At 59.6% G+C, this 56,851-nt stretch carries 54 protein-coding genes (1 of these 54 running past the window's edge); 20 read left to right on the top strand and 34 right to left on the bottom strand.

Going from position 1 to position 56,851, the window contains the following annotated elements; genetic code table 11:
* From lptB to AACW30_RS04735, 6 genes are all read left to right on the top strand, one after another.
* Positions 1-214: the final stretch of an LPS export ABC transporter ATP-binding protein gene (gene lptB, locus AACW30_RS04760; RefSeq protein WP_016974288.1), read on the top strand. 512 nt of this gene lie to the left of the window's left edge; 214 of the gene's 726 nt are visible here — the last part of the coding sequence; the start codon falls outside the window, past its left edge; the stop codon is at positions 212-214.
* A 184-nt stretch (positions 215-398) separates the two neighbouring features.
* Positions 399-1,892: an RNA polymerase factor sigma-54 gene (locus AACW30_RS04755; RefSeq protein ID WP_106578679.1), complete on the top strand. Its 1,494-nt coding sequence runs from the start codon at positions 399-401 to the stop codon at positions 1,890-1,892.
* A 75-nt stretch (positions 1,893-1,967) separates the two neighbouring features.
* The gene (gene hpf / locus AACW30_RS04750; protein WP_106578678.1) at positions 1,968-2,273 is read left to right on the top strand and encodes a ribosome hibernation-promoting factor, HPF/YfiA family; all 306 of its coding nucleotides are present in this window, start codon (positions 1,968-1,970) and stop codon (positions 2,271-2,273) included.
* Between the two features lie 9 nt (positions 2,274-2,282).
* Positions 2,283-2,747, top strand: a complete 465-nt coding sequence (gene ptsN / locus AACW30_RS04745; RefSeq protein ID WP_058419319.1) for a PTS IIA-like nitrogen regulatory protein PtsN — start codon at positions 2,283-2,285, stop codon at positions 2,745-2,747.
* 2 nt (positions 2,748-2,749) lie between these two features.
* The gene (gene rapZ / locus AACW30_RS04740) at positions 2,750-3,607 is read left to right on the top strand and encodes an RNase adapter RapZ (RefSeq protein ID WP_106578677.1); all 858 of its coding nucleotides are present in this window, start codon (positions 2,750-2,752) and stop codon (positions 3,605-3,607) included.
* 16 nt (positions 3,608-3,623) lie between these two features.
* Positions 3,624-3,896, top strand: a complete 273-nt coding sequence (locus AACW30_RS04735; protein ID WP_106578676.1) for an HPr family phosphocarrier protein — start codon at positions 3,624-3,626, stop codon at positions 3,894-3,896.
* A 97-nt stretch (positions 3,897-3,993) separates the two neighbouring features.
* On the opposite strand, the gene AACW30_RS04730 is transcribed toward AACW30_RS04735, so the two are convergent.
* The 6 genes from AACW30_RS04730 to pmbA all read right to left on the bottom strand — a co-directional run bounded on the left by AACW30_RS04730 (position 3,994) and on the right by pmbA (position 9,261).
* Positions 3,994-4,887, bottom strand: coding sequence for a ZIP family metal transporter (locus AACW30_RS04730; protein WP_200624375.1), 894 nt, complete (start codon positions 4,885-4,887; stop codon positions 3,994-3,996).
* Between the two features lie 32 nt (positions 4,888-4,919).
* Entirely contained in the window at positions 4,920-5,531 is a 612-nt protein-coding gene (locus tag AACW30_RS04725) for a superoxide dismutase (RefSeq protein ID WP_106578674.1), read from the bottom strand.
* A 1-nt stretch (position 5,532) separates the two neighbouring features.
* Positions 5,533-5,976, bottom strand: a complete 444-nt coding sequence (locus AACW30_RS04720) for a hypothetical protein (RefSeq protein WP_124416444.1) — start codon at positions 5,974-5,976, stop codon at positions 5,533-5,535.
* A 27-nt stretch (positions 5,977-6,003) separates the two neighbouring features.
* Positions 6,004-7,380: a class II fumarate hydratase gene (locus AACW30_RS04715; protein WP_200624374.1), complete on the bottom strand. Its 1,377-nt coding sequence runs from the start codon at positions 7,378-7,380 to the stop codon at positions 6,004-6,006.
* Positions 7,373-7,768, bottom strand: a complete 396-nt coding sequence (locus AACW30_RS04710; RefSeq protein ID WP_119736607.1) for a FagA protein — start codon at positions 7,766-7,768, stop codon at positions 7,373-7,375. The genes AACW30_RS04715 and AACW30_RS04710 overlap by 8 nt, the downstream gene beginning before the upstream one ends.
* Positions 7,769-7,914: 146 nt before the next feature.
* A complete protein-coding gene (gene pmbA / locus AACW30_RS04705; protein WP_200624373.1) occupies positions 7,915-9,261 on the bottom strand; it encodes a metalloprotease PmbA in 1,347 nt (448 codons plus the stop codon).
* A gap of 108 nt (positions 9,262-9,369) precedes the next feature.
* On the opposite strand from pmbA, the gene yjgA reads away from it, so the two are divergent.
* Entirely contained in the window at positions 9,370-9,891 is a 522-nt protein-coding gene (gene yjgA, locus AACW30_RS04700) for a ribosome biogenesis factor YjgA (RefSeq protein WP_083360139.1), read from the top strand.
* A 45-nt stretch (positions 9,892-9,936) separates the two neighbouring features.
* On the opposite strand, the gene tldD is transcribed toward yjgA, so the two are convergent.
* The 8 genes from tldD to mreB form a co-directional block, all read right to left on the bottom strand.
* On the bottom strand, positions 9,937-11,379 hold the full coding sequence (gene tldD, locus AACW30_RS04695; RefSeq protein WP_145165191.1) for a metalloprotease TldD: 1,443 nt from the start codon (positions 11,377-11,379) through the stop codon (positions 9,937-9,939).
* A 16-nt stretch (positions 11,380-11,395) separates the two neighbouring features.
* On the bottom strand, positions 11,396-12,244 hold the full coding sequence (locus AACW30_RS04690) for a carbon-nitrogen hydrolase family protein (protein ID WP_200624372.1): 849 nt from the start codon (positions 12,242-12,244) through the stop codon (positions 11,396-11,398).
* 48 nt (positions 12,245-12,292) lie between these two features.
* Positions 12,293-16,108, bottom strand: a complete 3,816-nt coding sequence (locus tag AACW30_RS04685; protein WP_200624371.1) for a YhdP family protein — start codon at positions 16,106-16,108, stop codon at positions 12,293-12,295.
* A 76-nt stretch (positions 16,109-16,184) separates the two neighbouring features.
* Positions 16,185-17,642, bottom strand: coding sequence for a ribonuclease G (gene rng, locus AACW30_RS04680; RefSeq protein ID WP_010213134.1), 1,458 nt, complete (start codon positions 17,640-17,642; stop codon positions 16,185-16,187).
* Between the two features lie 70 nt (positions 17,643-17,712).
* On the bottom strand, positions 17,713-18,309 hold the full coding sequence (locus AACW30_RS04675; RefSeq protein WP_200624370.1) for a Maf family protein: 597 nt from the start codon (positions 18,307-18,309) through the stop codon (positions 17,713-17,715).
* A 51-nt stretch (positions 18,310-18,360) separates the two neighbouring features.
* Positions 18,361-18,849 (bottom strand): rod shape-determining protein MreD, encoded by a 489-nt coding sequence (gene mreD, locus AACW30_RS04670; protein ID WP_128588513.1) that lies wholly within the window; start codon positions 18,847-18,849, stop codon positions 18,361-18,363.
* Positions 18,849-19,982, bottom strand: a complete 1,134-nt coding sequence (mreC, locus tag AACW30_RS04665; RefSeq protein WP_200624398.1) for a rod shape-determining protein MreC — start codon at positions 19,980-19,982, stop codon at positions 18,849-18,851. Before mreC ends, mreD begins: the two co-directional genes overlap by 1 nt.
* A 139-nt stretch (positions 19,983-20,121) precedes the next feature.
* A complete protein-coding gene (gene mreB / locus AACW30_RS04660) occupies positions 20,122-21,159 on the bottom strand; it encodes a rod shape-determining protein MreB (RefSeq protein ID WP_002555108.1) in 1,038 nt (345 codons plus the stop codon).
* 210 nt (positions 21,160-21,369) lie between these two features.
* On the opposite strand from mreB, the gene gatC reads away from it, so the two are divergent.
* The 6 genes from gatC to AACW30_RS04630 all read left to right on the top strand — a co-directional run bounded on the left by gatC (position 21,370) and on the right by AACW30_RS04630 (position 26,597).
* Positions 21,370-21,657, top strand: coding sequence for an Asp-tRNA(Asn)/Glu-tRNA(Gln) amidotransferase subunit GatC (gene gatC, locus AACW30_RS04655; RefSeq protein ID WP_003171764.1), 288 nt, complete (start codon positions 21,370-21,372; stop codon positions 21,655-21,657).
* Positions 21,658-21,673: 16 nt separating this feature from the next.
* Positions 21,674-23,125, top strand: a complete 1,452-nt coding sequence (gatA, locus tag AACW30_RS04650) for an Asp-tRNA(Asn)/Glu-tRNA(Gln) amidotransferase subunit GatA (protein ID WP_124416437.1) — start codon at positions 21,674-21,676, stop codon at positions 23,123-23,125.
* Positions 23,126-23,135: 10 nt separating this feature from the next.
* Entirely contained in the window at positions 23,136-24,581 is a 1,446-nt protein-coding gene (gene gatB, locus AACW30_RS04645; protein ID WP_124416436.1) for an Asp-tRNA(Asn)/Glu-tRNA(Gln) amidotransferase subunit GatB, read from the top strand.
* A gap of 159 nt (positions 24,582-24,740) precedes the next feature.
* The gene (locus AACW30_RS04640; RefSeq protein ID WP_106578662.1) at positions 24,741-25,112 is read left to right on the top strand and encodes a septal ring lytic transglycosylase RlpA family protein; all 372 of its coding nucleotides are present in this window, start codon (positions 24,741-24,743) and stop codon (positions 25,110-25,112) included.
* Between the two features lie 58 nt (positions 25,113-25,170).
* Positions 25,171-26,217 (top strand): calcium/sodium antiporter, encoded by a 1,047-nt coding sequence (locus AACW30_RS04635; RefSeq protein WP_200624397.1) that lies wholly within the window; start codon positions 25,171-25,173, stop codon positions 26,215-26,217.
* Positions 26,214-26,597, top strand: coding sequence for a carboxymuconolactone decarboxylase family protein (locus AACW30_RS04630; protein WP_169368228.1), 384 nt, complete (start codon positions 26,214-26,216; stop codon positions 26,595-26,597). The genes AACW30_RS04635 and AACW30_RS04630 overlap by 4 nt, the downstream gene beginning before the upstream one ends.
* 109 nt (positions 26,598-26,706) lie before the next feature.
* Here the strand turns inward: AACW30_RS04630 and AACW30_RS04625 are convergent, their stop codons facing one another.
* The 5 genes from AACW30_RS04625 to kdgD form a co-directional block, all read right to left on the bottom strand.
* Positions 26,707-27,648, bottom strand: coding sequence for an AEC family transporter (locus AACW30_RS04625; protein ID WP_179606343.1), 942 nt, complete (start codon positions 27,646-27,648; stop codon positions 26,707-26,709).
* Between the two features lie 228 nt (positions 27,649-27,876).
* Positions 27,877-29,430 carry a galactarate dehydratase gene (garD, locus tag AACW30_RS04620; protein ID WP_200624369.1) on the bottom strand — a complete coding sequence of 518 codons (1,554 nt, stop codon included), beginning with the start codon at positions 29,428-29,430 and terminating at the stop codon, positions 27,877-27,879.
* Positions 29,431-29,441: 11 nt separating this feature from the next.
* Entirely contained in the window at positions 29,442-30,809 is a 1,368-nt protein-coding gene (locus AACW30_RS04615) for an MFS transporter (RefSeq protein WP_119736586.1), read from the bottom strand.
* Between the two features lie 186 nt (positions 30,810-30,995).
* Positions 30,996-32,441: an aldehyde dehydrogenase family protein gene (locus AACW30_RS04610; protein WP_200624368.1), complete on the bottom strand. Its 1,446-nt coding sequence runs from the start codon at positions 32,439-32,441 to the stop codon at positions 30,996-30,998.
* Between the two features lie 54 nt (positions 32,442-32,495).
* Positions 32,496-33,407, bottom strand: a complete 912-nt coding sequence (gene kdgD / locus AACW30_RS04605; RefSeq protein WP_064450699.1) for a 5-dehydro-4-deoxyglucarate dehydratase — start codon at positions 33,405-33,407, stop codon at positions 32,496-32,498.
* A gap of 233 nt (positions 33,408-33,640) precedes the next feature.
* Here kdgD and AACW30_RS04600 point away from each other — a divergent pair, with 233 nt between their 5' ends.
* The gene (locus AACW30_RS04600) at positions 33,641-34,798 is read left to right on the top strand and encodes a phospholipase (protein ID WP_200624367.1); all 1,158 of its coding nucleotides are present in this window, start codon (positions 33,641-33,643) and stop codon (positions 34,796-34,798) included.
* A 163-nt stretch (positions 34,799-34,961) separates the two neighbouring features.
* Here the strand turns inward: AACW30_RS04600 and AACW30_RS04595 are convergent, their stop codons facing one another.
* The 8 genes from AACW30_RS04595 to rplM form a co-directional block, all read right to left on the bottom strand.
* Positions 34,962-35,711: a FadR/GntR family transcriptional regulator gene (locus tag AACW30_RS04595; RefSeq protein ID WP_106578653.1), complete on the bottom strand. Its 750-nt coding sequence runs from the start codon at positions 35,709-35,711 to the stop codon at positions 34,962-34,964.
* A 158-nt stretch (positions 35,712-35,869) separates the two neighbouring features.
* Entirely contained in the window at positions 35,870-36,289 is a 420-nt protein-coding gene (locus tag AACW30_RS04590) for a ClpXP protease specificity-enhancing factor (protein ID WP_106578652.1), read from the bottom strand.
* Positions 36,290-36,306: 17 nt separating this feature from the next.
* Entirely contained in the window at positions 36,307-36,924 is a 618-nt protein-coding gene (locus tag AACW30_RS04585) for a glutathione S-transferase N-terminal domain-containing protein (RefSeq protein WP_106578651.1), read from the bottom strand.
* Positions 36,925-37,073: 149 nt separating this feature from the next.
* Complete coding sequence (locus AACW30_RS04580; RefSeq protein ID WP_106578650.1) at positions 37,074-37,853, bottom strand: cytochrome c1; 780 nt, start codon at positions 37,851-37,853, stop codon at positions 37,074-37,076.
* A complete protein-coding gene (locus AACW30_RS04575) occupies positions 37,853-39,064 on the bottom strand; it encodes a cytochrome b (protein WP_106578649.1) in 1,212 nt (403 codons plus the stop codon). Before AACW30_RS04575 ends, AACW30_RS04580 begins: the two co-directional genes overlap by 1 nt.
* Positions 39,064-39,660, bottom strand: a complete 597-nt coding sequence (gene petA, locus AACW30_RS04570; RefSeq protein ID WP_003216040.1) for a ubiquinol-cytochrome c reductase iron-sulfur subunit — start codon at positions 39,658-39,660, stop codon at positions 39,064-39,066. The genes AACW30_RS04575 and petA overlap by 1 nt, the downstream gene beginning before the upstream one ends.
* A gap of 265 nt (positions 39,661-39,925) precedes the next feature.
* A complete protein-coding gene (gene rpsI, locus AACW30_RS04565) occupies positions 39,926-40,318 on the bottom strand; it encodes a 30S ribosomal protein S9 (RefSeq protein WP_003171743.1) in 393 nt (130 codons plus the stop codon).
* A 14-nt stretch (positions 40,319-40,332) separates the two neighbouring features.
* On the bottom strand, positions 40,333-40,761 hold the full coding sequence (gene rplM / locus AACW30_RS04560; RefSeq protein WP_003171742.1) for a 50S ribosomal protein L13: 429 nt from the start codon (positions 40,759-40,761) through the stop codon (positions 40,333-40,335).
* 248 nt (positions 40,762-41,009) lie between these two features.
* Here rplM and AACW30_RS04555 point away from each other — a divergent pair, with 248 nt between their 5' ends.
* Positions 41,010-42,050, top strand: a complete 1,041-nt coding sequence (locus AACW30_RS04555) for an NADP(H)-dependent aldo-keto reductase (protein WP_200624366.1) — start codon at positions 41,010-41,012, stop codon at positions 42,048-42,050.
* Positions 42,051-42,213: 163 nt separating this feature from the next.
* On the opposite strand, the gene AACW30_RS04550 is transcribed toward AACW30_RS04555, so the two are convergent.
* Positions 42,214-43,350 (bottom strand): acyl-CoA dehydrogenase family protein, encoded by a 1,137-nt coding sequence (locus AACW30_RS04550; RefSeq protein ID WP_200624365.1) that lies wholly within the window; start codon positions 43,348-43,350, stop codon positions 42,214-42,216.
* Between the two features lie 244 nt (positions 43,351-43,594).
* On the opposite strand from AACW30_RS04550, the gene AACW30_RS04545 reads away from it, so the two are divergent.
* Positions 43,595-44,491: a GlxA family transcriptional regulator gene (locus tag AACW30_RS04545; protein WP_177410109.1), complete on the top strand. Its 897-nt coding sequence runs from the start codon at positions 43,595-43,597 to the stop codon at positions 44,489-44,491.
* A gap of 130 nt (positions 44,492-44,621) precedes the next feature.
* Here AACW30_RS04545 and zapE read toward each other — a convergent pair whose 3' ends face one another.
* The 3 genes from zapE to AACW30_RS04530 all read right to left on the bottom strand — a co-directional run bounded on the left by zapE (position 44,622) and on the right by AACW30_RS04530 (position 47,805).
* A complete protein-coding gene (zapE, locus tag AACW30_RS04540) occupies positions 44,622-45,716 on the bottom strand; it encodes a cell division protein ZapE (RefSeq protein ID WP_106578645.1) in 1,095 nt (364 codons plus the stop codon).
* Positions 45,717-45,795: 79 nt separating this feature from the next.
* The gene (locus tag AACW30_RS04535) at positions 45,796-47,151 is read right to left on the bottom strand and encodes a tryptophan--tRNA ligase (RefSeq protein ID WP_124416428.1); all 1,356 of its coding nucleotides are present in this window, start codon (positions 47,149-47,151) and stop codon (positions 45,796-45,798) included.
* A 24-nt stretch (positions 47,152-47,175) separates the two neighbouring features.
* Positions 47,176-47,805 (bottom strand): alpha/beta hydrolase, encoded by a 630-nt coding sequence (locus AACW30_RS04530; RefSeq protein WP_106578643.1) that lies wholly within the window; start codon positions 47,803-47,805, stop codon positions 47,176-47,178.
* Between the two features lie 147 nt (positions 47,806-47,952).
* Between AACW30_RS04530 and AACW30_RS04525 the strand changes: the two genes are divergently transcribed.
* Positions 47,953-48,390 (top strand): YhcB family protein, encoded by a 438-nt coding sequence (locus AACW30_RS04525; RefSeq protein ID WP_106578642.1) that lies wholly within the window; start codon positions 47,953-47,955, stop codon positions 48,388-48,390.
* Between the two features lie 191 nt (positions 48,391-48,581).
* On the opposite strand, the gene AACW30_RS04520 is transcribed toward AACW30_RS04525, so the two are convergent.
* The 3 genes from AACW30_RS04520 to AACW30_RS04510 all read right to left on the bottom strand — a co-directional run bounded on the left by AACW30_RS04520 (position 48,582) and on the right by AACW30_RS04510 (position 52,221).
* Complete coding sequence (locus tag AACW30_RS04520) at positions 48,582-50,306, bottom strand: ABC transporter ATP-binding protein/permease (RefSeq protein ID WP_200624364.1); 1,725 nt, start codon at positions 50,304-50,306, stop codon at positions 48,582-48,584.
* 99 nt (positions 50,307-50,405) lie between these two features.
* Positions 50,406-50,966 (bottom strand): response regulator transcription factor, encoded by a 561-nt coding sequence (locus tag AACW30_RS04515; RefSeq protein WP_003171731.1) that lies wholly within the window; start codon positions 50,964-50,966, stop codon positions 50,406-50,408.
* Entirely contained in the window at positions 50,959-52,221 is a 1,263-nt protein-coding gene (locus tag AACW30_RS04510) for an ATP-binding protein (protein ID WP_106578640.1), read from the bottom strand. Before AACW30_RS04510 ends, AACW30_RS04515 begins: the two co-directional genes overlap by 8 nt.
* A gap of 218 nt (positions 52,222-52,439) precedes the next feature.
* Here AACW30_RS04510 and AACW30_RS04505 point away from each other — a divergent pair, with 218 nt between their 5' ends.
* The 3 genes from AACW30_RS04505 (at position 52,440) to AACW30_RS04495 (ending at position 56,738) form a co-directional block, all read left to right on the top strand.
* Positions 52,440-53,159 carry an SIMPL domain-containing protein gene (locus AACW30_RS04505; protein WP_200624363.1) on the top strand — a complete coding sequence of 240 codons (720 nt, stop codon included), beginning with the start codon at positions 52,440-52,442 and terminating at the stop codon, positions 53,157-53,159.
* A gap of 90 nt (positions 53,160-53,249) precedes the next feature.
* Complete coding sequence (locus AACW30_RS04500; protein ID WP_200624362.1) at positions 53,250-54,851, top strand: ABC transporter substrate-binding protein; 1,602 nt, start codon at positions 53,250-53,252, stop codon at positions 54,849-54,851.
* 258 nt (positions 54,852-55,109) lie between these two features.
* A complete protein-coding gene (locus AACW30_RS04495; protein ID WP_106578637.1) occupies positions 55,110-56,738 on the top strand; it encodes an ABC transporter substrate-binding protein in 1,629 nt (542 codons plus the stop codon).
* Positions 56,739-56,851: the final 113 nt, after the last annotated feature.

Genomic DNA, 56,851 nt, shown 5'->3' with positions numbered 1-56,851 from the left:
CTCGGTCGGCGACATCAAACAGATCATCCATCACCTCAAAGCCAAGGGCATCGGCGTGTTGATCACTGACCACAACGTCCGTGAAACCCTCGATATCTGTGAGACGGCTTATATCGTCAACGATGGCCAACTGATCGCCGAAGGCGATTCCGCCACCATCCTGGCTAACGAACTGGTCAAGGAAGTGTACCTGGGCCACGAGTTCCGCCTGTAAGCATCGTGGTGTCACGGCTGTTCGCCAAGGCGCGCGGGAGTCAATAAAAACCTCGTTTTTTTATTGTTACCGCGCTCTAGGCAAAGCCCCCGACATCAGGCATATAATTTGCTTATGTTTGGCGCTCACGCGCCCTGTCGTGGATGGCGCATTGCGCCGGCGAATAAGGTGTTAAGCCCCTGCCATGAAACCATCGCTAGTCCTGAGAATGGGCCAGCAGCTGACGATGACACCGCAGCTGCAACAGGCCATCCGCCTGCTCCAATTGTCGACCCTGGACCTGCAACAGGAAATCCAGGAGGCCCTGGAGTCCAATCCGATGCTCGAACGCCAGGAAGAAGGCGACGACTTCGATAATGCAGACCCGCTGGCCGACAACATCGAGCAAAAACCCAACTCCGACGTGCAGGAACCCTCCTACCAGGAAACCGCCCCAACGGTGGATAACCTTGAGGAAGGCGAATGGAACGAACGCATTCCCAACGACCTCCCCGTGGATACCGCGTGGGAAGACGTTTACCAGACCAGCGCCAGCAGCCTGCCCAGCAATGACGATGACGAATGGGATTTCACCACCCGCACGTCCGCTGGCGAAAGCCTGCAAAGCCATTTGTTGTGGCAACTTAACCTCGCGCCGATGTCCGACACCGATCGCCTGATCGCTGTCACCCTGATCGACTGCATTAATAACCAGGGCTACCTGGACGAAACCCTTGATGAAATTCTCGAGGCCTTCGACCCGGAACTGGACATCGAGCTGGACGAAATCGAAGCCGTCCTTCACCGCATTCAACAGTTTGAGCCCGCCGGCATTGGCGCCCGCACCCTCAGCGAGTGCCTGCTGCTGCAATTGCGTCAACTGCCCGCCAAGACACCTTGGCTCGCCGAGGCCCAGCGCCTGGTCACCGACTACATCGACCTGCTGGGCAGCCGCGACTACAGCCAGTTGATGCGCCGCATGAAGCTCAAGGAAGACGACCTGCGCCAGGTCATCGAGCTGGTACAGAGCCTCAATCCGCGCCCCGGCTCGCAAATCGAGTCCAGCGAAGCCGAATACGTCGTTCCCGACGTGATCGTGCGCAAGGACAACGAACGCTGGCTGGTGGAGCTTAACCAGGAATCGGTGCCACGTTTGCGCGTCAACCCACAATACGCAGGCTTTGTGCGCCGCGCCGACACCAGTGCCGACAACACCTTCATGCGCAACCAGTTGCAGGAAGCGCGCTGGTTCATCAAGAGCCTGCAAAGCCGCAACGAAACCCTGATGAAAGTGGCCACCCAGATCGTCGAGCACCAGCGCGGCTTCCTGGAATATGGCGACGAGGCAATGAAACCGTTGGTGCTGCATGACATCGCCGAGGCGGTAGGCATGCACGAATCAACGATTTCCCGGGTGACCACGCAGAAGTTCATGCATACCCCACGGGGTATTTATGAGTTGAAATACTTTTTCTCCAGCCATGTCAGTACCTCCGAAGGCGGCGAATGCTCGTCCACGGCGATCCGCGCGATCATCAAAAAACTGGTTGCTGCGGAAAATCAGAAAAAGCCGTTGAGTGACAGCAAGATCGCTGGTTTACTGGAGGCACAAGGCATTCAGGTCGCCCGTCGAACCGTCGCCAAGTACCGCGAGTCCCTCGGGATCGCGCCTTCCAGCGAGCGTAAGCGTTTGATGTGACGGGCGGGCCATAGCGTTCCAGTGGCGGGTATTCCTACCCGCCGCTTTATGCACTGGCAACGAAGGAGAAGCTGTATGCAAGTCAACATCAGTGGACACCAACTAGAAGTTACCAAGCCCCTGCGTGAGTACACCGAGAGCAAGCTGAACAAGCTTGCGGGGCATTTTGACAAGATCACCAACGTGCAGGTCATCATGGAGGTCGACAAGCTCAAGCAAAAAATCGAGGCCACCCTGCACGTACCGAATGCGAAGCTAGTCGCCAATGCGGAGCATGAAGACATGTACGCAGCGATTGACTCGCTCTACGACAAGCTGGACCGCCAACTCATAAAGCATAAGGAAAAGTATCTGCACCTGATGCAAGGTACAGGTCGTTAACTCTCCCCCATGATCCAACTTGAAACCATCCTGACCCCCGGCCGTTCACTCGTGAACGCGCCGGGCGGCAGCAAGAAGAAAGCCCTCGAACACATCGCTAACCTGATCAGCCGTGAAGTGCCTGAGCTGGATGAGCAAGTTGTGTTCAAGGCTCTGATTGACCGTGAAAAGCTGGGTTCGACCGGTTTTGGTAACGGCATCGCCATTCCTCACTGCCGCCTTGAAGGCTGTACTTCGCCCGTAAGTGCACTTTTACACCTGCAAGAAAAAATCGATTTTGATGCCATCGACGGCGCCCCGGTTGACCTGCTGTTCGTGCTGCTGGTCCCGCAGGCCGCCACCGATGCACACCTGGAGCTGCTCCGGCAGATCGCCAGCATGCTCGACCGCAAGGAAGTACGCGACAAACTGCGCAGTGCCAGCAGCAACGAGGCGCTCTATCAGGTTGTCCTGGATGAACAAAACAGGCAGTAATCATGCGTTTGATCATCGTCAGCGGCCGCTCCGGCTCGGGTAAAAGCACCGCACTCAATGTCCTTGAAGACAACGGCTTCTATTGCATCGACAACCTGCCCGCCGGCCTGCTGCCGGAATTGGCCGAGCGTGCGCTGATTCATACTGAGTTGGCGCAGCCGTTGGTTGCCGTTTCAATTGATGCCCGTAATCTGCCCAGCCACCTCTCGCGCTTTCCTGAATTGCTCGAAGAAGTGCGGGCCAAGCACATCAATTGCGACGTGCTGTACCTGGATGCCGACGAAGAGACGCTGCTCAAGCGCTTCTCTGAAACCCGTCGACGCCATCCTCTGAGCAGCCCTCACCGCTCGCTGGCCGAGGCCATTGAGGACGAGACCACGCTGCTGGGACCGATCATCGACCTCGCCGATCTCAAGATCAACACCACCGGCCTGAACTTGTATCAGCTGCGCGACGCCATCAAGCTACGCCTGCTGAATCAACCAGAGCCTGGCACGGCATTTCTCGTCGAGTCGTTTGGCTTCAAACGAGGCATGCCGGTCGATGCCGACCTGGTGTTCGACGTTCGCTGCCTGCCCAACCCTTACTGGAAGCCGGAGCTGCGTGATCAGTCCGGGCTGGATCAGCCGGTGGCCGAGTACCTGGCTGCGCAACCGGATGTCGAAGAGATGTTCCAGGACATTTCCAGCTACCTGCTTAAATGGTTGCCACGTTTTGCCGCGAGTAATCGTGCCTATGTCACTATCGCCATCGGCTGCACCGGCGGCCATCATCGTTCTGTCTACCTGACTGAACGCCTGGGCCAGGTGCTGCAACAAACCCTCAAGAACGTCCAGGTTCGCCACCGCGACCTTAGCTGAAAGGAACACCTGCGCGATGCCCGCTTTGGAAATCGAAATCATCAACAAGCTGGGCCTGCACGCTCGCGCTTCCGCCAAATTCGTCGGTGTGGCCGGGCAGTTCCCCTGTCAGATCCGGGCTGGGCGCACGCCCGAATCCATGGTCGACGGCAAGAGCATCATGGCCATGATGATGCTGGCTGCCGGCAAGGGCACCAGGATTCACTTAAAGACTGAGGGTGAGCAAGAACAGGAAGCGATGGACGCTCTGGTAAAGCTGATCAATAACTTCTTTGACGAAGGCGAATAACCGCGTCTAGGCACTCGGCTTGTTGGCAGGACGCCCTCAAGCCTTACCTTCACCGGGCGACCGTCACCAAGCCTGGCCTGTGATAGTGGGCTGAGGTTTATCCCAGAGCAGTATCCATCACCATCATCAAACAGAACCCGATGCACAGCCCCAGGCTGGCAAGCTTTTCGTGACCATTGCGGCGCGATTCGGGAATCACTTCGTGCGTCACCACGAGCAACATCGCCCCAGCTGCCAGCGCGAGCCCCAGCGGCAACAAAATTTCCGCCAGGCTCACCAGCCAGGCGCAGAGCACCGCAAAGACCGGTTCGACCAACCCTGACGCAGCGCCGATCAGGAACGCTTTGGTCCGCGACATCCCTGCCCCGGCCAAGACCAGTGCAATCACTAGACCTTCCGGAACATCCTGCAGGGCGATGCCCATGGCCAGGCTGTCGGCATCCGGCATGCCGCCACCCGCGGAAACACCTACGGCCATGCCCTCCGGAATGTTGTGGGCAATGATGGCAAACACGAACAACCAAATGCGCGGTGGAATCACCGGCCTGTCCGGCGTGCCCACCAGCATTTCCGGGCTGGCGCCGGAGACCTTGCGGTCAACCAGGTACAACCCGAACGCACCGAGCATGATGCCGAAGCTGATCAAACCACTGGCTCCCCAAGGCGATAAACCAAGACCTTCAGCGGCCGCAATACCCGGCACGATCAGCGAAAAGGCCGTCGCCGCCAACATCACACCGGCGCCAAATCCCAGCAAGGTATCGCTGAGCGCCACCGGCATCCGACGAATCACCAGCACCGGGACTGCGCCCAGTGCCGTGCCAAGCGCGCAGATTGCCCCGCCCTGCAAGGCACGCAGGATGCGCGGTTCCAGATCCAGCCAGGCCAGCCCGTGGGCCACCAGCAATGCAGTACCTGCCAATAGCAGCAGCGAACCAAACGCATAGCGAAACATTCGTCCGCTGCTGATCGCCAGTGTTTCAGTGCCCATAGTCGGCCTTAGATCTTGTTATTGGATGAATATCAGGCCAAGGCGGCCTGGTAGCGTGCGGCGACTTCCGGCCAGTTGATGACGCTGTAGAAGGCGTTGATGTATTCCGGGCGGCGGTTCTGGTAGAGCAAGTAGTAGGCGTGCTCCCAGACGTCCAGGCCGAGGATCGGCGTGTTGCCGTTCATCAGTGGGCTGTCCTGGTTGCCGCTGCTCTCGACCACCAGAGTCTTTTGTGGCGTGACGCTCAACCAGGCCCAGCCGCTGCCGAATCGGGTCAAGGCCGCCTTGGTGAACGCTTCCTTGAAACTGTCGAAGCCGCCCAGTTGGGTCTCGATCGCTGTGCCTAGTGCGCCCTCGGGTTTGCCGCCGCCTTTGGGCGACATCACCGCCCAGAACAACGAATGGTTAGCGTGACCGCCACCTTGGTTGATCACCGCGGCGCGAAGTTTTTCCGGCAGTTGCTGGACGCTCGAGACCAGCTTTTCAACCGGCCAGCCCGCAAACTCGGTGCCCTCGACCGCTGCATTCAGGTTGTTGATGTAGGTCTGGTGATGCTTGGTGTAGTGGATTTCCATGGTCTGCGCATCGATATGCGGCTCCAGGGCATCATAGGCGTAGGGCAAAGCAGGCAAGGTGTAGGACATATCAATGTGCTCCGTAGTAGGGACTGTTGCGGGTCGACGCTTGCGGTTGAGCCGCAGTGCCACCCAGCAAGCGATGGGTCCGCGGGTATTCGCCGTGATCACTGATGAAGTTCAACAGTTCGACGTAGGTCTTGCTGCTCTGGCGCAGCGCCGCCTCGCGCAATTGCGGGCTCAGGCGCGAGTCCTGCATGGTCTGCAACAGGCGTTGGTGGATAGCGCACAGGTATTCCGCGCTCTCCTCGGGCTGGTTCAGGCGCAGGTGCAAGTCCGCCAGGTTGTGGTGGGAGATGACGCAAGCCGCCACTGCTTCGTCGGCATCCGCCCAGCGCTCGAATAACACTTGAGCCAAGGCCAGGGCTTGCAAATAAGCCTCGCGAGCGTCAACCAATTCGCCCTGCATAAAGCAGCGATTGGCTCGTTCGATCGTGCGTTTCCAGTGCTCCATGGTGAGCCTCCAAAGCAGAGTCGGTGATTACACGCCGCCGGCCGTGAGCTTTTCAGGATCCAGCAGGATCTCGAGTTGGCTACGTGACAAGTCGGTGTGCTCAAGGGCGACATCCATTACCGGGCGGCCTTGCTGGTAGGCCTTCTTGGCAATTTCAGCGGCTTTTTGGTAACCAATGATCGGGTTGAGGGCCGTGACCAGGATCGGGTTGCGCGACAGCGCTTCCTTGAGCTTGGCCTCGTTGACTTTGAAGCTGGCGATGGCCTTGTCCGCCAGCAATCGGCTGGAATTAGCCAGCAGTTCGAGGCTGCTGAGCAGGTTTTGGGCAATGATCGGCAGCATCACGTTGAGTTCAAAGTTGCCGGACTGGCCCGCAACAGTGATCACGGTGTCATTGCCGATGACTTGCGCAGCAACCATGGCAGTCGCTTCGGGGATCACCGGATTGACCTTGCCAGGCATGATCGAAGAGCCCGGCTGCAAGCCTTCCAGTTCGATTTCTCCCAGGCCTGCGAGCGGTCCGGAGTTCATCCAGCGCAAGTCGTTGGCAATTTTCATCAGCGAAACGGCGGTGGTTTTCAACTGGCCGGAGACGGCCACGGCGGTGTCCTGCGAGCCAATCAACGCGAACAGGTTCTTGCCCGGTGTGAATTTCACGCCGGTCAGAGTGCTCAGTTGCTGGCTGAAACGCGCAGCGAATTCCGGGTGTGCGTTGATCCCGGTGCCGACCGCCGTGCCGCCCTGAGCCAGGGCTTGCAAGCTCGGCAGCAAGTCCTGCAGGTGACCGATATTGGCTTTGAGTTGTTGTGCCCAGCCGTTGAGCACTTGGCTCATACGCACCGGCATGGCGTCCATCAAGTGGGTGCGTCCGGTTTTGATGAACGGGTGGACCTCCTCGGCCTTGCGTTCGATCACCTGCACCAAGTGCAGCAAGGCCGGCAGCGTTTGCTCGTGCAGCACCAATGCGGCGCTGACGTGAATGGTGGTGGGGATGATGTCGTTGCTGCTTTGGCCGCAGTTCACGTGGTCATTGGGGTTGACCGCCTCGCCCAGCAAACGGCTGGCGAGGGTCGCGATCACTTCGTTGGCGTTCATGTTGGAGCTGGTGCCGGAACCGGTCTGGAAGATATCCACCGGAAAGTGCGGCATGTAATCACCTTCCAGCAAACCCTGGGCGGCATCGACGATGGCTTTGCCTTGCCCTTCGCTGATCTGTTTGAGGTCGACGTTGACCTTGGCCGCGGCGGCCTTGGCCAGAATCAGGGCGCGAATGAATTGCGCTGGCATACGCAGGTTGCTGATCGGGAAGTTGTTCACCGCGCGCTGGGTTTGCGCGCCATACAAGGCCCCGGCAGGCACTTGCAGTTCGCCCATGCTGTCGCGTTCGATACGGGTGTTACTCATCGGAAGATCCTTGCACCAGGTCAGAAACGGAAAGGGAGGGCAGCAATTCGCAGGTCGCCAATTGCCAGGCAAAGGTCTGCCAGCGCTTGAGGCGGCAGGCACAGTGAGAGAGTTTTTCCAGGTCACGCAGCGGGCGCCACGCCTGGTCCAGGCACATGGATCGCCAATGCCAGGGCAAGGCGACATCGCTGGCGGTGTCGATCAACAAACGGAATGAGGTTTCAGCGATCGTCCACGGATGGGTCGCGGTGCAGCACGCCAGGTATCGACCCTCATTGAGGTAATGTTCGATCAGGCGAGGTTCATTGGGATCGAGGCCGCAGCGAATCTGACGACTCATCCAGCGCCAGCTTTCCAGGTACGGATCCTCATGCAGGACAGAACTCATGATCCACACTCATTCGGTAATGATATTTATTATTAAATGATATTGAGAATCAAAACAAGGGTGGCACGTAAATTCAGCCGTGACGCGAGCATAAAAAAGGCGCGCCATCTGTAGGATGGCGCGCCTTTATTTGAGACGTTGAGTGTTTAGCTGCCGGCGACGGTCATCCGCTCGATCAACACCGACCCCGTGCGAATATTGCTGCGCAACTCCAAATCGTTACCGACGGCAACGATCTGCTTGAACATGTCGCGCATGTTGCCGGCGATAGTCACTTCCTGGACAGCGAACTGAATCTCGCCGTTTTCCACCCAGAAACCGGCGGCGCCGCGGGAATAGTCACCTGTCACCATATTCAGGCCACTGCCCATCAATTCAGTCACCAGCAGGCCGCGGCCCATGCGACGCAGCAGCGCAGCCTGGTCTTCATCGCCATGGGTCACGAACAGGTTGTGCACGCCTCCCGAGTTGGCCGTGCTCGGCAGACCCAGCTTGCGACCGGCGTAAGTGCCCAACACGTACGAGACCAGCTCGCCCTTCTCGACGAACGGCTTGGCATAGGTCGCCAGGCCGTCACCGTCAAAGGCGGAACTGCCCATGGCACGCATCAGATGAGGACGCTCATCGATGGTCAGCCACTCAGGGAACAACTTCTGGCCGATTGCACCCTCGAGGAACGAGGACTTGCGGTACAGGTTCCCACCGGAAATCGCCCCCAGGAAGCTGCCAAACAGGCCGCCGGCAAGTTCGGCCGAGAACAGCACCGGCACTTCACATGTCGGCACCGGACGCGCGCCCAAACGGCTCGCCGCGCGCTGTGCAGCGCGCTGACCAATACTGACCGGGTTCGCCAGCAATTCACCCTGGCGGCTCACGTCGTACCAATAATCACGCTGCATCTGGCCATCGGCTTCGGCGATCATCACGCAGCTCAAGCTATGGCGAGTGGAGGCGTAACCGCCGATAAAACCGTGGCTGTTACCGTAAACACGGCAACCCTGATGGGTGCTGAGGGTGGTGCCATCAGCATTCTTGATACGGGGATCGGCATCAAATGCCGCGGCTTCGCAGATCAGCGCTTGCTCGATAGCCTGCTCAGGCGTGATGTTCCAGGCGTGAAAGAGATCAAAATCCTTCAAGTCCTTGGCCATAAGCGCTTTGTCGGCCAAGCCCGAGCTTTCATCTTCGGACGTGTGCTTGGCAATCGCCAATGCAGCAGCGACAGTTTCGCGTATCGCTTCCGGCCCGCTGGCTGACGTACTCGCCGAGCCTTTGCGCTGCCCCGAATACAAGGTGATACCAAAACCCTGATCACGATTGAATTCGACAGTTTCCACTTCCCGCTGGCGCACCGACGTCGACAGCCCCTGCTCCAGCGAGACGGCCACTTCACAGGCACTGGCACCCTGGCGCTTGGCTTCGGCAAGGATCTGCTCGACTTGTTCCTGCAGTGCCGGTAACGCTTGCGGACCGACGCTTTGGGCTGCACTCATGGTTTTCTCCACTCAAATTCTGCTTTCGGTTAAGGCCATCGAGCGACCGGGCCGGACAAGCGGCCCCCGACTGGTTATCATGGCGGCGTTTCTTTGCGGACTGCCACCATGGTTGATTCTTACGACGACTCCCTCGATGGGGAGAAAAGCAAAACCCAGGTCAAACGCGAGCTGCATGCTCTGGTTGACCTTGGCGAGCGCCTTACAACGCTCAAGCCGGATTTGGTTGCAAAACTGCCACTGACCGACGAAATGCGCCGGGCCCTGGCGGATGCGCCGAAGCACACCGCGAATATCGCGCGTAAACGGCACATCATGTTTATCGGCAAATTGATGCGCGATCAGGACACCGACGCCATTTTGACTTTGCTCGATCAACTCGATGCCTCCACTCGCCAGTACAACGAACGCTTCCATAACCTGGAACGTTGGCGTGACCGCCTGATTTCGGGCGATGACGCTGTACTGGAGAAATTTGTGGTGGACTACCCGGACGCGGACCGCCAGCAACTGCGCTCCCTGATCCGTCAGGCCCAGCACGAACTGGCGCAAAACAAGGCTCCGGCCACCAGCCGTAAAATTTTCAAGTACATCCGTGAGCTGGACGAGACTCAACGCGGCCTGCGCTGATCCTCTTCCCCGGGTGGCGTTCTGCGCCACCCGAAGCTCCACCGCTTACGACCCCGTGCCACCCACGGTGATCGCATCAATCTTCAACGTTGGCTGGCCAACGCCGACCGGCACCGACTGCCCATCCTTGCCGCACGTGCCCACGCCGCTGTCCAGCGACAGGTCGTTACCGACCATCGACACCTTGCTCATGGCTTCCGGCCCGTTACCAATCAACGTCGCCCCTTTGACCGGCGCGGTAATCTTGCCGTCTTCGATCAGGTACGCCTCGCTGGTGGAGAACACAAACTTGCCGCTGGTGATATCCACCTGGCCGCCGCCGAGATTGGCGCAGTAGATCCCGCGCTTGACCGAGGCGATGATTTCCGCCGGATCGCTTTGACCACCGAGCATGTAGGTGTTGGTCATACGTGGCATCGGCAAGTGCGCGTAGGACTCGCGACGACCGTTACCGGTGCGCGCCACGCCCATCAGGCGCGCATTGAGTTTGTCCTGCATGTAGCCCTTGAGCACACCGTTTTCAATCAGCGTGGTGCACTCGGTCGGCGTGCCTTCGTCGTCAACGCTCAACGAACCACGGCGACCCGCCAAGGTGCCGTCGTCGACGATAGTGCACAACTTGGACGCGACCATCTCGCCCATGCGCCCACTGTAGGCCGAACTGCCCTTGCGGTTGAAGTCACCTTCCAGGCCGTGGCCCACTGCTTCGTGCAGCAAAACCCCGGACCAACCCGAACCCAATACCACCGGCAAGGTACCGGCCGGTGCGGGAATGGCTTCCAGGTTAACCAGCGCCTGGCGCAGCGCCTCGCGGGCGTAGCCCATGGCGCGGTCATCGGAAAGGAAATACCGGTAGTCGGTACGCCCGCCGCCGCCATGGCCACCGCGCTCGCGACGACCATTCTGCTCGACGATCACACTGACATTGAACCGTACCAGCGGCCGTACATCCGCCGCCAGCCCACCATCGGTGGACGCCACCAGAATGCGTTCCCACACACCGGCCATGCTCACGGTCACTTGCTGTATGCGCGGGTCGAGGGCACGGGTTGCGGCATCGATACGCTTGAGCAAATCGACCTTTTCCGCACGACTGATCACTTCCAGAGGGTTATCCGGCGCGTACAACTGTGCCACGTCCTGAGTACTGAACGCCTGCACCGTGCCGTTCTGGCCCGCGCGGGAAATCGAGCGCGCTGCGCGTGCCGCCAGACCCAGTGCTTCAAGAGTGATGGCATTACTGTAGGCAAACCCGGTCTTTTCACCGGATTGCGCACGCACGCCCACGCCCTGGTCAAGGTTGAAACTGCCTTCTTTGACGATGCCGTCTTCGAGGGCCCATGACTCGGAAATCTGCCCTTGGAAATACAGGTCCGCCGCGTCGATGCCTGGCCCGGCCAGGTCGCCGAGCACGGTTTGCAAGCTTTCGATGGTCACGCCACCGGGTGCCAGGAGGTGTTCACTGACTGAGGACAACAACTCGCTCATAGGTTTGGCCTTAAATTCATCGTTCCGAAGCAGGTCGCTGCGCGCCCTGCGAGAAAAAGCGCCGATGGTTGACCACCGGCATGCGCGTCCGTATCGACGCTTGTTCACTGCTATCGCGTTCGGCCAACAACACCGCTTCGCCTTGACCCTGTTGTGTCAGCACGCGCCCCCAAGGGTCGACAATCGCTGCGTGGCCAAAGGTTTCCCGTGGGCCTGGGTGTACGCCGCCCTGAGCAGCTGCCAGCAGGTAGCACTGGGTTTCAATGGCTCGCGCCCGAATCAGCACATCCCAATGTGCAGCGCCCGTCACCGCGGTAAAGGCCGAGGGCGCGGTAATCAATTCAGCCCCCGCCGCACGCAATTCGCTGTACAGCTCGGGGAACCTCAGGTCGTAGCACACCGTCAGGCCCAATCGCCCCACCGGCGTGTCCGCTACCACTACATTGCTCCCGAAAGCATAGTCGTCAGATTCGCGATAACGACCCCGCGCATCTGCTACATCCACATCGAACAAGTGCAGCTTGTCGTAACGGGCAACGATTTCGCCCTGATCATCGATCAGCAGCGAGCAAGCGTTGGACTTGGCGTTGGGTTGGTCCTTGGGCGGCAACGGCAAAGTACCGGCCACTATCCATAAGGTGAGGTCGCGAGCGGTCTGTTTCAACCACGGCAGGATCGGGCCTTCGCCCAAAGCTTCGGCGCGGCCGAGATCGGCTACGTCACGGCGGCCCATGGCGGCGAAGTTTTCCGGCAGTACCGCCAGCTTCGCGCCGCCCGCCGCCGCTTGCTCCAGCAAGCGCCTGGCCTGGGCCAGGTTGGCCAGAACATCGCTCTGGCTGACCATTTGAATTACCGCAAAGGACATAGGCCGACACTCCGTAAAGGGCATGCGGCCATGCTACTCCACAGCCTCTCAGTTTGGTTTTTCAAATGGCTTGTCGAAGGTGATTTTTGGATCCTTCCAAGGCCCTTGCACCTTGTACTGCACGCTGGCGAAGCGCGAAACACGATCGCCAATCAACTTGTCGATCAGGAATAACGCGCCACCAATGGCCGGTGCCCCGACAATCAAAGCGGCAATCGGCAGGTTATTGGTCACCGGCAACGTGACCAGCAGCTTGGCGTCGACGCGGTCGGCTACCAGGTCCAGCGTGCCATTGAGCTCCAGGTTGGTGGAAGGCCCGGTCATGGTGATGGGTTCACGCGTCACAAACACGCCATTGCTGGCCGCGAGCAAGCCTTTGACCCGGTCATAGCTCAAGCCTTTGCCAAGCAAGTCCGAGAAGTCCAGACGCAAGCGGCGCCCGATGGAGTTGAAGTTCAGCAAGCCAAATACCCGCAGAGCCTGCGCGCCACCTTCGACCTCAACGAACTGGCCTTTACGGAACGCTGCATCCAGGCTACCGGAGAAGCGCTTGGGACCGACCCAAGCCGGCGAGCCCGGCCAACGACCGTCCACATCCAGATGGAAGTCCTCACTGGTTACCGTCGGCGCGAATCCCCAGCCTTTGAGCACATCGGCGATGTTCTTGCCGTCCAGGCGACCTTTGTACCAACTGCTGCTGTTACCCGGTGCGCCTTCCCAACCACCAGCGCCGTTGAGCTGCATGCCTTTGAGGCCAAGGTCCAGATTGTTAAAGGCAAGGCCTTTGGCCGTCGGCCGTACTTTCAGTGACCAGGCGCCCACCAAGTCCGGCCCCTGGAACAGTTGATTGATGGAGATATCCAGCGCTGGAATGTCCTTGGGGTCGACATCCGCCAACGGGTCCGGCGCGTTTTCGTCGGCCTGTGCTTTCGGATCCACCGCCGGCAATTTCACGTACTGCAGGTTGATTGCAATAGGCGCGCCCTTGGCATCCGGAAGGTTCACAGCACCTTTGGCTTGCTGACTGTCGAACTGCAACCCCCATGCGGACGGTTTGCGATCGAGTTGCAGGTTGACCTGGTCAAATTGGGTACCAAAACCGCTCAACTTGCCCACCTTGAAATCAGCACCGCTGAGCAGTTGCTTGGCATTGCCGCCTGGGTCATTGCCGGCGTAACGGTCGACCAGTTTCTTCCAAGGGTCTATATCCAGCTCCGACAGCACGCCACGGATGCGCAAGCCTTTGGCAGCCGGCAGCACGGCATCGCCGTCCCCCAGGAACAACTCCCCGCGACCCTCATTGAATTTGTCTGGAGGCGACGCAAAGGTGAAGCTCGCCAGCTCGCCATAATCGAACCAGTACCGGCGCTCAACCCCCTGCAAGGTCATGCGAAACACGCTGTCGCGCCCCTGGCTGGCGGGCATGCCGAACGGTGCGGGCAGGTCGACTGCTACGCCTTTCATGTTGGAACTGACCATCAGTTGGCTGTCGGCACCGTCCAGTGTCACCTGCAATTGGTAGGGGATATAGCCGGACACCGGCAGCGGCTGGCTAATTTTCAACCAATCCGTCAAGCGCTTAACCGTGACCTGCCCTTTGGCGGTGATACGCGTGCTGATATTGCCTGGTTTGCCATCGGCAATGATCTGCGCGGTGATCGGACGATCAAACGCCTGGGCGGAGATGTTCTGGCCACTCAGCCCCTTGGTGCTGTCGAAGCGGAAATCGCCCTTGAGCTGGCTCAAGTCCAGAGTCGGCTCGGCCAATTGCAAGCGAGACTTGTCGGTCTGAAAATCCACCACAATCTTGGGTTCGGTGCCTTTGACCAGCGGAATATCCAGGTCCAGCTTGCCTTGCAGGTCGCCCTCGCCTTTCCAGCCGGCAAACGTCGAGCCGGTGCCGATCGGCGCTTCCTGAAGGATCTTCAAGCCATCCCCCAGGCCTCCCGCGAATCCACCGGTGATCAGCAGATGACTGTCTTTACCGGCTGGCGCGTGTGGAATATTGACGTAGACGTCCTTGACCTTGGTATCGAGCAATTGGCCCTTGCTCGCCAGGATGCGCACGCCGCTCTCCTCGACAAACACTTCACCATTGACCTTGCTCACATGCGGCCAGCCTGGCTGGAACGCCAGTTCGGCATCGTGCACCTTGAAAAACAGGCTGATATTGCGTGCAGCCGGCAGTGCGTCATGGTTCAGCGAACCTTGGTACTGGAAGAAACCTTGGTCAACCGCGCCTTTGAGGATCGCTGTGCGCAACCACTCATCCAGCGACGGGCTCAATACCGCCGGCAAATACTTGGGTGTAAACCGGCCATCGCCATCGACCATGCCGACCCGCAGGTCCATATAGTCTTCCTGGCTGTGATCGAAATGCAGCCGAATCAGGAAGTCTGCCGCAACCTTGCCTTCTTCGCCGAGCACCTTGATGTAGGGGGCGATCAGGGTGAAACCTTCTTTATCCAGCTTCCACGTCAGGCGTGCATTGGCCTGGATGTACTGCCACGGCTTGGCAAAGATCGGGTACAGGTGCAAGGAGAAGTCCTTGCTGTCCATGCGCAACTCACCGTGGCCCAGGTCGCCGCTGATACTGCCGGACACGTTGCGCGCAGCCGGCGCGCCGAAGTAGGCATCAAACCCGATGCGCTCGAGGTTGGCGGCAAAGCTGACCTTCTGATCGCTCGTGTCCTGGGGACGGAAATCCACCAGCACGTTGCGCAGCATGCCAGTGGCCTTGAGGTGTTCGACGGCTTTTGCAAAGCCTTCCGGCAGGGGCGCCAAGGCATTCAGCAGCGGCGTAATGGGGGTGAGGTCAAGGCGGTCGGCCTGAAGTTTCCAGACTTCCAGATCCTTGTCGGTAGCCAGGCTCTGCTGCAATTGCAGGCGCGACTCCCAGCGCGTGTCACCGATGTTCATTGCCAACGAGTCAAACAGCACATTGAGGCCGCTCTCACTGCGTTGCAGGTAAGCCGTGAGGGCAAGGTTTTCGATATGGACCGGCTTGCGGTCGGCGTAGCTGCCTTTCACCTGGGGTGAGTTGAGACGCGCCACCGCGCTTTGCACGGTGCCTTTGGCCCAGGTCAGCCAGAATTCGCCGCCGGCCTTGAACTGCGTGACTTTCCATTGCTGGGTCAGCCTGCCGGGTATCCATTTGGCCCAGTCGCTTTGCGGAAGGCTCAGGTAAGCCTGGACCTCACCGTCTTTCCAAGCGCTGGCGCGAATACGTGTACGCAGGTTGACAGCCAGTGGCTGGCCATCCGGCAGGGTCAGGCGGGCATCGAGGCGCTGGCGAGTGGCGCCGGTGTGCAGGCTGAGGCCCACGTAAGTCAGGGTCAGCGGCGCCTGGCCGAACGGTTGCAGCGTGACCTGGCTATCGAGCAACGACACGCGCTTGACCATCTGCATGCGCGTCAGCAACTGCTCAGGGTCCAACGGCTGATCGTCCTGTACCGGCAGTCCCTGGAGCGCCCAGTGGCCGTCCTTGTCCTCCTTGACGCTCAACTGCAGCCCGCTGACTTCCAGGTGGGCTATGCGCACCTCGCGGGCCATCAGGCTGGCCCAGATATCCGGCACCACTTCAACCTGGTCCAGGCGCAAGGCACTGCTGCCCTCGCCGACCATCACGTCGTGAGCCAGCAACACGGGGGCGAAACCGCTCCAGCGGCCTTCAAGGCTGCCGATTTGCACGGGCATGTCCACCGCAGCCTGAGCCTTGGCTTGGATTTCGGCGCGGTATTCAGCCACCAGCGGGGTCAATTCACGACCCAGGCTCACGTACACCGCAGCCAACACCAGCACCAAGGCACACAAACCCAGGCCCCAACGGGTCAAAGCGGCAAAAAAGCGTATCAGACGCTCCATGTCAGGCGACCCTCAAAGCAGTTGACGGACGGCAGATCAAGGTCTGCCGTTCTCGAAGAAATTAAGCGATTGGGGATCAGAGCAGCACCACGTCATATTGTTCCTGGGAATACATGGTTTCGACCTGGAAGCGAATCGTGCGCCCGATAAAACCCTCCAGCTCGGCGACGTTACCAGACTCTTCATCGAGTAACCGATCGACGACTTTCTGGTTGGCGAGCACTCTATAACCTTCGGCCTGATAGGCGCGTGCCTCCCGTAGGATTTCGCGGAAAATCTCGTAGCAAACCGTTTCCGGGGTCTTCAGCTTGCCGCGCCCCTGGCAGCTGCTGCAGGGTTCGCAGAGCACTTGCTCAAGGCTTTCGCGGGTGCGCTTGCGGGTCATCTGCACCAGGCCCAGCTCGGTGATGCCGATGATGTTGGTCTTGGCGTGATCGCGCTCCAGTTGCTTCTCGAGGGTACGCAGCACCTGGCGCTGGTGCTCTTCGTCTTCCATGTCGATGAAGTCAATGATGATGATGCCGCCCAGGTTGCGCAGGCGCAGTTGGCGGGCAATCGCGGTGGCGGCTTCAAGGTTGGTCTTGAAGATGGTCTCTTCGAGATTGCGGTGGCCGACAAACGCGCCGGTATTGACGTCGATGGTGGTCATGGCTTCTGCCGGGTCCACGACCAGGTAGCCGCCGGATTTGAGCGGTACTTTGCGCTCCAGGGCTTTCTGGATTTCGTCTTCGACACCATAAAGATCGAAGATCGGCCGCTCGCCGGGGTAATGCTCCAGGCGGTCGGCAATTTCCGGCATCAATTCGGCGACAAATTGTGTGGTGCGCTGGAAGGTTTCCCGCGAGTCGATGCGAATTTTCTCGATTTTCGGGCTGACCAAATCGCGCAATGTACGCAGCGCGAGGCCAAGGTCTTCATAGATCACGCTCGGTGCGCCAATGGTTTTGATCTGTGCGCCGATCTGGTCCCACAGGCGCCGCAGGTATCGGATATCCATGAGGATTTCATCGGCGCCGGCGCCTTCTGCGGCCGTGCGCAGGATGAAACCACCCGCTTCCTTGATGCCCTCGGCAGCCACACAATCGCTGACCACCTTTTTAAGGCGCTCACGCTCGGCTTCGTCCTCGATTTTCAAGGAAATACCGACATGCGCAGTGCGCGGCATGTACACGAGGTAACGCGAAGGAATCGACAGTTGAGTAGTCAGCCGCGCGCCCTTGGAACCGATCGGGTCCTTGGTGACCTGCACCACCAGGCTCTGCCCTTCGTGTACCAGCGCGCTGATGCTTTCAACCGCCGGGCCTTCGCGCAGCGAAATTTCCGATGCATGGATAAACGCGGCACGGTCCAGGCCAATGTCGACAAATGCCGCCTGCATGCCTGGCAACACGCGCACCACTTTGCCTTTATAGATATTGCCGACAATGCCGCGCTTCTGGGTGCGCTCGACGTGCACTTCTTGCAGAACACCGTTCTCTACCACCGCCACGCGCGATTCCATCGGCGTGATATTGATCAGAATCTCTTCACTCATGGCTGGGTCTCGTTCAGGCGTTTTCACAATAGTGACCGATCGCTTAAGGCTTGGCGCTGGGATACGGCGTTCAGCGCGCGGTAAGGTTTTGCCAACAGGGTATGCCGAATTGACCAAGCAGTTGCGCGGTTTCGCACACGGGCAGGCCTACCACGGCGGAATAGCTGCCATTGAGCCCGGCTACAAACACCGATCCCAGCCCCTGGATAGCATAGCCGCCTGCCTTGTCCTGAGGTTCGCCGCTGTGCCAGTAGGTTGTAGCCTCCTCGACAGAAATAGCGCGAAAACGTACCCGGCTGCTTACACATCGAGTTTCGCTGCGCTCGCCGTCGGTGACAGCAATGGCGGTGAGGACGTCATGCTCGCGTCCCGACAGGGCCATCAACATCGCCAGGGCGTCGGCCTGGTCCACCGGTTTGCCAAGGATCTGACCATCAACGATCACGGCCGTGTCGGCGCCCAGCACGCAGGCGCCGGCAGTCTTTTCAAGCGCAGCAAAACCCGCCGTGGCCTTGCCGTGCGCAAGGCGCTCGACGTAGGCAACGGCGGATTCGTTTGTATGAGGAGTTTCATCAATGGCGGCGCTGACCACGGTGAAAGGCACACCGATCTGCGTCAACAGTTCACGCCGCCTTGGGGAGCCCGAGGCCAGATAAAGCGAATTCATTGCAGACTCTCCCTGTAGGGTTCGATAACCAGGCAGAGCCTCGCAATCCATTCAATTGATTTTATAGCGGCGACGTAAACCACGCAGACCGAAGCTGACCCAAGGCCACAGCAACGCACTGACCAGGGCCGGCAATACCAGGGCCAGGGTCGGCTGGCGGTTACCGGTCAATGCGCTGAGCCACAGTTGCACCAACTGCGCCAGGCCGAAGATCACCAGAATCACCAGGCACTGCTGCCACATCGGGAACATGCGCAACCGCTGCTGCAATGACAGCACCAGGAAAGTAATCAGGGTCAGGATCAGCGCGTTCTGGCCAAGCAAGGTGCCATAGAGCACGTCCTCCGCCAAGCCCAGGCACATCGCTGTGACCATGCCTACCTTATGCGGCAAGGTCAGCGACCAGAACGCCAGGAGCAAGGCGAGCCAGAGCGGTCGCAGGATTTCCATGAATTGCGGCAACGGCGAAACGCTGAGCAGCAAGCCGATGGCGAAAGTCAGCCAGACGATCCAGCCATTGTGCGAATGCGTACCGGCCATTATTCCTCCCTCTGCCGCGTGGTTGCCGGCGCTGCGGCCGCTGGTCGGGTTGCCGGCGTGGCAGGCGGTTTAGCCGCTGTGGCGGCCGGCGTAGTGGCCGGTGGCTTGGTCGCAGCCGGTTTGGCTGGGCGGGCGCTGTGGGCCGCAGGTTTGACAGGCGTCGCCACTGGCGCGACCGGGGTCGCGGCAGGTGCAGGTGGCCCCACAAAGGCTGGTTTTGGCACCGTGGCAGGAATGACCGGCGCGGTGCCGTTCTGCTTGTCTTCTGCTTCCTGCGCCTGGGCAGCGTCGTTGGCACGCTCTTCGGGCGTACGGTTGTCGCTGAATACCAGCAGCAGGTAACGGCTGCGGTTCAAGGCAGCCGTCGGGACCGCGCGCACAATGGCGAACGGCTGGCCGGAATCGTGGATGACTTCCTTGACCGTCGCTACCGGGTAACCCGCGGGGAACCGCTGACCCAGGCCGGAACTGACCAACAGGTCGCCTTCCTTGATGTCGGCAGTGTCGGCCACATGACGCAACTCAAGACGCTCCGGGTTACCGGTACCGCTGGCAATCGCACGCAAGCCGTTGCGGTTGACCTGCACCGGAATGCTGTGGGTGGTGTCCGTCAGCAGTAACACGCGCGACGTGTAGGGCATCAATTCGACCACCTGGCCCATCAGGCCACGGGCGTCGAGCACCGGTTGGCCCAGGACCACGCCGTCGCGCTCACCCTTGTTGATGATGATGCGATGGGTGAAGGGATTGGGGTCCATGCCGATCAACTCGGCCACTTCGACCTTCTCGTTGACCAATGCCGAAGAGTTAAGCAACTCGCGCAGCCGAACGTTCTGCTCGGTGAGGGCCGCCAGCTTTTGCATGCGCCCCTGCAAGAGCAGGTTTTCGGTCTTGAGTTTTTCGTTCTCGGCGACAAGCTCAGTGCGGCTGCCGAACTGGCTGGCCACGCCCTGATAAAGCCGTTGCGGCAGGTCGGTGATCCAGTAAGTCTGCATCAACACCAGCGACATCTGGCTACGCACGGGCTTGAGCAGTGCAAAGCGGGCATCGACCACCATCAGCGCGACCGAAAGCACGACCAGCACTAATAAGCGCACGCCCAATGAGGGGCCTTTGGCGAAAAGCGGTTTAATAAGCCGCTCCTCCCGGGCAAATGTTCTCTTTATTCATACGGCATCAAACCGGCCTGGATGCAGATTGAAGAAGATAAACGCCAACAGGCAGCACTGCAAAGTGCTGCCTGCGGGCGAAGCATGAACCATTCCGGCAATCTTATTCGCTGGAAAGCAGGTCCATGGTGTGTTTATCCATCATTTCCAGTGCACGGCCACCACCACGGGCGACGCAGGTCAGCGGGTCTTCGGCGACGATCACCGGCAGGCCTGTTTCCTGGGCCAGCAGCTTGTCGAGGTCGCGCAGCAAGGCGCCACCACCGGTCAGCACCAGGCCACGCTCGGCGATGTCGGAAGCCAGCTCCGGAGGCGATTGCTCCAGGGCGCTCTTCACTGCCTGAACGATGGTGGCCAGGGACTCTTGCAGAGCTTCCAGCACTTCATTGGAGTTCAGGGTGAAAGCACGTGGAACGCCTTCGGCCAGGTTGCGACCGCGAACATCAACTTCGCGAACTTCGCCGCCAGGGTAAGCGGTGCCGATTTCCTGCTTGATGCGCTCGGCGGTGGATTCGCCGATCAAGCTGCCGTAGTTACGACGCACATAGGTAATGATCGCTTCATCGAAACGGTCGCCGCCTACGCGCACGGATTCGGCATACACCACACCGTTCAGGGAAATCAGGGCGATTTCAGTGGTACCACCACCGATATCCACCACCATCGAACCGCGCGCTTCTTCGACCGGCAGGCCGGCGCCGATAGCGGCAGCCATAGGCTCTTCGATCAGGAATACTTCGCGGGCACCGGCGCCAAGGGCCGATTCACGGATGGCGCGACGCTCAACCTGGGTGGACTTGCACGGAACGCAGATCAGCACACGAGGGCTGGGCTGCAGGAAACTGTTTTCGTGAACCTTGTTGATGAAGTACTGCAGCATCTTCTCGCAGACGCTGAAGTCGGCGATCACGCCGTCTTTCATCGGACGAATGGCAGCGATGTTGCCTGGTGTTCGGCCGAGCATGCGCTTGGCCTCGGTGCCAACGGCAACGACACTTTTCTGATTACCATGGGTCCGAATGGCCACAACCGATGGCTCATTCAGAACGATACCGCGCTCGCGCACGTAAATAAGGGTGTTGGCAGTGCCCAGGTCAATGGAAAGATCGCTGGAAAACATGCCACGCAGTTTCTTGAACATGGGGAAAGGACCCTAGGCAACGCGTGGGTAAAAAAGTGCGGCAAACTCTAACAACGACAGGGATTTTGGGCAAGGCGCCAATGTGCTAAATTGGCCGACTTTCTGTGCACCAACCCCCACAATCGCGGCCATATGACCGTAGAAATGCGGTAGTGTTCCGACAATCTAACACACGGACGCCCTCCGTTCTGTTTTCCACTGGAGAATCCCATGGCGCTTGAACGCTCCGACGTGGAAAAAATCGCTCATCTGGCCTCGCTTGGCCTGAATGAAGCCGATCTTCCACAGACCACCGCAGCCCTGAACAGCATTCTCGGGCTGGTTGACCAAATGCAGGCCGTCAATACCGACGGCATCGAGCCCCTGGCTCACCCGCTGGAAGCCAGCCAGCGCCTGCGCGCAGACGTTGTGACCGAGCGAAATAATCGCGAGGCCTACCAGTCCATCGCGCCAGCGGTCGAAAACGGCCTGTACCTGGTTCCGAAAGTCATCGACTAAAGGGAAAGAGCCTTTCATGCATCACATGACTCTGGCCGAGATCGCCCGCGGTCTCGCCGACAAAAAGTTTTCTTCCGAAGAGCTGACCAAAACCCTGCTTGCGCGTATCGCCGAGCTTGATCCGAAGGTCAACAGCTTCATCAGCCTCACCGAAGAGCTGGCCCTGAGCCAGGCCAAGGCCGCCGACGTACGTCGCGCCAACGGTGAGAATGGCGCCCTGCTGGGCGCACCAATCGCCCACAAAGACCTGTTCTGCACCCAGGGCATTCGCACCAGTTGCGGCTCGAAGATGCTCGACAACTTCAAGGCGCCCTACGATGCCACGGTCGTGTCCAAGCTGGCCGCCGCGGGCGCCGTGACCCTGGGCAAGACCAACATGGATGAATTCGCCATGGGTTCTGCCAACGAGTCCAGCTACTACGGCGCAGTGAAAAACCCGTGGAACCTGGAGCACGTGCCAGGCGGTTCGTCCGGTGGTTCGGCTGCCGCGGTTGCCGCGCGCTTTCTGCCGGCGGCTACCGCTACCGACACCGGCGGCTCGATCCGTCAGCCCGCCGCGTTCACCAACCTCACCGGTTTGAAGCCGACCTACGGTCGTGTTTCCCGTTGGGGCATGATCGCCTACGCCTCCAGCCTGGATCAGGGCGGCCCGCTGGCACGCACGGCTGAAGACTGCGCGATTTTGTTACAAGGTATGGCCGGGTTTGATAAGCAGGACTCCACCAGCATCGACGAACCGGTGCCGGACTACAGCGCCAGCCTCAATACCTCGCTCAAAGGCCTGCGTATTGGCGTGCCGAAAGAGTATTTCAGCGCCGGCCTCGACCCGCGTATCGCCGAACTGGTGCACAACAGCGTCAAGACGCTGGAACAGCTCGGCGCCGTGATCAAGGAAATCAGCCTGCCGAACAACCAGCACGCGATTCCTGCCTACTACGTGATCGCGCCGGCAGAAGCCTCTTCCAACCTGTCGCGTTTCGACGGCGTGCGCTTCGGCTATCGCTGTGAAAACCCGAAAGGCCTCGAAGACCTGTACAAACGCTCGCGCGGCGAAGGCTTTGGCGCCGAAGTCCAACGTCGGATCATGGTCGGTGCCTACGCCCTGTCCGCCGGCTACTACGACGCGTACTACCTCAAGGCGCAAAAAATCCGTCGCCTGGTCAAAAACGACTTCATGGCTGCCTTCGAAGAAGTCGACGTGATCCTCGGCCCAACCACGCCGAACCCGGCCTGGAAGCTCGGCGCCAAGACCGGCGACCCGATCGCCGAGTACCTGGAAGACCTGTACACCATCACCGCCAACCTCGCGGGCTTGCCGGGCTTGTCCATGCCCGCCGGTTTCGTCGATGGCCTGCCGGTCGGCGTGCAATTGCTCGCCCCGTATTTCCAGGAAGGCCGCCTGCTCAATGTGGCGCACCAGTACCAGTTGAACACCGACTGGCACACTCGCACCCCAACCGGCTTCTGAGGAGAACACTATGCAATGGGAAGTTGTGATCGGGCTGGAGATTCATACCCAGCTCGCCACCCAATCGAAGATTTTCTCCGGTAGTGCCACCACGTTCGGCGCAGAGCCCAACACCCAGGCCAGCCTGGTAGACCTGGGCATGCCCGGCGTGCTGCCGGTGCTGAACCAGGAAGCAGTGCGCATGGCGGTGATGTTCGGCCTGGCGATTGACGCCGAGATCGGCCAGCACAACGTGTTCGCGCGCAAGAACTACTTCTACCCGGACCTGCCCAAGGGCTACCAGATCAGCCAGATGGAATTGCCGATTGTCGGCAAGGGCTACCTGGACATTCCGCTGGAAGACGGCACCATCAAACGGGTCGGCGTGACCCGCGCGCACTTGGAAGAAGACGCCGGCAAGAGCCTGCACGAAGAATTCCCGGGCGCTACCGGTATCGACTTGAACCGTGCCGGCACGCCGTTGCTGGAAATCGTGTCCGAGCCGGACATGCGCAGCGCCAAGGAAGCCGTGGCCTACGTCAAGACCATCCACGCGCTGGTGCGTTACCTGGGCATCTGCGACGGCAACATGGCCGAAGGCTCGCTGCGTTGCGACTGCAACGTGTCGATCCGTCCTAAGGGCCAGGTCGAGTTCGGCACCCGCTGCGAGATCAAGAACGTCAACTCGTTCCGCTTCATCGAAAAAGCCATCAACAGCGAAGTGCGTCGCCAGATCGAACTGATCGAAGACGGCGGTAAGGTGATCCAGCAGACTCGCCTGTACGACCCGAACAAAGACGAAACCCGCGCCATGCGCAGCAAAGAGGAAGCCAACGACTACCGTTACTTCCCCGACCCGGACCTGTTGCCGGTGGTGCTTGAAGACTCGTTCCTCAATGACATCCGCGCCACCCTGCCGGAATTGCCGCAGCACAAACGCGAGCGCTTCCAGGCGCAGTTCGGCCTGTCGGTCTACGATGCCAGCGTGCTGGCCTCCAGCCGTGAGCAAGCCAACTACTTCGAAAAAGTCGTGAGCATTGCCGGCGACGCCAAGCTGGCGGCCAACTGGGTGATGGTTGAGCTGGGCAGCCTGTTGAACAAACAGGGCCTGGAAATCGACGAAGCGCCGGTGACCGCCGAGCAACTGGGCGGCATGCTGCTGCGCATCAAAGACAACACCATCTCCGGCAAAATCGCCAAGACCGTATTTGAAGCGATGGCCGCAGGCGAAGGCAGCGCCGATGAGATCATCGAGAAGCGCGGCCTCAAGCAAGTCACCGACAGCGGCGCGATTTCGGCCGTTCTCGATGAAATGCTGGCTGCCAACGCTGAACAGGTCGAGCAATACCGCGCCGCAGACGAAGCCAAGCGCGGCAAAATGTTCGGCTTCTTTGTCGGCCAGGCGATGAAAGCCTCCAAAGGCAAAGCCAACCCGCAACAGGTGAACGAACTGCTGAAAAGCAAGCTCGAAGGCTGATTCGCGGTGAAATGGTCCGGGCGGGATTTCAGGCCCAACTCGGACCCCATGTGGGAGCTGGCTTGCCTGCGATAGCAGCGCCTCGGTGCAACTGCAACACCGAGGTGCCTGTATCGCAGGCAAGCCAGCTCCCACATTTACAATGGGGACTTACTTAACGTGAAGCGTCTACTCGGCCTGCTGGCCCTGTTCTCTATGTTGGCCGGTTGCGCCAGCGGCCTCATCGACCCCAACGGCTACGACGAAACCGGCACCGCCTCCTATTACGGCGCCAAGCACCATGGCAACAAGACTGCCAGCGGTGAACCTTTCAACCAGAACACCCTGACCGCCGCCCATCGGCGCCTGCCCTTCGGCACCCAGGTCAAGGTGACCAACCTTAACAACAACAGATTCGTGGTCGTGCGCGTCAACGATCGCGGCCCGCATACCCGTGGGCGCCTGATCGACGTTTCACGCAAGGCTGCCGAACAACTCGGTATGCTGGGCAGCGGCACTGCACGGGTTCGCGTGCAGGCGCTGAACAACTGATAAAGGAGCCCTGGCCATTTTCGGATTAACCGCCCTCTCGCCCTGGAGCCTGATCGAACTGATCACTGGCCTGGTGTTGCTGATCGTCGGCGCCGAAATTCTGGTGCGCGCCGCCGTGCGCCTGGCGGCCAGCCTCAAGGTACGGCCACTGATTATCGGCTTGAGCATCGTCGCTTTCGGCAGCAGTGCGCCGCAGATGACCGTAAGCCTGCAGGCCACCCTAGCCGGCAATACCGATATCGCCGTGGGCAGCGTCATCGGCAGCAGTATCTTCAACACCCTCGTCACCCTGGGCCTGGCTGCGTTGATCATTCCGCTGCGCGTCTCGCGGCAGCTGGTGCGGCTGGACATCCCGGTGATGATTTTCGCCGGCCTCTTGGTGTTTACCCTGGCCGGCAATGAAGAACTGACACCGCTCGACGGCCTTTTCTTACTGGTTGCGCTGATAGCCTACCTCGGTGTTTTGCACTACCAGACCCGCCATTCCCGCCGTCCACGCACGTTGGACACGGTGGCCCGCGCGCCCTGGCTCAGCAGCGCATTGTTGATACTGGGCGGGTTGTTGATTCTGGTGCTGGCCGGGCATTTGCTGCTGGGCGCAGCGGTGGATGTAGCAAGCGACCTGGGCCTGTCCGAACGCATCATCGGCCTGACGCTGATCGGTGTTGGCACCTCGCTGCCGTGCCTGGCCACCTCGCTGATTGCCGCGTTGCGCGGCGAGCGCGAGATTGCCGTGGGCAACGTGATCGGCAGCAACCTGTTCAACCTGCTTGGCGTACTAGGGTTCACCGCGCTGGTGGCGCCCTCGCCGTTGTCGGTGTCGCCCAACGCACTGGATTTCGACTTGCCGGTGATGCTCGGCGTGGTGGTGTTGTGCCTGCCGGTGTTCTACAGCGGCTACCGCGTCACCCGCGCTGAAGGCCTGGTGTTTCTGGGGTTGTATCTGGCGTATGGGCTGCATGTGGTGTCGTTTACCTTCGGCATGCCGCTGGCCACCCGGCTTGAACAATTGATGCTGCATTACGTCCTGCCAGCGCTGGTCGCGTTTGTGTTGTTCACCTCGCTGCAAGCCTGGCGCCGCCAACACAAGAGGGAATCGCAATGACCGAACAGAAAAAGCCCGGGGTTGAAATGCGTCGCCAGGTCATGGGCGATGTGTTCGTTGACCGCGCCCTGGGCAATGCCACCGAGTTCACCCAGCCGCTGCAGGATTTCGTCAATGAGCATGCATGGGGCAGCGTGTGGAACCGCGAAGGCCTGCCGCTGAAGACGCGCAGCCTGATCACACTGGCCGCCCTCACTGCTCTCAAGTGCCCGCAGGAACTCAAGGGCCACGTGCGCGGCGCGCTGAACAATGGCTGCACAGTGGAAGAGATTCGCGAAGCACTGCTGCATTGCGCGGTGTATGCCGGCGTGCCGGCGGCGATTGATGCGTTTCGGGCGGCGCAGGAAGTGATTGAGGCGTATCAGGCGGATAAGCCGTGACGGCTGGATAGTCAGCGCAGGCAAGCCAGCGCCCACCTTTGATTGCATTCACCGATCAAACTGTGGGAACTGGCTTGCCTGCGACTGGCCCTCAACCCCAGCACAACATTCAGATCCAACCACCGGCCTGCAACACAAAAATCCCGATATTGGTGGTCACCGCCGCCATCAAGGTCGTAATCACAATAATCGCCGCCGCCAGCTCATGGTTGCCCTCGGCCGCCCTGGCCATGACAAAACTCGCCGCCGCGGTCGGTGCGCCAAAGTACAAAAACAGAATCCCCAGCTCCGGGCCCCTAAAGCCCAGCAGCCATGCGCCCAGCGTCGCAAATAGCGGCAGGCCGATCATCTTCACCAGGCTGGCACTCAGGGCCATGCTTCCGCTTTTGCGCAAGGCCGCCAGCGACAAGGTGCCGCCGATGCAGATCAATGCCAGCGGCAAGGTCATGTCCGCCAGGTACTGCCCGGACGACTCCAGCCACCCCGGCAGGCCGATCTTGAAAATCGCGAACGGTGCGGCCGCAATCACGCTGATGATCAGCGGGTTGGCCACCACGCTTTTGAAGATGCTCCACGGGTCGGACTTGATCACCGGGCTGTACACCGCCAGCACGATGGTCGACAGGGTGTTGTAGAACAGGATCACCAGCGCCGCGAGGATCGCGCCAAGGGAAATGCCGTAGTCGCCATACATGCTGGCCGCCAGCGCCAGGCCGATCACGCCGTTGTTACCGCGAAACGCACCCTGGGTGTAGATACCGCGGTCGACGCGCGGGCAACGATAGATCGCCCAGCCCCACGCCAGCGCAAAGCTCAGCAACGTGGCCAGCGCAAAGTAGATCAGCAGACCCGGCTTGAGCGCCGAGTGCAGGTCGGCGTGCAGAATGCCCAGGAACAGCAGCGCCGGCATGGTGACGTTGAAGACAAGGGAGGAAGCGGTGTGGATAAAGTTGTCGTTGATCCAGTTGATGCGCTTGAGCAGCACACCCAGAAACAGCATGGCAAACACCGGCGCGGTGATGGTGAGGGTGGTGAGGAAGATAGCCAGCATGCCGGGAAGAACCTTGGTGGGTGTCGTCAGGTGGCTAATGATAAGCCATGCGGCCGTGCGGCGTCTGGTAGGCCGCCTTCGGGGGCAAGCCCCCTCCCACAGTTGAAGGTATTCACCCATCAACCGTGGGAGCTGGCTTGCCTGCGACAGCGGAGTGTCAGCAACCGATGGGCTGACTGACACGCTGCAGTCGCCGGCAAGCCAGCTCCTACAGGGGCCGCGTCGGTCTCAGGTGATAGGCGCCGGGTTGAACAACGTAATGTCGTTATGCAGCTTATGCCGCTCCGCCCACGTCTGCTTCTTGCCGCTGGCCACATCCAGGTAGAAGTGAAACAACTCCCAGCCCAACTCCTCAATGCTCGCACGCCCGGTGGCGATGCGTCCGGCGTCGATATCGATCAGGTCCGGCCAGCGCTGCGCCAGTTCCGTACGCGTCGAGACCTTCACCACCGGCGCCATCGCCAGCCCATACGGCGTGCCACGCCCGGTGGTGAACACGTGCAGGTTCATCCCGGCCGCCAGTTGCAAGGTGCCGCAGACAAAATCACTGGCTGGCGTGGCGCAAAAGATCAGACCCTTGCCCTTGAAACGCTCGCCAGGGCCAAGCACGCCATTGATCGCGCTGCTGCCCGACTTGACGATGGAGCCCAGGGACTTCTCGACGATATTCGACAACCCACCCTTCTTGTTGCCCGGCGTGGTATTGGCGCTGCGATCCGCCTCGCCTTTGGCCAGGTAGCGGTCGTACCAGTCCATTTCCCTGACCAGCGCTTGGGCCACTTCTTTGCTCTGGGCACGAGCGGTCAGCAGGTAAATGGCGTCACGCACTTCAGTCACTTCGGAAAACATCACCGTCGCCCCGGCCCGCAGCAGCAGGTCCGAGGCATAGCCGAGCGCCGGGTTGGCGGTGATGCCGGAAAACGCATCGCTGCCGCCGCACTGCATGCCCAGGATCAGCTCCGACGCCGGCACGGTCTCGCGGCGGCGCAGGTCGAGTTTCTTCAAGCGCACTTCGGCCAGCGCCATGATCTGCTCGATCATCTCGGTAAAGCCATGGCTGGAATCCTGCAGCCGATACAGCCACGGCTCGCTCAAGTCGACGGAGCTGTCGTTGTCGTGCATCACCTGCCCGGCCTGCAGCTTCTCGCAGCCCAGGCTAATCACCAGCGCTTCGCCGCCCAGGTTCGGGTTGCGCGCCAGGTTGCGCACGGTGCGGATCGGGATGTACGCATCCGTCGCAGTGATCGCCACGCCGCAGCCGTAGCTGTGGGTCAGCGCCACCACGTCATCGACATTCGGGTATTTGGGCAGCAATTCATCCTTGATGCGTTTGACCGCATGGTCCAGCACACCGGTGACGCACTGCACCGTGGTGGTGATGCCCAGAATATTGCGCGTGCCCACGGTGCCGTCGGCGTTGCGGTAACCCTCAAACGTAAAGCCTTCCAGCGGCGCCTGGGTTTCAGGCACCTCGGTGGACAGCGGCAGGCTGTCCAGCGGCGGCGCAGTGGGCATGCGCAGTTGATCTTCCTGCACCCAGCTGCCACGTGGAATCGGCGCCAGGGCGTAACCAATGGTCTGCCCGTAGCGAATAATCTGACCGCCTTCGGGGATGTCTTCCAGCGTCACCTTGTGGCTCTGCGGAATGAAATCCACGGTCACCAGGCCGTCCGGGAACTCGGTCCCGGCCGGTACGCCTTGATCGTTGACCACGATCACTACGTTGTCGCGCTCATGCAAACGGATCGAGCGCGGCGAGTCGGCATGTTCAATCAACTGCATTACATCGCCCCTCAGGAATGCGCTTGGGTAAATTGGGTCAGCTCAGGCCCTTTGCTGCTGGGCGGCTCTTTGAGTACCACACGCTTGATCGGGCCGACGATCACCAAGTAGCTGAACACCGCCAGCAAGGCGTTGGCGCCGACGAACACCAGGGCCCACTTGAACGAGCCAGTGGTGGCAATGATGTAGCCGATCACAATCGGTGTGCTGATGGAGGCCAGGTTGCCAAACATATTGAACAGACCGCCACTGAGGCCGGCGATTTGTTTCGGTGAGGTGTCAGACACTACCGCCCAACCCAGTGCGCCAACGCCCTTACCGAAGAAGGCCAACGCCATGAAGCCCACCACCATCCATTCGATATCCACGTAGTTGCACGCCACGATGCTGCACGACACCAGCAACCCGCCAATGATCGGCGCCTTGCGCGCAAACGTCAGGGAATGGCCTTTGCGCAGTAGGTAATCGGAAATCAAACCACCCAACACCCCGCCGATAAACCCGCAGATGGCCGGCAACGAGGCAATGAAGCCCGCCTTGAGGATGGTCATGCCACGCTCCTGCACCAGGTACACCGGGAACCAGGTCAGGAAGAAATAGGTGATGCCATTGATGCAGTACTGGCCCAGGTACACACCGAGCATCATGCGATTGGTCAGCAGCTGGCGGATGTAGTCCCACTTCGGACCGTCGGTTTTCTGGCCCTTGGTCTTTTCCTGGTCCATGTCGACCATCGCACCGTTCTCGGAGATGTACTTGAGTTCAGCGTCGTTGATCATCGGGTGCTGGCGCGGGCTGTGGATAATTTTCAGCCAGATCAGCGAGAACAGCACGCCAATCCCGCCCATCACGATAAACACGTGCTGCCAGCCGAAGGTGTAGACGATCCAGCCCATCAGCGGCGCGAACAGCACCGTGGCGAAGTACTGCGCCGAGTTGAAAATCGCCGAGGCCGTACCGCGTTCGGCGGTGGGGAACCAACCGGCCACGATGCGCGCATTACCGGGGAATGACGGCGCTTCCGCCAAGCCCACCAGAAAGCGCAGCATAAACAGCGCGACGATCGCGGTGGAGACGCCAAACTCACCGACATAGCCTTGCAGGATGGTGAACAGCGACCAGGTGAATATGCTCAGGGCATAGACTTTTTTCGAGCCGAACCGGTCCAGCAGCCAGCCGCCGGGGATTTGCCCGGCCACGTAGGCCCAACCGAATGCGGAGAAGATATAACCGAGGGTGACCGCGCTGATACCGAGGTCTTTTTGCAGGCTGGAGCCGGCGATGGCGATAGTGGCCCGGTCGGCGTAGTTGATCGTGGTCACCAGAAACAGCATGAGCAGGATCAAATAGCGGACGTGGGTCGGCTTGGTCGCTTGCATGAAGATGTACTCCCACTAATTATTTTTTTTGCGGGTAAGCATTGCTGTTTTAAGTGCAGGAACCGCTTTCTGTGAGAGCTGGCTTGCCTGCGATGGCGGTGTATCGGTCCACATCTCTGTGACTGATGTACCGCTATCGCAGGCGAGCCAGCTCCCACACAAGCCGGTTCCCACAGGTGTTACGTGTTACGAACCGATGTAGCTGGTCTTCACCACGGTGTAGAACTCTTGCGCATAGCGACCTTGCTCGCGCGAACCATACGAGGAGCCCTTACGGCCACCGAACGGCACGTGGTAATCCACACCGGCAGTCGGCAGGTTGACCATCACCATCCCGGCCTGGGAGTGGCGCTTGAAGTGGTTGGCGTACTTGAGCGAGGTGGTGGCAATGCCCGCCGACAGGCCGAATTCGGTGTCGTTGGCCATGGCCAGCGCCGCCTCGTAATCCGCTACGCGCACCACGTTGGCTACCGGGCCGAAGATCTCTTCACGGCTGATGCGCATGGCGGCTTCGCTGTCGGCAAACAGCGTCGGCGCCAGGTAGTAGCCTTCGGTGTCGCAGGTCACCAGGCCGCCACCGCTGACCAGCCGCGCACCTTCGCTTTGGCCGATGTCGATGTACTTCATGTCCTGGTCCAACTGGGCCTGGGAAACCACCGGGCCGATGTCGGTGCCGCTTTTCAACGCGTGGCCGACTTTGATCGACTTCATGCGCTCGGCCATGGCCGCAACGAACTGGTCATGGATACCGGCGGTGACGATCAAGCGGCTGGAGGCAGTGCAACGCTGGCCGGTGGAGTAGAACGCGCTCTGTACCGACAGCTCGACGGCCTGCTTGAGGTCGGCGTCGTCGAGGATGATCTGCGGGTTCTTGCCGCCCATTTCCAACTGCACTTTGGCCTGGCGCGACACGCAGCTGACGGCGATCTGACGGCCCACGCCGACCGAACCGGTAAAGCTGATGCCGTCGACTTTCGGGCTGTTGACCAACACGTCGCCAACCACACGGCCGCTGCCCATCACCAGGTTGAACACACCGGCGGGGAAGCCGGCGCGGGAAATGATTTCGGCCAGCGCCCAGGCGCAGCCCGGCACCAGTTCGGCCGGTTTGATCACCACGCAGTTGCCGTAGGCCAGGGCCGGGGCAATTTTCCAGGCGGGGATCGCAATCGGGAAGTTCCACGGGGTGATCAAGCCGACCACACCCAGGGCTTCGCGGGTGACTTCCACATTGACGCCTGGGCGCACCGATGGCACGTAGTCACCGGACAGGCGCAGGCATTCACCGGCGAAGAACTTGAAAATGTTACCGGCGCGGGTCACTTCGCCGATAGCTTCGGGCAGGGTCTTGCCCTCTTCACGGGCCAGCAAGGTGCCGAGTTCTTCACGGCGGGCGAGGATTTCACTGCCGACTTTATCCAGCGCATCGTGGCGAGCCTGGATGCCGGAGGTCGACCAGGCCGGGAAGGCGGCGCGGGCGGCATCGATGGCGGCGTTGACTTTGGCTACGTCGGCCTTGGCGTATTCGCCAATGACATCGGACAACTCCGACGGGTTGATGTTGTTGCAGTAGTCGGCACCGGCCACCCACTCGCCGTTGATGTAGTTCTCAAAACGTTTGGCTTGGGACACAAATCTTCTCCTGACGCAAAAGGCCGCTGATCTCTCAGCGGCCTTGTTGATGAGTTACTGCGGACCTTGCTTGTCGATCAGCGCGGCCAGGGCTTCGTATTCTTCCGGCAGCAGGTCGGTCAGCGGCGTGCGCACCGGGCCTGCGTCGTAGCCAGCGATTTTTGCACCGGCCTTGACGATGCTCACGGCGTAACCCGCCTTACGGTTGCGGATGTCGAGGTAAGGCAGGAAGAAGTTGTCGATGATCTTGCCGACGGTGGCGTGATCGTCCTTGGCAATCGCGTGGTAGAAGTCCATCGCGGTTTTCGGGATGAAGTTGAACACCGCCGAGGAGTACACCGGCACGCCCAGGGCCTTGTAGGCAGCGGCGTAAACCTCTGCAGTCGGCAGGCCGCCGAGGTAGCTGAAACGGTCACCCAGGCGACGGCGGATCGACACCATCAACTCAATGTCACCCAGGCCGTCTTTGTAGCCGATCAGGTTCGGGCAGCGTTCAGCCAGGCGTTCCAGAAGAGGCGCTGTCAGGCGGCAAACGTTGCGGTTGTAGACCACCACGCCGATCTTGACCGACTTGCACACCGCTTCCACGTGGGCGGCGACGCCGTCCTGGCTGGCTTCGGTCAGGTAGTGCGGCAGCAACAGCAAGCCTTTGGCACCGAGGCGTTCAGCCTCTTGGGCGTACTCGATGGCCTGACGGGTCGAACCACCCACACCAGCAAGAATCGGCACGCTGGTGGCGCAGGTATCAACAGCGGTCTTCACCACTTGGGAATATTCGCTGGCAGCCAGGGAGAAAAACTCACCGGTGCCGCCGGCGGCGAACAAGGCGGTGGCGCCGTACGGGGCGAGCCATTCCAGACGCTTGATGTAGCCGGCCTGGTGGAAGTCACCCTGCGCATTGAAATCGGTCACGGGGAAAGACAGCAGACCGTGGGAGAGGATGGACTTCAGTTCTTGTGGATTCATTATTCGAACACCCTGGGCGAAGACTTTCTGTCGAAAGGTTATTGTTGGTTTGTTGATGTCGTACGTCATCGTACAACTATAAAATGATTCGTCAACTGCAATTCATCGGGCTTCATGCGGCTCTGCGTTTAAACGCGTTTTCTTGACGTGGGAAATTAATCCTCTATGCTCCGATTAACTGTATATACATACAGTTTTTACGGAAGATTCCTACGACATAGCAAGGAGCTAACATGTCAGGTCTTGAACTCGCAGCACCCGAGAAAAACCCACCTACCCTGCGCTTCGAAGGCGGTGAGCACACTGCCATCGGCGATGACACGCTGTTGCGTTTCGTCAAGGACGCCCCGGCGATTCCCGCACACCAGGTCGAGTTGCACCTGCCCAACGGGCTGGCACTCACCTATGGCCAGGTGATCGCACTGGGCGGCGACTTCTATGGCATTCCTGGCCAGCCGATCAGCGACGGCCCGTCCGCGGCCGATCGCGCGCAGCGCTTTACTGCAGCGTTCAATTCGCTGGCGGTGTTGCCAGCCTCGCGGGAAGAGGCCGGGAAAATTCTTGCGGTGATGCAAAAGGAGATCAACGCAGTGAACCAGGCGATCAAGGACGGCAAACAACCGCATGAAGCCTATGACGCGCTGGGTGATACGTTGTCCGAGGAATGGAACCGCATCACTGGCGGCGGCAGTGCCGTTTCGGCATTGATTCCGCTGGGGCGCTACCTGAAATTGGCCGCAGATAACGCTGACCACTTTGGCGAATGGGCGCTGTCAGCGTATTTGGCTGGCCATACGGCGGCACTGCAACAGGCGGTCGTGGCCCATCAAACCGGCACCGATCAGGCACTGGAATTGGCCTACGCCATGAACGGCTTTGCTGATCACTTTTTGACCGACCTGTTTTCCGCTGGCCACCTGCGCGTGCCGCGCAAGCAATTGGCGGCGGTGGTGACGCCTGGCGAACTGGGCTCGCTGATCAGCCGCTTCATGCACGATGAGGACAGCAAGTTCGGGCTCAAGGTGCGCAACGCCAAGGGCGATCAATGGCACGCCTATGGGGATAAACGCTATTTCGATGCCATCGACGCGGACAATCGGGCGATGGTCAAACGTGCGGTACAGGCCTCGGCCGATGAGGTCTTCGAGACCTTTATCAGCGGTGTGGCGCCCTCCCCGGCCAACTTCAAGGCGCCGCTGTATGTGCCGGATTTGAACGCCGCGCAGAACCCGGCGAATAACTTTTCGCCGCTGTTCAAGATGGAAGGCGACAAGGTGCTGCGCCGCAAGGACGTGAATGACCTGAACGACAAACACTGGACCAATGATTGGTGGGGTTGGAGCACCTACCTGCTGCTCAAGGACTACAAGCCCAATCAGCCGGCTGATTAAGTAGACGCAAACCTCCAGACCAAGGAGATCAAGATGTGGGAACGGGCTTGCTCGCGAAGGCGGTTTTTCAGTTGATGCATGTGCAGACTGACACACCGCATTCGCGAGCAAGCCCGCTCCCACACTTGGATCGATTGACTCCCGACACCACTCGGTTGCCCGGTTAGCCGCGCTGCGCTTCTGCCTCTTCATGGGCATGGCGCAGTCGCTCTCGGCTGTTGGTCAAATGCAAGCGCATGGCGGCGCGTGCCGCGTCCGAATCCTGGCGGGCAATTGCCTCATAAATTTCTTCGTGCTCGCGGCTCAGGCGGCCCATGTAGTGCTGCTGGTCATCGTGGGCCAGGCGTGCTGAATTCAGGCGTGTACGCGGAATGATGCTGGTGCCCAGGTGGGTCATGATGTCGGTGAAGTAGCGGTTGCCGGTGGACAGCGCAATTTCCAGGTGGAACGCGAAATCTGACGCCACCGCATCGCCGGCGTGGGCCGCGCTTTCATTCAGGGCATCGAGCGCCGCACGCATGGCGGCCAGTTGCTCGTCGCTGCGACGTAACGCGGCAAGGCCGGCGGATTCCACTTCCAGGCTGATCCGCAGCTCCAGAATCGCCAACACATCGCGCAGCGTGACCACCGTGGCCGGGTCAATCCGGAAACCGCTCGGGCTTGGCGTGTCCAACACAAAGGTACCGATACCGTGACGGGTTTCCACCTGCCCCGCCGCCTGTAAACGTGAGATGGCTTCACGCACGACCGTACGACTGACGCCATGGGCTTCCATGATTGCCGACTCGGTGGGCAACTTATCGCCACGTTTGAGTTGACCGTCGCGGATCTGCTCAGACAACACCGTGACCAATTCCTGGGCAAGGCTGCGGCGCTTGCGGGGAAGACGAGGGGCGGTGTTGGCGTTTTCCATGATGATCCATCTTTCTCGGCGAACTTGAGCCCGCATCATAGCCCATGGCGGTTGTACGATCACCGTTGTGTCGCGACTTTCATCCACATCCTTCGCGCAAAAAAATGCCCCGACGCGTGTCGAGGCATTTTTCAGGCTCACCCGAGGGTAAAAGCCGCTTACTTCACCACTTTCAGGCTCGGCCGGCCGCTCGGACGCGGTGGCTCGGAGTCTGGCGGTGGTACATCATCACCGCCTTCGCCTTCGATCGATTCGTCGTCCTCAAAAGGCGACTCCAGATCAAACACCATGCCTTGGCCATTCTCACGGGCATAGATCCCGAGAATCGCGCCAATTGGCACGAACAGCGTATGGGGCACGCCGCCAAAACGCCCTTCGAAGCTGACAGCCTCGTTGTCCATGTGCAGGTGGCGCACGGCACTGGGTGATACGTTCAGCACAATCTGGCCGTCACTGGCAAAGCCTTGAGGCACGTCAACCTTGGGAAATTCGGAGTTGACCAGCATGTGCGGGGTGCAATCGTTGTCCACAATCCACTCATAGAGCGCGCGGACCAAATAGGGTCGACTGGAGTTCATCAGCGGCTCCTTAAGCCTTAGCGCATATCGCGTTCGACACCAGACAGACTCGCCTGGAAAGCCTCACGCGCAAACTGGCGCTCCATGTAATCAAGCAACGGCTTGGCCGGCCGTGGCAGTTCAATGCCCAGGATCGGCAAGCGCCAGAGTATGGGTAATAGGCAGCAATCCACCAAGCTTTGTTCCTCGCTGAGGAAAAAAGGTTTGTCGGCGAACAGCGGCGAAACGCCGGTCAGGCTCTCACGCAATTCCTTGCGCGCCTGCACCCGAACGGCTTCTTTACTGCGTGAATCCAGAATCACATCCACCAGCCCGCACCAGTCACGCTGGATCCGATGGATCAGCAGGCGGCTGTTGGCACGCGCTACCGGGTACACCGGCAGCAAAGGGGGATGCGGGTAACGCTCATCCAGGTATTCCATCACCACGGTTGACTCCCACAACGCCAGGTCACGATCGACCAGGGTGGGCAAGCTGCCGTAAGGGTTCACTTCGATCAGTTTCGGCGGATGACGTCCCACCTCCACACTGATGATCTCGGCGCTGACACCCTTCTCTGCGAGCACGATGCGTACTCGGTGGGAATAGTGGTCGGCGGGGTCGGAGTAACAGGCCAACCGGTTGGTCACGCCCATGGCGGTCCTCCTCGCTTGTTGAAATTATCGAAAGCTCAAAAACGAGCGCGCCCAGAGAGCATCTCTGTAGTGCCTGGTTCAACCAGACCGCTACGTGTTCAGAGATGCCGCTGGGCGCGCAAGATTAACAGCAATTGCTTACGGTTGGATCAATGCACATCCTTCCAGTATTCGCGTTTAAGCAGATAGGCGAATACGAAGAAGAAGGCCAGGTACAGCAATACATAGGTACCGATGCGCTGATGTTGCAGTTTGACCGGGTTGGCCGAGTAGGCCAGGAAGGTCACCAGATTCTTGACCTTCTCGTCAAACTGCTCTTCGTTCAGCGTACCGGTCTTGGGCACTATGGTCAGTTGATCACACGCTTCATGCGTCAGAGGCGTGCCGGTCAACGGATCATATTGCTTCTTGCCGTCTTCAACGACCTGAACCTGCTTGCATCCTACCACTTGGCGACCCTGCAGGCCGACCAGAACGTTAGGCATACCGACGTTCGGGAAGACTTTGTTGTTCACCCCCCAAGGGCGCGTCGGGTCTTCGTAGAAGGATTTGAGATAGCCGTACAGCCAATCGGTACCCCGCACGCGCGCCACCAGGGTCAGGTCAGGCGGTGCGGCACCGAACCAGGCCTTGGCGTCGGCAGGCTGCATGCCGATGTTCATGTGGTCGCCAATCTTGGCGCCGGTGAACACCAGTTTCTCCAGCATCAGCTCATGCGGGATACCGAGGTCATCGGCAACCCGCTCATAGCGCTGGAACTTGGCACTGTGGCAGCCCATGCAGTAGTTGGCGAAGGTACGCGCGCCATCTTGCATTGCAGCTTTGTCAGAGACGTCGATATCGACTTTTTCCAGTTCCGGGCCATGCTCGGCCGCGAAGGACAGTAGCGGCAGTGCCGCAAGCATCAAAGCAACGAATAACTTTTTCATCAGCCAGTCACCCTTTCCGGAACCGGTTTGGTCTTCTCGAGCCGGGTGTAGAACGGCATCAGAATGAAGTAGGCGAAGTACAGGAAGGTGCAGACCTGCGACAGCAACGTCAGCGAAGGCGTCGGTGCCTGGACGCCGGTCCAGCCCAGCAGCATGAACGCGATGCAGAACACCACCAGCCAGATTCGGCTCAACCAGCCTTTGTAGCGCATCGACTTGACCGGGCTGCGGTCAAGCCACGGCAGGACGAACAACAGCGCAATCGACGCACCCATGGCAACAACGCCCATGAGCTTGTCTGGAATGGCCCGCAAGATCGCGTAGAACGGCGTGAAGTACCAGACCGGTGCAATGTGCTCAGGCGTCTTGAAGGCGTTGGCCTGTTCGAAGTTAGGCTTCTCGAGGAAATACCCGCCCATCTCCGGGAAAAAGAACACGATCGAGCAGAAGATGAACAAGAACACCACCACGCCGACAATGTCTTTGACGGTGTAGTACGGGTGGAACGGAATACCGTCCAGCGGGATGCCGTTTTCGTCTTTATGCTTCTTGATGTCGACGCCATCGGGGTTGTTCGACCCCACTTCGTGCAGCGCCAGGATGTGCAGCACCACCAGGCCCAGAATCACGATCGGCAGGGCCACAACGTGCAAGGCGAAGAAGCGGTTCAAGGTGATGCCGGAGATCAGATAGTCACCACGAATCCACTGAGTCAGGTCGTTGCCGATGACCGGGATCGCGCCGAACAGCGAGATGATCACCTGAGCGCCCCAGTACGACATCTGCCCCCATGGCAGCAGGTAACCCATGAAGGCCTCGGCCATCAGCGCCAGATAGATCAGCATGCCAAACACCCACACCAGCTCGCGGGGTTTTTGGTATGAGCCGTAGAGCAAGCCACGGAACATGTGCATGTAGACCACGATGAAGAATGCCGAGGCGCCGGTGGAGTGAAGCAAACGCAGGATCGAGCCGTACTCGACGTCGCGCATGATCCCTTCAACGGACGCAAAGGCCTCTTCAGCCGAGGGTGTGTAGCTCATCGTCAGCCAGACGCCGGTGACGAGTTGGTTGACCAGCACCAACAGTGCCAGGGAGCCGAAGAAGTAGAAGAAGTTGAAGTTTTTTGGTGCGTAATATTTGCTGAGATGGTCTTCCCACATTTTGGTAGCGGGGAAGCGCGCATCCACCCAATCCATGAACTTGCTCATCAGGCTTTCTCCCCCTCGTCGACGCCAATGACAATGACACTGTCAGTCTCGTAGTGATGTGGCGGAACTGGCAGGTTCAGTGGTGCGGGTTGTGACTTGTAGACGCGGCCGGCCAGGTCGTAGTGAGAGCCATGGCAAGGGCAGAAGTAACCACCCACCCAGTCTTTGCCCAGGTCGGCAGGAGCAACTTCAGGGCGGAAGGTAGGCGAGCAGCCGAGGTGGGTGCAGATACCGATCAGCAGCAGAATCTCTGGCTTGATCGAACGGATTTCCTTATCGACGTAGGCGGGTTGGTCGGAATTCTTCGAGTCGGGATCAGACAGCTGACCTTCGATTTTTTTCAGATTCCCCAGGATTTCCTCAGTACGACGAACGATGAAGACCGGCTGACCGCGCCACTCAGCAATCATCTGCTGGCCTGGGTCGATCTTGCTGACATTCACCTTCACCGGTGCACCTGCGGCTTTCGCCTTGGCACTGGGAAACCATGACCCCACGAACGGGACCGCAGCCCCCACCGCTCCTGCAGCACCCACCACGGATGTGGCTGCTACCAAGAAGCGACGCCGGCCTGCATTCACGCCGTCATTGCTCATTCAGTCCTCTCCCATCAGCTTTTTGGCCTGTTAAATCAGGCGTCTACTAAGTGTTGAATCTTTACTTATAAAAATTTTGCCGAATGGTAATGAAAAGCCCCACGTATGACAAGGGAATTGCCCGGGGCTCCCTCTCCAGGCCTTGGAGTATAGGGGGTCTACGGATGTGGCAAGTTGTCACGGCGAAATTTGTGCATAAATCGCAGGCAATAAAAAACGCCCAGCTCCGTGAGGAGTTGGGCGTTTTTGTGGAACGTAAAGCGAATTAACGCTTCGAGTACTGCGGACGCTTACGCGCTTTACGCAGACCGACTTTCTTACGTTCAACTTCACGAGCATCGCGAGTTACGAAGCCAGCTTTGCGCAGTGCGCCACGCAGGGTTTCGTCGTACTGCATCAGAGCGCGAGTGATACCGTGGCGGATTGCGCCAGCTTGACCACTTACACCGCCACCGATAACGGTGACGTAGATGTCGAACTTTTCAACAGTCTCGGTCAGTTCCAGCGGCTGACGAACTACCATGCGGGCAGTTTCGCGACCGAAGAAGTTGTCCAGAGTGCGGTTGTTGATCGAGATGTTACCAGTGCCCGGACGCAGGAAAACGCGTGCGGTTGCGGTTTTGCGACGGCCAGTGCCGTAATTTTGAGTCGCCGACATAATGAACTATTCCGTTAAAACTTCAGTTCTTGGGGCTGCTGAGCAGCATGAGGGTGTACAGCGCCCGCATAGACTTTCAGCTTGCGAAACATATCGCGACCCAGTGGGCCCTTCGGCAGCATGCCTTTGACCGCGATTTCGATCGGGGCTTCAGGCTTCTTGGAAATCAGGCCTTCAAAGTTCGAAGACTTGATACCGCCTGGGAAACCGGAGTGACGGTAGTACATTTTGTCTTGCGCTTTGTTGCCGGTAACACGTACCTGCTCAGCGTTGATGATCACGATGTAGTCACCGGTGTCAACGTGAGGGGTGTACTCAGGCTTGTGCTTGCCACGCAGACGGCTAGCGACTTCAGTGGCCAGACGACCCAGGGTCTGACCAGCGGCGTCGACGACAAACCAGTCGCGCTGAACTGTTTCCGGTTTTGCAGTAAAAGTTGTCATTCTTTAATAGCCTCAGGGGCCGCCCTGTAAATTAGACGGCGGATCTTACTGAATAGTGCGTACTTTGACAAGTCAAAGGCAGCCGGATACAGACGCTATCGGGGGCTCGGGTCGGCGCGTCCGTTCAACGGCAAGATTCTTCGGCAGGCGGCGCATCACTTCCACTGCAGAAAGAGGTGGGCAATTATGCAGATTGCGAAAAAAAATTCAACCTGCTTTTATGATTGTTTTCCCCGAAGGAGTACCCGATGGATTATCGACAGCTGGGCCGAACCGATCTGAACGTAAGCGCGATAGCCTTGGGCACCATGACCTGGGGTGAGCAGAACAGCGAGGCAGAGGCCTTCGCGCAGATCGAACGGGCCAAGGCCGCGGGGATCAACTTCCTCGACACGGCGGAAATGTACCCGGTGCCGCCCAAGGCCGACACCTATGCCACCACCGAGCGTTACATCGGTAATTACTTCAAAAGCCGCGGCGACCGTGCCGACTGGATCCTCGCCAGCAAGATCGCCGGCCCCGGCAACACCATCGACTACATCCGCGATGGCCACCTGCGCCACAACCGCAAGCACATTGTCGACGCGCTGGACGCCAGCCTCAAGCGCCTGCAAACCGACTGGATCGACCTCTACCAGCTGCACTGGCCGGAACGCAGCACCAACTTCTTCGGCCAGTTGAGCTACAAGCACAAGGACGAAGACGACCTCACCCCGCTGGAAGAAACCCTCGAAGCACTGGACGAGCAGGTAAAAGCCGGCAAGATCCGCCACATCGGCCTGTCCAACGAAACCCCGTGGGGCACCATGAAGTTCCTCGCCCTGGCCGAAGCCCGTGGCTGGACCCGCGCGGTGTCGATCCAGAACCCTTACAACCTGCTCAACCGCAGCTTTGAAGTGGGCCTGGCGGAAGTGGCGATTCGTGAACAGTGCGGGCTGCTGGCGTATTCGCCCCTGGCGTTCGGCATGCTCAGCGGCAAGTACGAGAACGGCGCACGCCCGGCCAAGGCACGCCTGACCGAATACAGCCGTTTCAGCCGCTACTTCAACCCGCAGTCCGAAGCCGCGTGCAGCCGTTATGTGGCGCTGGCGCGTGAACACGGCCTGGACCCAGCGCAAATGGCCTTGGCGTTCGTGACGCAACAGCCGTTTGTGACCAGCAACATCATTGGTGCGACGTCTTTGGAGCAGCTGGATAGCAACATTGCCAGCGCTGACCTGACGCTGTCCAAAGAGGTATTGGAAGGGATCGAAGCGATTCAGAAGGATCATCCGAACCCTGCGCCTTGATTGATCCCTTGTGGCGAGGGGGCTTGCCCCCGTGGGGCTGCGCAGCGGCCCCAAGCAAGACCGCCTGATTCTTTCAGTAAGATTGAGGTGTGAGGTTTGGGGCTACTGCGCAGCCCAACGCGGGGCAAGCCCGCTCGCCACAACAGCCCTTACCCCCCCAGGATCAAAGCGCTCGCGCAATAATCTCCTTCATGATTTCGTTAGTCCCCGCATAAATCCGCTGCACCCGCGCATCCGCCCAGGCCCGCGCGATCGGGTATTCCCACATGAAGCCGTAGCCGCCGTGCAGCTGCACACACTCGTCGAGCACCTTGCACTGCAGGTCCGTGGCCCAGTACTTGGCCATCGCTGCGGTAGGCACGTCGAGCTTGCCTTCCAGGTGCAACGCCATGCACTGGTCGACAAACACGCGACCGATCTGAATCTCCGTCGCCATCTCCGCCAACTTGAACCGAGTGTTCTGGAAATCGGCAATAGCCTTGCCGAACGCCTTGCGCTCGCGCGTGTATTCCAAGGTCCATTGCAGCGCCGCCTCCGCCGATGAGAGCGCACCAATCGCCACGGTCAAACGCTCCTGCGGCAACTCCTGCATCAAATAGGCGAAGCCCATGCCCGCCTGCCCCAGCAGGTTGCCCTTGGGCACGCGCACGTCCTGGAAAAACAGCTCCGAGGTGTCCTGGGCCTTCATGCCTACCTTCTCCAGGCGCTTGCCCTTGTCGAAGCCCGGCGTGTCGGCTTCCACCACAAACAGGCTGGTGCCCTTGGCGCCGGCTTTGGGATCGGTCTTGGCCACGACGATCACCAGCTCGGCGAGAAAGCCATTGGTGATGAAGGTCTTTGAGCCATTGATCACGTACTCATCGCCGTCTAGCACCGCAGTGGTCTTCACGCCCTGCAAGTCGGAACCCGCCCCTGGCTCGGTCATGGCGATAGCCGTCACCATTTCACCGGAAATCAATTTGGGCAGGTATTTCTGTTTCAGCGCCTCACTGCCGTAATGCAGGATGTACGGCGCGACGATGTCTGAATGCAGCGAGAAACCGATGCCCGTCAAACCCAGGCGGCTGACCTCTTCGATCACCACCGCGCTGTAGAGAAAGTCGGCGCCCAGGCCGCCATACGCTTCCGGCAAATGGGAGCAGAGCATCCCCGCCTCCCCCGCCTTGCTCCACAACGCACGGTCGATATAGCCCTGTTTCTCCCATTGCCCATGGAACGGCGCGGCGTGTTTTTCAAGGAAGGTGCGCACGCTCTCGCGAAAGAGCTCGTGCTCCGAGCTGAACAAGGTTCTGGGGATCATGGGTCACCTGCGTGGATTGTCGGACAAAGACCAGACCACAGAGCCTATGCCGCGAAGCCGTCACGGGACACTGGACACATGCGACAAAAAATAAGACGATCCAGCCGTCTGGTGACCACTTTCCCCTATAAGAATAAATGAAATTATGTCTAACCAAATCTCCACGCCCCTGCGGCGCGTCAGCATTTTGGCCATTGATCGGGTATTCGCTTCCACCCTCATGCAAGCCAAGGATTTCTTCCATCTGGCCAGCCTGCGTTATGGCAAACAACAAGGCCTGGGCCTGACCCCGGCGTTTGAAACGCGTCTGGTCAGCCCCGACGGGCAATCGGTGCGCAGCTTCAGTGATGTGATCATGCCGGTGGACGGCGGCCTGGAAGACGCCGACATCATCGTGCTACCGGCCTTCTGGGACGACTTCGACGCGCTGTGCACCCGCTACCCGCAAGTGCTGCCCTGGCTGCGCCAGCAACACGCCCGCGGCGCTGTACTCTGCGGTGAGGCCACCGGTGTGTTCTGGCTGGCCGAGGCCGGATTGCTGGATGGCAAGGAAGCGACCACTTACTGGCGTTTCTTCAATGCCTTCAGCGAACGCTTCCCCAAGGTGCAGCTCAACCAGGACAAGCACCTGACCGACGCCGACAACGTGTATTGCGCCGGCGGCACCACCTCGGCGTGCGACCTTTATATCTACCTGATCGAGCGCTTCTGCGGCGCTAACATCGCCCAGGCCGTGGCCCGCGACATCCTCTACGAAGTGCAACGCAGCTACGCACCGGGCCGCATTGGTTTTGGTGGGCAAAAGCTGCACCAGGACGTGATCATCCTGCAGATCCAGCACTGGCTCGAAGAGCACTTTGCCGACAAGTTCCGCTTCGAAGACGTCGCTCGGGAACACGGCATGAGCATCCGTAACTTCATGCGCCGTTTCCAGACCGCTACCGGCGACAAGCCGCTGCATTACCTGCAACGCCTGCGCATCGAGACCGCCAAAGGCTTGCTCTCGGGCAGCCGCAAAAGCATCAAGACCATCAGCTATGAGGTGGGTTACGACGATGCGAGTTTCTTTGCGCGGCTGTTCAGGCAGCACACGGAACTGTCGCCTAACCAATACCGGCAGCAGTTCCAGCAAGCCGCCTAACCCAGATTAAACGCGGTAAAAAATGTGGGAGCGGGCTTGCTCGCGAAGGCGGTGTGTCAGTCAACACTTCCAGTGACTGGCACTCCGTCTTCGCGAGCAAGCCCGCTCCCACATTTGAAATACTTCGTTCTTACGGCTTATGCCCGCGCGACAGGAACTCGTGGGATTGCATTTCCAACAAGCGGCTCAATGTGCGCTGGAATTCGAAGTTCAAGCGACCGCCCGTGTAGAGATCCTTGAGCTCGACTTCGGCCGAGATGATCAGCTTGACGTTGCGGTCGTAGAACTCGTCGACCATGTTGATAAACCGGCGCGCGATGTCGTCGGTGGTGACGCTCATCTGTTCCACGCCGCTCAGGATCACCGCGTGGAAAATCTTGCCCAGTTCGATGTAGTCGTTCTGACTGCGTGGGCCGTCGCACAGCTGGCGGAACTCGAACCAGGCCACGTCATCGCAGGTGCGCAGCGCGATGATTTCGCGGTTCTCGATCATCAGCTTGTCGTTTTCGACCGCCTTGGTGCATTCCGGCGTGAGCGCGCGGAAGCTTTTTTTCAGGCTGTCGAGCGCGGCATCGTTCAGCGGGTAGTGGTAAAGCTCCGCTTGCTCAAGGTGACGCAGGCGATAGTCGACGCCGCTGTCGACGTTGACGATCTCGGTGTTCTGCTTGATCAGCGCGATGGCCGGCAGGAAGCGCGCGCGTTGCAGGCCGTCCTTGTACAAGCCGTCGGGCACGATGTTCGAGGTCGCAACCAGGGTCACGCCGTTCTTGAACAGCTCTTCCATCAGGGTGCCGAGGATCATGGCATCGGTGATGTCGGAGACGAAGAATTCGTCGAAACAAATCACCCGCGCCTCATCGGAGAAACGCTTGGCGATGATGGTCAGCGGGTTTTTCTCGCCCGGCAGCGTCTTCATTTCTTCGTGCACGCGCTTCATGAAGCGGTGGAAGTGCGTACGCACCTTTTCCTTGAACGGCAGCGCTTCGAAGAAGGTGTCGACCAGGTAAGTCTTGCCGCGGCCCACGCCACCCCAGAAGTACAAGCCTTTGACCGGCGTATGGTCTTTCTTGCCAAACAGCTTGCTGAACATCCCTGGCTTGTTTTGCGAGGCCGCGACCAGGTCGTCGTACAGGCGCTGCAAATGACGCACCGCATTTTCCTGCGCGGCGTCATGGAAGAACTCAGGGCGTTTCAGATCAGCTTGATATCGTTCTAGGGGCGTCATAATTTCGTTAGCAAGGCAACAAAAACGGGCCGTCACTGTAACGACGGCCCTGGATAATGGCAATCAACCCTTGGTCGGGTTAATCCTCGGTTGGGGTCAACGCAACGCGCAGCGCGGCGATGGCTGCATCGCGCGACGTTTCGTCGGCGAACGCGGCACTGTCAGCCACCACCGCGCCTTCCAGCCATACGCTGAAACTCAGGGCCTCAGTGCGTACATCCAGCGCGTCACCGTTTTGCAGTTGCTTGGTCACAGCACCGGCTGCTTTGCCGTCGGCAAAATTTCGCGACAGCAGCAGTTGCTCGCCATCGGCCGATAGCAGGCGGAAGCGGAAGCTGCCGTCGTCTTCGCGAAAGCTCACAAAGCGCGCGGCTTTGGCGGCTTTCTTCTTGGCAGCCACCGGCGCGGCGGCCTGATTGACGAACGAGCGCAAGCCAACCGCCTCACGCAGCTCAGCCAGGAACGGCGCCGCCACGGCGCGGGCTTTCTTGGCGCCGATCAGCAACAGGTCTTCCATGTCCGAGGGGCGCGACATCAGGTGGTGATAACGCTCGCGCGCCTCACCCAGTTGGCCGTCGAGCAGTTGGAACAGACGGTTCTTCGCCTCGCCCCAGCCCAGGCCTTGCAGCAGTTCGGCACGGAACTCTTCTTCCTGGGCCTTGGTTGCAAACGCCTGGAACAGGGTGAACAGGTGCGAGTTGTTCGGGTCCTTGGCTTCGCCAGGCGCGCGCGAGTCGGTGACGATCCGCGAGATCGCATCCTTCATGTCCTTGGCGCTGGTGAACAACGGGATGGTGTTGTCGTAGCTTTTGGACATCTTGCGGCCATCAAGGCCCGGCAAGGTGGCGACGCTTTCTTCGATCAACGCCTCGGGCATGGTGAAGAATTCTTTACCGTTGCCAAACAGGTGGTTGAAGCGCTGGCCGATGTCGCGGGCCATTTCTACGTGCTGGATCTGGTCGCGGCCGACCGGCACCTTGTGCGCGTTGAACATCAGGATGTCCGCCGCCATCAGCACCGGGTAGCTGTACAAGCCCATGGTGATGCCCGCGTCCGGGTCTTCGCCGGTTTCCACGTTTTTATCCACCGAGGCCTTGTAGGCGTGGGCGCGATTGAGCAGGCCCTTGGCGGCGACGCACGTCAGCAGCCAGGTCAGTTCAGGAATTTCCGGGATGTCGGACTGGCGATAGAACGTCACCCGGTTCACATCCAGGCCACCGGCCAGCCAGGTCGCGGCAATTTCCATGCGCGAGCGCTGGATGCGCTGCGGGTCATCGCATTTGATCAGGGCGTGGTAGTCAGCCAGGAAGTAGAAGGAATCGGCATTGGCATCCTGGCTGGCGAGGATCGCCGGGCGGATCGCACCGGCGTAGTTGCCCAGGTGCGGCGTGCCGGTGGTGGTAATGCCGGTGAGGATACGGGTACGAGTCGTCATGGGTAATCGCTTATCAGACTGCTATCAATTCGAGAGACGCGGCAGCACCAGATCCTTGAGATCGGTCAGCTTGCCATGAAAAAAGTGTCCGCATTCTGCCACTTTCAGCAGCTCATGGGGGCGTTTCAGGGCGGCGGACCAGTCGTAGACCAGTTGTGGGTCGACCACTTCATCGGTTTGCGGCTGGATCAAAGTCAATGGGCAGCCTTGGGGCAGCACGTCGGTGTCGCGCAAGCGCATCACGGCGGCGGCCACCATGAACAGGTGCGCCAGCTTTTCACCCTTGGCTTCCAGACGGCCGCCGAGGCTGGCAGCCACGTAGCCACCGAAGGAAAACCCGAGCAACGTGATCGGCAGGTCGGGGTGTTTTTCCCGCAGCCAGGTCGCGGCCGCTTCGGCGTCGTCCACCTCACCGGTGGCCATGTCGTGGGTACCGGCGCTGGCACCGACGCCACGGTAATTGAAACGTAAAGTAATCAAACCGGCATCGCGAGCGGTGCGTTGCAGGGTCGAGACAACTTTATTGAGCATGGTCCCGCCCTGCACCGGGTTAGGGTGGCAGATCAGCGCCAGGCCACGTGGCTCGGGGTGATCCAGGTACAGGGCTTCCAATTGGCCAACCGGGCCATCGATCAAAACGGGGGTTTCACGCATGAGCAAGGAATGAACTCCGTGACCTCACAAAGGGTCGACTCGTCTAGCTAAAAGTCTGTGCATGGCATCATTGCGAGCTTAATCGCGGTATACAGCGCAGGTCCGAGCCGTTAACGTAAAGCAAAGCCGTTTATAGAGGAAGGACTCGTGGAACACTCGCTCTTAGTTTGGTTGTTGCCGACTCTCGCCTTGGTTGCCGGTGTCGCCATTGGATTCCTGGTTGCCCGCCTGCTGCCAAATGCCGCGCCTAACCGCACGCAGCGTCAGCTGGATGACATTCAGGAACGTTTTGACAGTTATCAGAACGAGGTTGTTACCCACTTCAACAGCACCGCGACCCTGGTCAAGAAGCTCACCCAGAGCTACCAGGACGTACAGGATCATCTCGCCGATGGCGCTAACCGCCTGGCCCTCGACGACATCACCCGTCAGCGTCTGCTGGCCGCGCTGCATTCCGATGCACCGCAAGCGCCACGGGAGCGTCTGACGCCTCCGCGGGAAAACCAGGAGCCACCACGGGACTACGCGCCAAAAACGCCGGACGCCCCGGGCATGCTGGATGAGCATTACGGTTTGAAGAAGTAAGTCTTCTCCAAGCAACAAAAAGCCCGGCTGATCGATGATCAGCCGGGCTTTTTGTTGGGCTTCACTTTCCATGACACTGGAGATTCACCGTGGAAGCGGGCTTGCTCGCGAAGGCGGTGGGTGAGTCAGCACATCGCTAACCGACACACCGTATTCGCGAGCAAGCCCGCTCCCACACTGACCGCACGACCTTAAGCCGGTTGCTGCTCCTGCAACAACCCACCGTCAATGCGTACATGCCGCCCATGGAAGCGCTTGAGGCTGCTGCGATGGCCGACGCTGACGATGCTCAGTCCCGGCAACTCGTCAATCAATGCTTGATACAACGTCGCCTCGTCTTCCTCATCCATCGCCGAGGTGGCTTCATCCATGTAAAGCCATTGCGGCGCGAACAACAACGCACGAGCAAACGCCAGACGCTGCTGCTCACCCGGCGAGAGCATGCGTTGCCAGTGATTGGCTTCGTCCAGGCGCGCAACCAGATGCGGCAGGCGGCACGTCTCCAGGACCTGTGCATAACGTTCGGCCGGGTACGCGCTGTCGTCTTGTGGATAACTCAACACAGCCTTCAGCGTGCCAATGGGCAAGTAAGGCTTTTGCGGCAGGAACAGGTAACGCGCAGCCGGCAGGCGAATGCTGCCGTGGCCTGCGGGCCAAAGGTGGCCCATTGCGCGCAGCAGCGTACTCTTGCCGCTACCTGAGCGCCCACTGAGCATCACGCGCTGGCCCGGCTCTACGGTCATGTCGGCGTCGGTCAGCAAGTGACGACCGTCAGCCAAATCCATGCCCAGGTTTTTCACCACCAGGCGCTCGCCCTCGGAGTGCACGTCGATGGCAGGCACACGCTGCTCGTTGTCACTCATGGCCTGATGGAAGCTGAGCAGACGATCGCTGGTCGCGCGCCACGAAGCCAGCTCCGAATACGCGTTGATAAACCAGCTGAAGTTCTCTTGCACGTTGCCGAACGCCGAGTTGATTTGCATCAGCTCGCCCAGCTCGATCTTGCCGGTGAAGTAGCGTGGCGCGGCGACAATGAAGGGAAAGATGATCGCAATCTGGCTGTAGCCAGCGGTGAAAAAGGTCAGGCGCTTGGACACTTTCATGATGTCCCAGAAGTTGTGCCAGACCTTGCCAAAGCGTGCGCTCAGGCGCTGGTTCTCATTCGGCTCGCCGTTGTACAACGCAATGCTTTCGGCGTTCTCGCGCACACGCACCATGGAGAAACGCAGGTCTGCTTCGAAGCGTTGTTGTTGGTTGCTCAGGCCGATCAAACGACGGCCGATCAAGTGGGTCAGCCAGCTACCGACGCCCGCGTAGACCAATGCGCACCAGAACATATAGCCGGGAATGGTGAAGCCAAATACTTCAATGCTGCCCGACACGCCCCACAGGATGATCGAGAACGACACCAGGCTGACCACATTACGCAGCAGGCCCAGACCAAGGCTCAAGGTGCTGGAGGTGAAGTTGTTGAGGTCTTCGGAAATCCGCTGGTCCGGGTTATCGGTGTAACCGCCCTGCTCCAGCTGGTAGTAATTCTTGTTGGCAAGCCAACGAGCGAAATGCTTTTCGGTGAGCCAGGCACGCCAGCGGATCGTCAGCATCTGGGTCAGGTAAAGGCGATAGACCGCGCCGAGAATCGCTACGGCGGCGATCCCGCCGAAATAGCCGATCAACTGCCAGAAGGCGGCGGTGTCCTTCTTTTCCAGCGCGTTGTAGAAGTCTTTATACCAATGGTTGATCCACACGGAGATCGCCACGCTGAACAGCGACAGGCCAATCACTGCAGCCAGCAACAACCAGGCCTTGCCCTTCTCTTCGCTGCGCCAATAGGGCGTGATCATCGCCCAGGTTCGGCGAAAGAAGTGCCCACGCACCGCGTCGTTGACCGCGGAGTACTCAGCGTTCTGATTCATCGTTCAGGCTCGGTAGGAAAAAGTGACAGGCGTTTGAACCGATCATAGACGATCGGTTCAGGGCTCCGTGCAGCCTGAAGCAGATTGTTCAGACTTTGTTCAGCGCCGTACCGGGCGCTTCTGCAGCTTGCGTTGCAGGGTACGCCGGTGCATGCCCAGGGCGCGGGCAGTGGCGGAGATATTGCCTTCATGCTCGGTCAGCACACGCTGGATGTGCTCCCACTGCAGACGGTCCACCGACATCGGGTTTTCCGGCACCAGGGTGTCGAGGTCGGCATGCTCGGAGAGCAACGCGGCCAGCACGTCGTCGGCGTCCGCCGGCTTGCACAAATAATTGCAGGCACCGCGCTTGATGGCCTCGACGGCGGTGGCGATGCTCGAGTAACCGGTGAGGATTACCACACGCATTTCGGGGTCGAGTTCCAGCAACTTGGGCAGCAGCACCAGGCCGGAGTCGCCGTCCATTTTCAGGTCGAGCGCGGCGTAGTCCGGCAAATCGGCCTGGGCGATGGTCAGGCCTTCTTCGGCCGAGCCTGCGGTGCTCACGCGAAAACCACGGCGGCTCATGGCGCGCGCCATCACGCGGGTAAAGGTGGCGTCGTCATCTACCAGCAGCAGGTGCGGCAGTTCTTCGCCTTCGACTTGGATCTCGTCACTCATCGATATCTCCTCGTGCGACACGGGGCAGGCGCAGCTCGGTGAGCGTGCCACCTTCCTCATGACTATAGAGTTTCACTGAGCCGCCCGCGCGGGTCACGCTGGCCTTGCTCAAAAACAGGCCGAGGCCGAAGCCTTTGCCCTTGGTGGTAAAGAAGGGTTTGCCGATCTGCTCGGCAATGGCCAACGGCACGCCCGCGCCGTGGTCACGAATGCTGATGGTCACGTTTTCCGCGTCCCAGTCCAGCTGCACGCCCAACCCTTCAGGGCAGGCATCGGCGGCGTTGTTCAGCAGGTTGAGCAACGCCTGCGTCAGGTCCGGCGGCGGCGCCATGCGCGGCACGCTGCCCTGGCCCAGCAGGTTGAAACGGTAACTGGCTTCGGGGCGCATCAGGTGCCAGCGGTTCAGGGCTTCGTCGAGCCACTGGGTCACGTCCTGCATCTCCACCGCCAGGCGGCGATTGGCCTCGGCGGCGCGTACCAGTTGCTGCAAGGTCTGCTTGCACTGCTTGACCTGTTCCTGCAACACGCTCAGGTCGTCTTGCAGCGCCGGGTCGTGATGGTCCTGGGTCATTTCCTTGAGCAGTACGCTCATGGTCGCCAGCGGTGTGCCCAACTCATGGGCGGCGCCGGCGGCCTGGGTGGCGACGGCCAGCAACTGCTGGTCACGCAGGCCTTCTTCACGGCGAATGGCGCGCAGTTCCTCCTGACGGCGCAGCTCTTCGGCCATGCGCGCGGCGAAAAACGTGATAACCGCAGCAGACAGCGCAAAGCTCAGCCACATCCCGTAGATCTGCAGATTTTCCCGGGCGATAGGGAAGGTCTTGAGGGGGTAAAACTGCGCCAACAGCAAGGTGTACAGCGTCAGCGCGATGCCCGACAGCACCACCGAATAGCGCCATGGCAACGTCACGGCGGCAATGGTCAGCGGCACCAGGTAGTAAGAAACGAACGGGTTGGTGGAACCACCGGAGAAATAAAGCAACACACTGTGGATAAACAGGTCGCACGCCAGTTGCAGGGCGTATTCCAGCTCGGTCACCGGCCACGTGGTGCGCAGCCGAATGGCGGTGAACACACACAGCACGATGGAAAAACCCAGGGTCACGGCCAACTGCAGCCACGGCAGCGGCAGCAGGTCGAACCAATACGCGAGCCCGACGGAGCCGGCCTGTGCGGCCAGTACCAAGGTACGAATGAACGTCAGGCGCCAGAGGTTCTGGCGGGTGGCGGAAGTCAGTTTTACGGCGGCGAGCATGAGCTCTCCCGGTGAGCGCTGCAGGCGGATCGGCAGGAGTATAAACGAAGCAGACCCGCTGGCACGGCGCGTGTGGCTCTTTGACGCAGGCCGGGCAGATGACCGTTCGTCGGCACTCGTCCACTTGTAGCGAATGTGTAAACCCGAAGAACCCGATAGCACCGTCTACAGTCTTACCGAACACGGCTATCCCAACACGACCCTCTCAAGGAGCTTCCATGTCTCGTTTCACTCGCAGTGCAGCTGTCCTCACTCTCAGCGCCAGCGCCCTGGCCAGCCTGCCGGCCATGGCCGCCGATGAACTGCATTACAACCAGATCTCCCTGCGTGCCGAAGTCAGCCAGGAAGTGGCTCGCGACAAGATGATCGTCACCCTTTATACCGAGTCACAAAACACCGACCCGGCCAAGCTCGCCGCCGAAATCACCACCACCCTGAACAAGGCCCTGGGCGAAGCTCGCGAAGTCAAAGGCGTGACCCTGCGCCAGGGCAGCCGCAACAGCTACCCGATCTACGACAACAAGAACCAGAAGATCACCGGCTGGCGCGAGCGTGCCGAACTGCGCCTGGAAAGCGCGGACTTCCCGGCGCTGTCCAAGCTCACCGGCGATTTGCTGAACACCCTGAAAATGGAAAACATGGACTTCGCCATTGCCGACGCCACGCGCAAGTCCAGCGAAGATGCACTGCTTAAAGACGCCGTCGCCGCCTTCAAGGCGCGTGCGCAACTGGCCACCGATGCACTGGGCGGCAAGGGCTACAAGATCGTCAACCTGAACTTCAACACCAATGGCTACCCAATGCCTTACGCCCGCAACGGCGGGATGATGATGATGAAAGCGGCCATGGCGGATTCGGCACCTACCCCGCAAGTGGAAGCCGGCACCAGCCAGGTCAACATGAGCGCAGACGGCGTGATCGAAGTACAGATGCAGTGACCTCTACCTGACAAACCTGAACGGCGGTAACCTCGGTTGCCGCCGTTTTCGTTTGGGCGGCTGTATAGGCCTGCCACTTCAGGAGTTTCCATGGAAAGAACCGCTTTCAAACCGCTACTCCTGGCTGCAAGCCTGCTGGCGTTCATGCCGATGGCCCAGGCGGCCAGCACCCTGGTCTACTGCTCTGAAGCCAGCCCTGCCGGCTTCGACCCCAGTCAGTACACCAGCGGCACCGATTTTGATGCCTCCGCCGAAACCGTGTTCAACCGCTTGACCCAGTTCAAGCGTGGCGGCACCGAAGTCGAACCCGGCCTGGCAACGCGCTGGGAGGTATCCAATGACGGCCTGAGCTACACCTTCCATCTGCGCGATGGCGTCAAGTTCCACACCACCGACTACTTCACCCCTACCCGCGACTTCAATGCGGATGACGTGCTGTTTACCTTCAACCGCCTGCTGGATGCCGACAGCCCATTTCGTAAGGCTTACCCGTCCGAGTCGCCGTACTTCACCGACATGGGGTTGAACACCACGATCAAAAACGTCGAAAAACTCGACGATCACACCGTGCGTTTCAACCTGAATAATGTCGATGCTTCGTTCGTGCAGAACCTGGCCATGAGTTTTGCCTCGGTGCAGTCAGCCGAATACGCCGCCCAGCTGTTGAAAGAGGGCAAGGCTGAAGACATCAACCAGAAACCCGTCGGCACCGGGCCGTTTGTGTTCAAGCGCTACCAGAAAGACTCGCAGATCCGTTACGTCGCCAATAAACAGTATTGGAAACCCGAGGATGTGAAGCTCGACAACCTGGTGTTTGCCATCACTCCGGACGCTGCTTCGCGCCTACAGAAGCTCAAGGCCGGCGAGTGCCAGGTCAGCGGTTACCCACGCCCGGCCGATATCGAGGTGATGAAACAGGACCCCAACCTGCGCGTGCTGCAACAAGCCGGTTTCAACCTGGGCTTTCTTGCTTACAACGTGACTCACCCGCCGCTTGACCAACTCAAAGTGCGCCAGGCCCTGGATATGGCCATCGACAAACCGGCGATTATCAAGGCCGTGTACCAGAGCGCCGGGCAATTGGCGCAGAACGCATTGCCACCCGCACAGTGGTCTTATGACCCCACCATCAAGGACGCGCCCTACGACCCGACCAAGGCGCGGGCGCTACTAAAAGAAGCAGGGGTTGCACCAGGTACCACCATCAATCTTTGGGCGATGACCGTGCAGCGCGCCTCCAATCCAAACGCGCGAATGTCGGCGCAGATGATTCAGCAGGATTGGGAAAAGGTGGGTATCAAAGCCAACATAGTCAGCTACGAATGGGGCGAATACATCAAACGCGCGAAAAATGGCGAACATGACGCGATGATTTACGGCTGGACCGGGGACAACGGCGACCCGGATAACTGGCTCGGCGTGCTCTACAGTTGTGCCGCGGTCAAAGGCAGCAACTACGCCAAATGGTGTAACCCGGCCTACGACAAATTTGTGCAGCAAGCCAAAGTCAGCAGTGACCGCGACCAGCGCATCAAGTGGTATCAACAGGCACAAAAAATCCTTAAGGAACAAGTACCTATAACGCCTATCGCAAACTCGACGGTTTTCCAGCCAATTCGAAAAGAAGTGCAGGACTTCAAGATCAGTCCTTTTGGCCTGACGCCGTTTTATGGTGTCAGTCTAGATAAGTAACAGCTGCGCCCCAACCGAGTGCGCCAGACGCCTCGGTTGGGCTTTTTTGGTGCGTCAAATGCACCGAAAAAACCCTCTATATATATGCATTTATGTACAAACTTTCATAAATGCGACATTCCTGTACGTTCGTACCACTGTTTGGCCCTCACGACGGTTCAGCATCTTGCAATGGGTATGGCCCCTGCATAAGTATCCGCAGGCCGACTCACGAGGTCGCCCTCAACACCAAAAATGACAACAAATCATGAGGCCAACATGCTTAAACACGCAGTCCTTCCGCTTTTAGTTAGCGCTGGCCTTATGGCCGCAGCCCCTTTCGCCCAAGCGGCGACTAACCTGGTGTTCTGCTCCGAAGGGAGCCCGGCCGGTTTTGACCCAGGCCAGTACACCACCGGAACAGACTTCGATGCCTCGGCCGAAACCGTGTTCAACCGCCTGAGCCAATTTGAACGTGGCGGCACCGCCGTTGTTCCTGGCCTGGCCACCAGTTGGGACGTTTCCCCGGATGGCCTGACGTATACCTTCCACCTTCGTGAAGGCGTCAAGTTCCACACCACTCCGTACTTCAAGCCGACTCGTGAATTCAATGCCGATGACGTGCTGTTCACGTTCAATCGCATGATCAACAAGGACGATCCGTTCCGTAAAGCCTATCCAACCGAGTTCCCGTACTTCTCGGACATGGAAATGGACAAGAACATCAAGAACATCGAAAAAGTTGATGACCACACCGTCAAGTTCACCCTTGGCACCGTGGACGCGGCTTTCATCCAGAACCTGGCAATGAGTTTCGCGTCGATCCAGTCGGCCGAATACGCTGCCCAGCTGTTGAAGGAAGGCAAAGCCAGCGACATCAACCAGAAGCCAATCGGCACCGGTCCGTTCGTTTTCAAAAGCTACCAGAAAGACTCCAACATCCGCTTTACCGGCAACAAGGACTACTGGAAGCCTGAAGACGTCAAGGTTGATAACCTGATCTTCTCGATCTCCACTGACGCCTCGGTACGCATTCAAAAACTCAAGAAGAATGAGTGCCAGATCACGGCCTATCCTCGCCCAGCGGACATCAAGCCACTGGAAGCGGACAAGGACATGAAGATGCCGCACCAGGCGGGTTTCAACCTGGGTTATATCGCTTACAACGTCATGCCTGTGCTTAAGGGCCAGACCACGCCAAACCCATTGGCAGACCTGCGCGTTCGCCAGGCGCTGGACATGTCGGTCAACAAGCAGCAGATCATCGACTCCGTGTATCAGGGCGCAGGCCAACTGGCCGTCAATGCCATGCCGCCGACCCAATGGTCGTATGACACCACCATCAAAGACGCCAAGTACGACCCGGCCAAAGCCAAGGAACTGCTCAAGGAAGCCGGTATCAAGGAAGGCACCGAGATCACCTTGTGGGCCATGCCGGTTCAGCGTCCGTACAACCCGAACGCCAAACTGATGGCTGAGATGCTGCAGAGCGACTGGAAACAGATCGGCCTGAAGGTCAACATCGTCAGCTACGAATGGGGCGAGTACATCAAGCGCTCCAAAGGCGGCGAGAACCAGGCGATGATCATCGGCTGGAGCGGTGATAATGGTGACCCGGACAACTGGTTGGGTACCCTCTTTGCCTCCTCGGCCTTGAACGGTAACAACTTCTCCAAGTTCACCAACAAGCAGTATGACGACCTGATCAGTCAGGCCAAGTCGACCACTGATGTGGCCAAGCGCACCGAACTGTACAAGCAGGCGCAACAACTCCTGAAACATGAATTGCCTTACACACCTATCGCGCACTCGACGGTGTATCAACCCATGCGCAACACCGTGCAGGACTTCAAGATCAGCCCGTTTGGCTTGAACTCCTTCTACGGCGTGAGCGTAAGCGGCAAGTAAGGATTAATAACGGCGACGTTTCATAACGTCGCCGTTATTGCATCCGCCTGGACCGTAGGAATCAGACCACCTTTGCAACCGTTACCGTCCTACGGCAACGAACTGCGATAGGT

It is taken from the genome of Pseudomonas sp. MF6747 (assembly GCF_963890955.1).
Taxonomy (GTDB): domain Bacteria; phylum Pseudomonadota; class Gammaproteobacteria; order Pseudomonadales; family Pseudomonadaceae; genus Aquipseudomonas.
The sequence above is the reverse complement of the archived record's forward strand: the minus strand, read 5'-3'. Positions and strand labels throughout refer to the sequence as shown.

Excerpts from the sequence above, each read along its gene's own strand:
- AACW30_RS04755 (WP_106578679.1), top strand. The coding sequence starts at position 399 with ATGAAACCATCGCTAGTCCTGAGAATGGGCCAGCAGCTGACGATGACA.
- hpf (WP_106578678.1), top strand. The coding sequence starts at position 1,968 with ATGCAAGTCAACATCAGTGGACACCAACTAGAAGTTACCAAGCCCCTG.
- ptsN (WP_058419319.1), top strand. The coding sequence starts at position 2,283 with ATGATCCAACTTGAAACCATCCTGACCCCCGGCCGTTCACTCGTGAAC.
- rapZ (WP_106578677.1), top strand. The coding sequence starts at position 2,750 with ATGCGTTTGATCATCGTCAGCGGCCGCTCCGGCTCGGGTAAAAGCACC.
- AACW30_RS04735 (WP_106578676.1), top strand. The coding sequence starts at position 3,624 with ATGCCCGCTTTGGAAATCGAAATCATCAACAAGCTGGGCCTGCACGCT.
- AACW30_RS04730 (WP_200624375.1), bottom strand. The coding sequence starts at position 4,887 with ATGGGCACTGAAACACTGGCGATCAGCAGCGGACGAATGTTTCGCTAT.
- AACW30_RS04725 (WP_106578674.1), bottom strand. The coding sequence starts at position 5,531 with ATGTCCTACACCTTGCCTGCTTTGCCCTACGCCTATGATGCCCTGGAG.
- AACW30_RS04720 (WP_124416444.1), bottom strand. The coding sequence starts at position 5,976 with ATGGAGCACTGGAAACGCACGATCGAACGAGCCAATCGCTGCTTTATG.
- AACW30_RS04715 (WP_200624374.1), bottom strand. The coding sequence starts at position 7,380 with ATGAGTAACACCCGTATCGAACGCGACAGCATGGGCGAACTGCAAGTG.
- AACW30_RS04710 (WP_119736607.1), bottom strand. The coding sequence starts at position 7,768 with ATGAGTTCTGTCCTGCATGAGGATCCGTACCTGGAAAGCTGGCGCTGG.
- pmbA (WP_200624373.1), bottom strand. The coding sequence starts at position 9,261 with ATGAGTGCAGCCCAAAGCGTCGGTCCGCAAGCGTTACCGGCACTGCAG.
- yjgA (WP_083360139.1), top strand. The coding sequence starts at position 9,370 with ATGGTTGATTCTTACGACGACTCCCTCGATGGGGAGAAAAGCAAAACC.
- tldD (WP_145165191.1), bottom strand. The coding sequence starts at position 11,379 with ATGAGCGAGTTGTTGTCCTCAGTCAGTGAACACCTCCTGGCACCCGGT.
- AACW30_RS04690 (WP_200624372.1), bottom strand. The coding sequence starts at position 12,244 with ATGTCCTTTGCGGTAATTCAAATGGTCAGCCAGAGCGATGTTCTGGCC.
- AACW30_RS04685 (WP_200624371.1), bottom strand. The coding sequence starts at position 16,108 with ATGGAGCGTCTGATACGCTTTTTTGCCGCTTTGACCCGTTGGGGCCTG.
- rng (WP_010213134.1), bottom strand. The coding sequence starts at position 17,642 with ATGAGTGAAGAGATTCTGATCAATATCACGCCGATGGAATCGCGCGTG.
- AACW30_RS04675 (WP_200624370.1), bottom strand. The coding sequence starts at position 18,309 with ATGAATTCGCTTTATCTGGCCTCGGGCTCCCCAAGGCGGCGTGAACTG.
- mreD (WP_128588513.1), bottom strand. The coding sequence starts at position 18,849 with ATGGCCGGTACGCATTCGCACAATGGCTGGATCGTCTGGCTGACTTTC.
- mreB (WP_002555108.1), bottom strand. The coding sequence starts at position 21,159 with ATGTTCAAGAAACTGCGTGGCATGTTTTCCAGCGATCTTTCCATTGAC.
- gatC (WP_003171764.1), top strand. The coding sequence starts at position 21,370 with ATGGCGCTTGAACGCTCCGACGTGGAAAAAATCGCTCATCTGGCCTCG.
- gatA (WP_124416437.1), top strand. The coding sequence starts at position 21,674 with ATGCATCACATGACTCTGGCCGAGATCGCCCGCGGTCTCGCCGACAAA.
- gatB (WP_124416436.1), top strand. The coding sequence starts at position 23,136 with ATGCAATGGGAAGTTGTGATCGGGCTGGAGATTCATACCCAGCTCGCC.
- AACW30_RS04630 (WP_169368228.1), top strand. The coding sequence starts at position 26,214 with ATGACCGAACAGAAAAAGCCCGGGGTTGAAATGCGTCGCCAGGTCATG.
- AACW30_RS04625 (WP_179606343.1), bottom strand. The coding sequence starts at position 27,648 with ATGCTGGCTATCTTCCTCACCACCCTCACCATCACCGCGCCGGTGTTT.
- garD (WP_200624369.1), bottom strand. The coding sequence starts at position 29,430 with ATGCAGTTGATTGAACATGCCGACTCGCCGCGCTCGATCCGTTTGCAT.
- AACW30_RS04615 (WP_119736586.1), bottom strand. The coding sequence starts at position 30,809 with ATGCAAGCGACCAAGCCGACCCACGTCCGCTATTTGATCCTGCTCATG.
- kdgD (WP_064450699.1), bottom strand. The coding sequence starts at position 33,407 with ATGAATCCACAAGAACTGAAGTCCATCCTCTCCCACGGTCTGCTGTCT.
- AACW30_RS04600 (WP_200624367.1), top strand. The coding sequence starts at position 33,641 with ATGTCAGGTCTTGAACTCGCAGCACCCGAGAAAAACCCACCTACCCTG.
- AACW30_RS04595 (WP_106578653.1), bottom strand. The coding sequence starts at position 35,711 with ATGGAAAACGCCAACACCGCCCCTCGTCTTCCCCGCAAGCGCCGCAGC.
- AACW30_RS04590 (WP_106578652.1), bottom strand. The coding sequence starts at position 36,289 with ATGAACTCCAGTCGACCCTATTTGGTCCGCGCGCTCTATGAGTGGATT.
- AACW30_RS04585 (WP_106578651.1), bottom strand. The coding sequence starts at position 36,924 with ATGGGCGTGACCAACCGGTTGGCCTGTTACTCCGACCCCGCCGACCAC.
- AACW30_RS04580 (WP_106578650.1), bottom strand. The coding sequence starts at position 37,853 with ATGAAAAAGTTATTCGTTGCTTTGATGCTTGCGGCACTGCCGCTACTG.
- AACW30_RS04575 (WP_106578649.1), bottom strand. The coding sequence starts at position 39,064 with ATGAGCAAGTTCATGGATTGGGTGGATGCGCGCTTCCCCGCTACCAAA.
- petA (WP_003216040.1), bottom strand. The coding sequence starts at position 39,660 with ATGAGCAATGACGGCGTGAATGCAGGCCGGCGTCGCTTCTTGGTAGCA.
- rpsI (WP_003171743.1), bottom strand. The coding sequence starts at position 40,318 with ATGTCGGCGACTCAAAATTACGGCACTGGCCGTCGCAAAACCGCAACC.
- rplM (WP_003171742.1), bottom strand. The coding sequence starts at position 40,761 with ATGACAACTTTTACTGCAAAACCGGAAACAGTTCAGCGCGACTGGTTT.
- AACW30_RS04555 (WP_200624366.1), top strand. The coding sequence starts at position 41,010 with ATGGATTATCGACAGCTGGGCCGAACCGATCTGAACGTAAGCGCGATA.
- AACW30_RS04550 (WP_200624365.1), bottom strand. The coding sequence starts at position 43,350 with ATGATCCCCAGAACCTTGTTCAGCTCGGAGCACGAGCTCTTTCGCGAG.
- zapE (WP_106578645.1), bottom strand. The coding sequence starts at position 45,716 with ATGACGCCCCTAGAACGATATCAAGCTGATCTGAAACGCCCTGAGTTC.
- AACW30_RS04535 (WP_124416428.1), bottom strand. The coding sequence starts at position 47,151 with ATGACGACTCGTACCCGTATCCTCACCGGCATTACCACCACCGGCACG.
- AACW30_RS04530 (WP_106578643.1), bottom strand. The coding sequence starts at position 47,805 with ATGCGTGAAACCCCCGTTTTGATCGATGGCCCGGTTGGCCAATTGGAA.
- AACW30_RS04520 (WP_200624364.1), bottom strand. The coding sequence starts at position 50,306 with ATGAATCAGAACGCTGAGTACTCCGCGGTCAACGACGCGGTGCGTGGG.
- AACW30_RS04515 (WP_003171731.1), bottom strand. The coding sequence starts at position 50,966 with ATGAGTGACGAGATCCAAGTCGAAGGCGAAGAACTGCCGCACCTGCTG.
- AACW30_RS04510 (WP_106578640.1), bottom strand. The coding sequence starts at position 52,221 with ATGCTCGCCGCCGTAAAACTGACTTCCGCCACCCGCCAGAACCTCTGG.
- AACW30_RS04505 (WP_200624363.1), top strand. The coding sequence starts at position 52,440 with ATGTCTCGTTTCACTCGCAGTGCAGCTGTCCTCACTCTCAGCGCCAGC.
- AACW30_RS04500 (WP_200624362.1), top strand. The coding sequence starts at position 53,250 with ATGGAAAGAACCGCTTTCAAACCGCTACTCCTGGCTGCAAGCCTGCTG.
- AACW30_RS04495 (WP_106578637.1), top strand. The coding sequence starts at position 55,110 with ATGCTTAAACACGCAGTCCTTCCGCTTTTAGTTAGCGCTGGCCTTATG.